At 58.9% G+C, this 57,671-nt stretch carries 42 protein-coding genes; 23 read left to right on the forward strand and 19 right to left on the reverse strand.

The window, feature by feature from the left end; genetic code table 11:
- Positions 1-87 precede the first annotated feature (87 nt).
- Together ACOBR2_RS09015 and ACOBR2_RS09020 are read left to right on the forward strand one after the other, a co-directional pair.
- Positions 88-1,056, forward strand: a complete 969-nt coding sequence (locus ACOBR2_RS09015) for an ABC transporter ATP-binding protein (RefSeq protein ID WP_420239684.1) — start codon at positions 88-90, stop codon at positions 1,054-1,056.
- Positions 1,049-2,080, forward strand: coding sequence for an ABC transporter permease (locus ACOBR2_RS09020; protein WP_420239685.1), 1,032 nt, complete (start codon positions 1,049-1,051; stop codon positions 2,078-2,080). Before ACOBR2_RS09015 ends, ACOBR2_RS09020 begins: the two co-directional genes overlap by 8 nt.
- Positions 2,081-2,405: 325 nt before the next feature.
- Here ACOBR2_RS09020 and ACOBR2_RS09025 read toward each other — a convergent pair whose 3' ends face one another.
- Positions 2,406-2,966, reverse strand: a complete 561-nt coding sequence (locus tag ACOBR2_RS09025) for a YbhB/YbcL family Raf kinase inhibitor-like protein (protein WP_420239686.1) — start codon at positions 2,964-2,966, stop codon at positions 2,406-2,408.
- A gap of 211 nt (positions 2,967-3,177) precedes the next feature.
- Between ACOBR2_RS09025 and hemE the strand changes: the two genes are divergently transcribed.
- Together hemE and hemH are read left to right on the forward strand one after the other, a co-directional pair.
- Entirely contained in the window at positions 3,178-4,278 is a 1,101-nt protein-coding gene (gene hemE, locus ACOBR2_RS09030) for a uroporphyrinogen decarboxylase (RefSeq protein ID WP_420240000.1), read from the forward strand.
- A complete protein-coding gene (hemH, locus tag ACOBR2_RS09035; RefSeq protein ID WP_420239687.1) occupies positions 4,271-5,236 on the forward strand; it encodes a ferrochelatase in 966 nt (321 codons plus the stop codon). The genes hemE and hemH overlap by 8 nt, the downstream gene beginning before the upstream one ends.
- A 657-nt stretch (positions 5,237-5,893) precedes the next feature.
- On the opposite strand, the gene ACOBR2_RS09040 is transcribed toward hemH, so the two are convergent.
- The gene (locus tag ACOBR2_RS09040) at positions 5,894-6,817 is read right to left on the reverse strand and encodes a proline dehydrogenase family protein (protein WP_420239688.1); all 924 of its coding nucleotides are present in this window, start codon (positions 6,815-6,817) and stop codon (positions 5,894-5,896) included.
- 312 nt (positions 6,818-7,129) lie between these two features.
- On the opposite strand from ACOBR2_RS09040, the gene ACOBR2_RS09045 reads away from it, so the two are divergent.
- Positions 7,130-7,651 carry a hypothetical protein gene (locus ACOBR2_RS09045; RefSeq protein ID WP_420239689.1) on the forward strand — a complete coding sequence of 174 codons (522 nt, stop codon included), beginning with the start codon at positions 7,130-7,132 and terminating at the stop codon, positions 7,649-7,651.
- A 493-nt stretch (positions 7,652-8,144) separates the two neighbouring features.
- Here the strand turns inward: ACOBR2_RS09045 and murQ are convergent, their stop codons facing one another.
- The gene (gene murQ / locus ACOBR2_RS09050) at positions 8,145-9,077 is read right to left on the reverse strand and encodes an N-acetylmuramic acid 6-phosphate etherase (RefSeq protein ID WP_420239690.1); all 933 of its coding nucleotides are present in this window, start codon (positions 9,075-9,077) and stop codon (positions 8,145-8,147) included.
- A gap of 533 nt (positions 9,078-9,610) precedes the next feature.
- Between murQ and ACOBR2_RS09055 the strand changes: the two genes are divergently transcribed.
- The 6 genes from ACOBR2_RS09055 (at position 9,611) to ACOBR2_RS09080 (ending at position 25,308) form a co-directional block, all read left to right on the forward strand.
- Positions 9,611-11,059 (forward strand): cellulose synthase operon protein YhjQ/BcsQ, encoded by a 1,449-nt coding sequence (locus ACOBR2_RS09055; RefSeq protein ID WP_420239691.1) that lies wholly within the window; start codon positions 9,611-9,613, stop codon positions 11,057-11,059.
- Positions 11,056-15,474 carry a UDP-forming cellulose synthase catalytic subunit gene (gene bcsA, locus ACOBR2_RS09060; RefSeq protein WP_420239692.1) on the forward strand — a complete coding sequence of 1,473 codons (4,419 nt, stop codon included), beginning with the start codon at positions 11,056-11,058 and terminating at the stop codon, positions 15,472-15,474. Before ACOBR2_RS09055 ends, bcsA begins: the two co-directional genes overlap by 4 nt.
- Positions 15,475-15,618: 144 nt before the next feature.
- Complete coding sequence (gene bcsZ / locus ACOBR2_RS09065) at positions 15,619-16,785, forward strand: cellulose synthase complex periplasmic endoglucanase BcsZ (RefSeq protein WP_420239693.1); 1,167 nt, start codon at positions 15,619-15,621, stop codon at positions 16,783-16,785.
- An 11-nt stretch (positions 16,786-16,796) separates the two neighbouring features.
- Positions 16,797-22,955, forward strand: a complete 6,159-nt coding sequence (locus ACOBR2_RS09070) for a cellulose synthase subunit BcsC-related outer membrane protein (RefSeq protein ID WP_420239694.1) — start codon at positions 16,797-16,799, stop codon at positions 22,953-22,955.
- Positions 22,956-23,203: 248 nt separating this feature from the next.
- Positions 23,204-24,535 carry a hypothetical protein gene (locus tag ACOBR2_RS09075; protein WP_420239695.1) on the forward strand — a complete coding sequence of 444 codons (1,332 nt, stop codon included), beginning with the start codon at positions 23,204-23,206 and terminating at the stop codon, positions 24,533-24,535.
- Positions 24,529-25,308 (forward strand): glycosyltransferase family 2 protein, encoded by a 780-nt coding sequence (locus ACOBR2_RS09080; protein ID WP_420239696.1) that lies wholly within the window; start codon positions 24,529-24,531, stop codon positions 25,306-25,308. Before ACOBR2_RS09075 ends, ACOBR2_RS09080 begins: the two co-directional genes overlap by 7 nt.
- A 14-nt stretch (positions 25,309-25,322) precedes the next feature.
- On the opposite strand, the gene ACOBR2_RS09085 is transcribed toward ACOBR2_RS09080, so the two are convergent.
- Positions 25,323-25,511, reverse strand: a complete 189-nt coding sequence (locus tag ACOBR2_RS09085) for a hypothetical protein (protein ID WP_420239697.1) — start codon at positions 25,509-25,511, stop codon at positions 25,323-25,325.
- 177 nt (positions 25,512-25,688) lie between these two features.
- Here ACOBR2_RS09085 and ACOBR2_RS09090 point away from each other — a divergent pair, with 177 nt between their 5' ends.
- Positions 25,689-27,308: a hypothetical protein gene (locus tag ACOBR2_RS09090; RefSeq protein ID WP_420239698.1), complete on the forward strand. Its 1,620-nt coding sequence runs from the start codon at positions 25,689-25,691 to the stop codon at positions 27,306-27,308.
- Positions 27,309-27,460: 152 nt separating this feature from the next.
- Here ACOBR2_RS09090 and ACOBR2_RS09095 read toward each other — a convergent pair whose 3' ends face one another.
- The 11 genes from ACOBR2_RS09095 to ACOBR2_RS09145 form a co-directional block, all read right to left on the reverse strand.
- Positions 27,461-28,603, reverse strand: coding sequence for a universal stress protein (locus tag ACOBR2_RS09095; RefSeq protein WP_420239699.1), 1,143 nt, complete (start codon positions 28,601-28,603; stop codon positions 27,461-27,463).
- A 2-nt stretch (positions 28,604-28,605) separates the two neighbouring features.
- On the reverse strand, positions 28,606-30,012 hold the full coding sequence (locus ACOBR2_RS09100) for an ATP-binding protein (RefSeq protein WP_420239700.1): 1,407 nt from the start codon (positions 30,010-30,012) through the stop codon (positions 28,606-28,608).
- A gap of 174 nt (positions 30,013-30,186) precedes the next feature.
- Positions 30,187-31,668, reverse strand: coding sequence for a hypothetical protein (locus ACOBR2_RS09105; protein ID WP_420239701.1), 1,482 nt, complete (start codon positions 31,666-31,668; stop codon positions 30,187-30,189).
- A 163-nt stretch (positions 31,669-31,831) separates the two neighbouring features.
- Positions 31,832-32,557 (reverse strand): ZIP family metal transporter, encoded by a 726-nt coding sequence (locus ACOBR2_RS09110; RefSeq protein WP_420239702.1) that lies wholly within the window; start codon positions 32,555-32,557, stop codon positions 31,832-31,834.
- A 211-nt stretch (positions 32,558-32,768) separates the two neighbouring features.
- Complete coding sequence (locus ACOBR2_RS09115) at positions 32,769-33,263, reverse strand: DUF4149 domain-containing protein (protein WP_420239703.1); 495 nt, start codon at positions 33,261-33,263, stop codon at positions 32,769-32,771.
- Positions 33,264-33,414: 151 nt separating this feature from the next.
- Complete coding sequence (locus ACOBR2_RS09120) at positions 33,415-34,287, reverse strand: zinc metalloprotease HtpX (RefSeq protein ID WP_420239704.1); 873 nt, start codon at positions 34,285-34,287, stop codon at positions 33,415-33,417.
- 125 nt (positions 34,288-34,412) lie between these two features.
- On the reverse strand, positions 34,413-35,657 hold the full coding sequence (locus ACOBR2_RS09125; protein ID WP_420239705.1) for a carboxypeptidase regulatory-like domain-containing protein: 1,245 nt from the start codon (positions 35,655-35,657) through the stop codon (positions 34,413-34,415).
- Positions 35,658-35,695: 38 nt separating this feature from the next.
- Positions 35,696-35,974, reverse strand: coding sequence for a hypothetical protein (locus tag ACOBR2_RS09130; protein ID WP_420239706.1), 279 nt, complete (start codon positions 35,972-35,974; stop codon positions 35,696-35,698).
- A gap of 3 nt (positions 35,975-35,977) precedes the next feature.
- Complete coding sequence (locus ACOBR2_RS09135) at positions 35,978-36,490, reverse strand: cytochrome c-type biogenesis protein CcmH (protein ID WP_420239707.1); 513 nt, start codon at positions 36,488-36,490, stop codon at positions 35,978-35,980.
- Positions 36,490-38,526, reverse strand: coding sequence for a heme lyase CcmF/NrfE family subunit (locus tag ACOBR2_RS09140; RefSeq protein WP_420239708.1), 2,037 nt, complete (start codon positions 38,524-38,526; stop codon positions 36,490-36,492). Before ACOBR2_RS09140 ends, ACOBR2_RS09135 begins: the two co-directional genes overlap by 1 nt.
- Positions 38,527-38,795: 269 nt before the next feature.
- Positions 38,796-39,194, reverse strand: a complete 399-nt coding sequence (locus ACOBR2_RS09145; protein WP_420239709.1) for a response regulator — start codon at positions 39,192-39,194, stop codon at positions 38,796-38,798.
- A 147-nt stretch (positions 39,195-39,341) separates the two neighbouring features.
- Here ACOBR2_RS09145 and ACOBR2_RS09150 point away from each other — a divergent pair, with 147 nt between their 5' ends.
- Positions 39,342-41,012, forward strand: a complete 1,671-nt coding sequence (locus ACOBR2_RS09150; protein WP_420239710.1) for a methyl-accepting chemotaxis protein — start codon at positions 39,342-39,344, stop codon at positions 41,010-41,012.
- Positions 41,013-41,086: 74 nt separating this feature from the next.
- Here the strand turns inward: ACOBR2_RS09150 and uvrB are convergent, their stop codons facing one another.
- From uvrB to ACOBR2_RS09170, 4 genes are all read right to left on the reverse strand, one after another.
- Complete coding sequence (gene uvrB, locus ACOBR2_RS09155; RefSeq protein WP_420239711.1) at positions 41,087-43,078, reverse strand: excinuclease ABC subunit UvrB; 1,992 nt, start codon at positions 43,076-43,078, stop codon at positions 41,087-41,089.
- Between the two features lie 111 nt (positions 43,079-43,189).
- Positions 43,190-44,899: a methyl-accepting chemotaxis protein gene (locus tag ACOBR2_RS09160; RefSeq protein WP_420239712.1), complete on the reverse strand. Its 1,710-nt coding sequence runs from the start codon at positions 44,897-44,899 to the stop codon at positions 43,190-43,192.
- 308 nt (positions 44,900-45,207) lie between these two features.
- Positions 45,208-45,951: an SDR family oxidoreductase gene (locus tag ACOBR2_RS09165; RefSeq protein ID WP_420239713.1), complete on the reverse strand. Its 744-nt coding sequence runs from the start codon at positions 45,949-45,951 to the stop codon at positions 45,208-45,210.
- 19 nt (positions 45,952-45,970) lie between these two features.
- Positions 45,971-46,867 (reverse strand): menaquinone biosynthetic enzyme MqnA/MqnD family protein, encoded by an 897-nt coding sequence (locus ACOBR2_RS09170; RefSeq protein WP_420239714.1) that lies wholly within the window; start codon positions 46,865-46,867, stop codon positions 45,971-45,973.
- A 173-nt stretch (positions 46,868-47,040) separates the two neighbouring features.
- Here ACOBR2_RS09170 and dprA point away from each other — a divergent pair, with 173 nt between their 5' ends.
- The 10 genes from dprA to glgA all read left to right on the forward strand — a co-directional run bounded on the left by dprA (position 47,041) and on the right by glgA (position 57,064).
- Positions 47,041-48,198, forward strand: a complete 1,158-nt coding sequence (gene dprA, locus ACOBR2_RS09175) for a DNA-processing protein DprA (RefSeq protein ID WP_420239715.1) — start codon at positions 47,041-47,043, stop codon at positions 48,196-48,198.
- Positions 48,199-48,674: 476 nt separating this feature from the next.
- A complete protein-coding gene (topA, locus tag ACOBR2_RS09180; RefSeq protein ID WP_420239716.1) occupies positions 48,675-51,482 on the forward strand; it encodes a type I DNA topoisomerase in 2,808 nt (935 codons plus the stop codon).
- A gap of 18 nt (positions 51,483-51,500) precedes the next feature.
- Entirely contained in the window at positions 51,501-51,635 is a 135-nt protein-coding gene (locus ACOBR2_RS09185; RefSeq protein WP_420239717.1) for a hypothetical protein, read from the forward strand.
- A gap of 33 nt (positions 51,636-51,668) precedes the next feature.
- The gene (locus ACOBR2_RS09190) at positions 51,669-52,073 is read left to right on the forward strand and encodes a hypothetical protein (RefSeq protein WP_420239718.1); all 405 of its coding nucleotides are present in this window, start codon (positions 51,669-51,671) and stop codon (positions 52,071-52,073) included.
- Positions 52,070-52,258, forward strand: a complete 189-nt coding sequence (locus tag ACOBR2_RS09195; RefSeq protein WP_420239719.1) for a hypothetical protein — start codon at positions 52,070-52,072, stop codon at positions 52,256-52,258. The genes ACOBR2_RS09190 and ACOBR2_RS09195 overlap by 4 nt, the downstream gene beginning before the upstream one ends.
- Positions 52,259-52,375: 117 nt before the next feature.
- Positions 52,376-52,813, forward strand: a complete 438-nt coding sequence (locus ACOBR2_RS09200) for a DUF4760 domain-containing protein (protein WP_420239720.1) — start codon at positions 52,376-52,378, stop codon at positions 52,811-52,813.
- Between the two features lie 123 nt (positions 52,814-52,936).
- Positions 52,937-53,263 carry a hypothetical protein gene (locus ACOBR2_RS09205; RefSeq protein WP_420239721.1) on the forward strand — a complete coding sequence of 109 codons (327 nt, stop codon included), beginning with the start codon at positions 52,937-52,939 and terminating at the stop codon, positions 53,261-53,263.
- A gap of 159 nt (positions 53,264-53,422) precedes the next feature.
- Positions 53,423-53,707, forward strand: a complete 285-nt coding sequence (locus ACOBR2_RS09210) for a DUF427 domain-containing protein (RefSeq protein ID WP_420239722.1) — start codon at positions 53,423-53,425, stop codon at positions 53,705-53,707.
- A 300-nt stretch (positions 53,708-54,007) separates the two neighbouring features.
- Positions 54,008-55,363: an ArnT family glycosyltransferase gene (locus ACOBR2_RS09215; RefSeq protein WP_420239723.1), complete on the forward strand. Its 1,356-nt coding sequence runs from the start codon at positions 54,008-54,010 to the stop codon at positions 55,361-55,363.
- Positions 55,364-55,606: 243 nt separating this feature from the next.
- A complete protein-coding gene (gene glgA, locus ACOBR2_RS09220) occupies positions 55,607-57,064 on the forward strand; it encodes a glycogen synthase GlgA (protein ID WP_420239724.1) in 1,458 nt (485 codons plus the stop codon).
- Positions 57,065-57,671: the final 607 nt, after the last annotated feature.

Genomic DNA, 57,671 nt, shown 5'->3' on the forward strand with positions numbered 1-57,671 from the left:
GTCGCGCAGGCGCGGGCGGGCGTTTGACCTGCCGGAGAAAGATTTTTTCTCATCGTTTGCCCGCAGAGCGCACGGTACTCTTATTGCATGGCGGACGAGGAGAAAAATAATCCTTTGGCGTTGCGCATCGTGGGGTTACGGAAGGCTTTTGGCGATGTGCAGGCCGTTGATGGCCTGAATCTCGAGGTGCGGCGGGGTGAGTGCTTTGGCCTGCTTGGCCCCAATGGCGCAGGCAAAACCACAACCATCGAAATCTGCGAAGGGCTGAGTGAAGCGGACGAAGGCGTCGTTGAGTTGTTGGGGCTGAACTGGAAGCGCAATGCCCATGCCTTGCGCCAGAAGATCGGCATTCAGTTGCAGGAGACGCAGTTCCCCGACAAACTCACCGTGGAGGAGACCATCGGGCTCTTCCGCAGTTTTTACCGGCAGGGGCCGACGGTGGAGGAGCTGATCCACACCGTGGAGCTGGAAGAGAAGCGCACCGCGCGGGTGGTTGGCCTGAGCGGCGGGCAGAAGCAGCGGCTGGCCATGGCCACGGCGCTGGCCGGCGATCCGGAGCTGATCTTTCTGGATGAGCCGACGACGGGCCTTGACCCGCAGGCGCGCCGCCATTTGTGGGAGCTGGTGGAGGCTCTCAAGAGCGCGGGCCGCACCATTATTCTGACCACGCACTATATGGACGAAGCCGAACGCCTGAGCGACCGCGTGGCCATCATGGACCATGGCAAAGTAATTGCCGAGGGAACGCCCCGCGAATTGATTGCGCTGGCCGGGGGCGAAGACATTGTGGAGATTTCCCTGGCCAAGAAAGTGCCGCTGTCGGCAGATCGTCTGGAGGCGCTCAGCCGCCAGTTGGAAGCGTTGGACGGCGTGCGGGAGCATCGCTTTGCCGACGGAACGCATCGGCTGGCGGTGAGCGCTCTGCATAAGGCTGCTCCGGCCATTCTGGCTACGCTCGAAGCCGAGGGTCTGCCGTTGAGCGAATTCCGCACCCACTCGGCCACGCTCGAAGATGTGTTCGTACACCTGACGGGGAGGAATCTGCGCGATGAATAGATGGGAAAGCAGCAGCCTTGTGCAACTGACCCGGACGCGCTTTCGCCTGTTTTTGCGCGAGCCGGAAGCTATCTTCTGGACCTTTGTTTTTCCCGTTCTGCTGGCCGCCGGACTGGGGCTTGCCTATCGCAATCAGCCGCCTGAAAAACTGCCGGTGGGAGCGAACAGCCCGGCGGCCGTTTCTGCGCTGAACGCCGATGGACGCTTGAAGGCCGTGCAACTGGACGAAACGCAAGGTCGTGAGCAGCTGTCGCGGGGCAAGGTGGTGTTGCTGGCGGTGGCGCAGGGTGGGCAGGTTGCGTACGTCTACGACGCCACCAATCCCGATGCGCGTCTGGCGCGGATTGAAGCCGGTGAGGCGCTGGAACGGGCGGCGGGCCGTCGCGACGTATTGACCAGCCGGGAACAGACGGTGCGTGAAGCCGGTGCTCGCTACATTGATTTTGTGGTTCCCGGCCTTCTGGGTATGAATCTGATGGGCTCGGCGATGTGGGGCATCGGGTTTTCCATTGTGGAGTCGCGGCAGAAGAAGCTGCTCAAGCGCATGGTGGCCTCGCCCATGCCACGCTGGCAGTTTCTGGTTTCGTTCTTGTTTTCGCGCCTGATCATGCTGATTGCCGAGGTAGCCTTCTTCTTGGGCTTTGCGCGGTTGGCTTTTGGCGTGCCCTTTCGCGGTTCGTTGCTGCTGCTGGGCGGGCTGTGCGTGCTCACGTCGCTTACCTTTTCCGCTCTGGGCCTGCTGGTGGCCACGCGGGCCCGCACCATGGAGGCCGTCAGCGGCCTGATGAACTTTGCCATGCTGCCCATGTGGATTCTTTCCGGCGTATTTTTCTCGGCAGATCGCTTTCCGGCCGCTGTGCAGCCCGTGGTGCGGGCGTTGCCGCTGACCGCAGCCATCGACGCCCTGCGGGCCAACATGCTGCAGGGCGCGGGATTGGGCGAAGTGCTGCTTCCCATCGCAATTCTGATCGCCTGGTGTTTGATTGCCTTTGCCGTTTCGCTGCGCATCTTCCGCTGGCGATAGGGAAAACAAAATAAATGAGACTTTACAGGTTGCGGAAGAACTCGTAGCGGAGGGAGGCAGGGGTTTTTAACCCCTGCAAAAAAAACAGCAAAAAGAACACGGGCTTCAGCCCCGGAAGTCTTTCCACCGGCAGGCAGCCAAAGTAGGCAGGGCAAGAAAAAGCCCGCGCCTAAAGGCGATATTCAATGCGTCGATTCTTCAAGGGCCTGAAGGCCCTTGCTCCCTCCGCAAAGACAAATCCACTCTGGGGAGAGGTTTTCCGCAGCGGCTAAAGCCGTGCCCTTTCAAAACGCTGTTCTGTTTGTTTTTGGCCGCTGGTGTTTGTTTATCGTTCGTAGAGCCCCATCAGCTGGCCGGTGGCCAGAACATGGCCCTGCATGGCGGTCTTCACCAGATCAATGCCTGCTCCGGGCGGCAGAGTGATCATGGTGTCGAGCGCATAGACGGTGAAGTAGTAATGATGCTTGCCGGACGGCGGTGGGCAGGGGCCCATGTAGCCAATCTTGCGCGCGGTGTTCAGCCCCTGACGGGAGCCGTCCACCAGCATCTCCTGCTTGGCCTGACCCTTCAGTAGCCCACGGGTACGGGCCGGAATGTTGTAAAGAATCCAGTGATAGAAGAGCTTTTTGGTGGGTGTGTCCGGATCGGTGACGATGACGGCTACGCTGCGTGTGCCTTCGGGAGGAGTCTCCCATTGCAATTGGGGCGACAGATCCTCTCCATCGCAGGTATGGCGCTGCGGAATTCGTGCTCCAGGCAGAAAGGATTTGCTGCTGACCTGCAAAGTCGGTTCTGGCGCGCCTTCCAGAAGGCCGGTTTTGTTTGGCTGCGCTTGCAGCGTAGAGAACATGGTGAGGGTTAGACAGGCAAAGAAAAAACGCTGCATGGGAAAACCTCGAAAGGATACAGATTGACCCTCTGGATGAGAGGGGAAATAAAGGAGCTTTCTGCAAGCCTATACAGTCAGGCATCATGATCCCAAAAACGTTCTGGAAGCGGGTGAATTTTTCTGATTTTCTTTTGGTTTTTTGAGGCGCTGAAAAACAGGAGGCCATGCTCCGCCGCCGCCCGGTACAATACAACGTGATATGGATTCGATGATCCTGAACCCGGCCGCTGAAGCGGTCCATTCCCCCGAGGGCAGCCGCTTTTTGCGCGCCTGTCTGCGTCAGCCCGTCGACTGCACTCCAGTCTGGTTTCTCCGCCAAGCTGGCCGTTACATGCAGGAGTACCGCGACGTCCGCAAGCACCATACGCTGGTGGAGATCTGCAAACAGCCGGAAATCGCCGCTGAGGTGACCATCACCGCCGCGGAAAAGCTGGGCGTGGATGCGGCCATCATCTTTGCCGATCTGCTGCTGCCGCTGGAGCCGATGGGCCTGCCCTTTGAGTTTCAGGCGGGCGAAGGTCCGGTAGTGCACAAGCCGGTGCGTACGGCGGAAGATGTGCAGGCGCTGCGCACCGACCGCGCCGAAGACCTGAGCTATGTGGCCCGCGCCATTGAAAAGGTGGCAAAGCATTTTGGCAACAGGCTGGGCATGATCGGCTTCTGCGGCGCACCCTACACGCTGGCCAGCTATATGATCGAGGGCGGCGGATCGAAGAATTACATCTTCACCAAGCAGATGATGTACCGCGACCCGTCCACCTGGAACCAGCTGCTGGACAAGATTATTACCGTGCTGATTGCCTACTGCCGCCAGCAGGTGGAAGCCGGAGCCGACGTTATCCAGATCTTTGACAGTTGGGCTGGTTCGCTTTCGCTGGCCGATTACCGCGACTACGCCTATCCGGCCTCGAAGCGTCTGGTGGAGGCCGTGCAGCAGATGGGTGTGCCGGTGATTTACTTTGGCGTGGAGACGCAGGCCCTGCTTGGGCAGATGGCGGCCACCGGAGCCGACGTGGTTGGTCTGGACTGGCGGCAGCCGCTCGACGAGGGCTGGCGTGGGGTGGGTTACGGCCATGCGGTGCAGGGCAATCTTGACCCCATTACCCTTTTTGCTCCGCTCGACGTGCTGGAAAAGCATGTGCGTGAGGTGCTGGAGTCGGCTGCCGGTCGTCCTGGCCACATCTTCAACCTTGGCCATGGCATTGTTCCCGGAACCCCCGTCGAGCATGTGCAGGAGGTAGTGAAGATGGTGCGCCGCATCAGCCGCGAAACCAATGCGAAGTTCCAGCAGGAGGCAAAGCGTGGCTAAACAGGCTGTTCTGCTTCTGGCCCACGGCACGCCGGAGACGGTGGAGCAGATCCCTGAATACCTGCTCAAGGTAACCGGCGGTCGTCCGCTGCCGGAAGCCGTTATTCAGGAGATTCAGCACCGCTATAGCCTGATCGGCCGCAGTCCGCTGACCGAAATCACGCTGGCACAGGGCAAAAGGGTGGAGGCGGAGCTGGCTGCCGCCGGCCATTCCGTCGCTGTTTACGTAGGAATGCGCAACTGGCAGCCTTATATTGCCGATGTAATTGCCCAGATGAAGGCCGACGGCGTGGAACAGGTGGCCGTGCTTTGCCTTGCTCCGCAGAACTCCCGCACCAGTACCGGACTCTACCGCAGGGCCGTGGAAGCCGTCGCGGTTGGGCTGCAGGTGGACTTTACGGCTGGCTGGGCGCAGGAACCCTTGCTGGCCGAGGCCTTTGCCGAGCGTTTGCAGCCCGTTCTGGCACGTATGCAGGCCGAAGTTGGCCACCCCGTTCCGGTGCTATTCACCGCCCACAGCGTTCCCTGCCGCACCGTGCAGACGCCTGTGGATGGGCAGCCGGGAGACGCCTATGCTGAAGACGCCAAAAGAACCGCGCAACTGGTGGCGGAGCGTGTGCCGGAACTTTCCCGCTGGTTGTTTGCCTTCCAGAGCCAGGGAGCTTCCGGCGGGCCATGGATTGGACCCAGAGTAGAGGAGACGCTCGACGCTTTGGCGCAAGAAGGCGTGAAGACGCTGCTCTTGCAGCCGATTGGATTCCTCTGCGATCACGTCGAGATTCTTTACGACGTGGACATTCTCTTCCGCAGCCATGCGGAAAGGCTGGGAATGAGGCTGGAGCGTCCGGAATCCCTGAACGATTCCCAACCGCTGGCCCGGGCAATTACGGGCTTGGCCATCCGTGCTCTGGAGAGACTTTCAGGCGGGGATGAAAGCGGGATTTTTCAACAGAAATAGAAATGAAAACTGATTTTTTTTGCTCAGGATCTTCCCTTTGGCGGAGGATCTTGGTAACGTTCTAGATATTAAATCGTTTTTAGTGAATTCAGTCCTTAAGAGATCGATTGTCCACCCCTGACTGGACAATTACGGTGGAAGGCAACGAGTTCAACTGGAAACGCTACCCATACGTAAAAAGACTTGTTTTTCCTGCTTGAATTCCAAAATGCTCTGCAGCCAAACCGTATTTATGCTGGGCCCGAGGCGTGATTTTGGAAAAGGAGATAGAAACGAATGAGCTCCAGACGTTCTCGACGGTCAGAGTCCAGAAAAAGAATGGTGTGTCCCAAGTGCAATCATGAGCGTTTGCATCGTGCGGAACGCCATACCTTCCTGCAAAAGAAGATCTTTCCTCTGTTCGGGTTGTATCCATGGGAGTGCGGGAATTGCCGACAGCATTTCCTGTTGAAGAAGCGATACGAAACACACCGAACTTCACACAACAGTCTGCAGGTTGCGGATTAGGAACGTATTGAAAGCTGGTTATCTAGAGTCCTGGCTCTATAGCGGTTCTCCAATTGCTGTACACCGAAGCCCCTGCAGCAAGGTGGCTTTTTCCTCAAGAAAAGCCACCTTGCACAGTCTCGAAAGGGCTACACCTATTGGAGAACCGCTCTAGCGGAAGAAGTTTTTGGCCAGGAACAGTACGTTGGCCGGGCGTTCGGCTAGTCTGCGCATGAAGTACGGATACCACTCCTTGCCGAAGGGAATGTAGATCCGGACGTTGTAGCCATCCTGAACCAGTTGGCGCTGCAGATCGCGGCGTACGCCGTAGAGCATCTGGAATTCGAAGCGCTCGGGCTTAATTCCGCGCTTACTGGCGTAGTGTTTGGCGGCCTCGATCATGGCGACGTCATGCGTGGCCAGACCGTGATAGATGGGGCTGGCCATGAGCGTATGGCTGAGCTGGACGTAATTAGCGTCCACATCGAGTTTGTTGGGAAAAGCGACGGAGGCCGGTTCCTTGTATGCGCCCTTGCAGAGCCGGACGCGGATGCCGTCGGCCAGCAGTTGCTCAATGTCCGCGGCGGAGCGGTAGAGATAGGCCTGAATCACAATGCCTACCGCGCCTTTCAGGCCGGGACGCGCATGCACCCGGCGCACCATGTCGAGGGTGGTTTGCGTCAGGGCCGATTCTTCCATGTCTACCCGCACAAAATTGCCGATGGAGGCAGCATGCTGCACCAGTCCGGTAAGGATTTCCTCAGCCAGTTCCACCGAGAGTCCCAGACCCATCTGGGTCAGTTTCAGGCTGACGTTGGCATTCAGCTTGCGGTTGGAGACCATGTCGAGCAACTGGTGATAGCTGTCGGCGGCCTGACGGGCTTCGGCCTCCGTGTTCACGCTTTCCCCCAGTGCATCGAGGGTTGAGCCAATGCCATGCCGCTGGACCTGCTCGGCGGCGTTCAGGGCGTCGGTGATTTCCATGCCAGCCACAAAACGGCTGCTGAGTTTGCGGCCCGGATGAGTCTGTTCCATCAGACGGCGCAGGGGGCGGTTGTGAGAGAGGGCGATCAGGGCGGAGCGGAGCACGGGCATTACGGACCTCGGGAAGGGATCTTCGGTTGGCAGTGGACAGAGCTCTTTCGGGAGGGGGTAGACCGAAGGCTGGATACCAAGTGCTTTTTCCTCAAGGAAAAGACACCTTGCAAACTCCTTAAAAAGCCTACGGGTATTCCGAAAATGCTCCATGCTGCGAACCCGCACAGTGTCGCACAAAACTTAGCAAGGATGACATAAAGAGGCCTCGGAAAAATCCAGGGCACGCACTTGCTGGAACAGATTTTTCAGTGGGATGGATCTTTGCTGCCTGTGCGTTGGGGTAGGGTAAAAGGGACGATGCAAGAGACGATGCGAATTCCGACAGTTCTGCGAACCGCGTTTCTGACGTTGCTGGGCGGATTGTTTTGCTTTCTTCAGGGGCTGGCGCAGCAGGCCGTTCTGCCCTCTGCTCCGCTTGAGCGGCTGACGGGAGGAGTTGTGGTTCCGGCGGCGGTTCTGCAGGGTGCGCCGACCCTTGCCGTGGGCAGCTTCAGCCGTGCGGCCAACAACGAAAGTCTGGCCTGGCTGCGCCTGCTGCACTCCGATGCGGCCTTCCGTCAGGAACAGGTCTATCAGGTGGTGATGTTGGAAGCTGCGCCGGGTTTTGTGCGTCCGCTCATCCGTGGTGGATTGCGCCGTCAGACGCCGCCCGAGTGGCAGAGCCATCTGCTGCTGGCAACGGAAGAAAATGCTGCATGGCGCGCCTTTTTTGGCGTAACGGATGAGAGCCAGCCCGCAGTTCTGCTGCTCAGTCCGCAGGGCGTGGTTCTGTGGCGTGGCAATGGTCGGGCGGCGGATCTGGCGGGGCAGTTGAAGTCCCGGCTGCACTAGGGCCTGTTGACGTTCCTCAGGCCATCCACCTGAGGAACGTCAACAGACCCTAGTGATTCGGTGTGTAACCAAGGCTTGAATCTGTTTTGAAAGGTGACGGCTTCACAGGCTGCGGAAAAGTTTCTTTTGGAGCAGGTGTGGAGGGAGCGGGGGCATTTATGCCCCCGAAAGAACGCAGGCCAAGGAACGAGCCTTCAGGCGCGGGTATTTCTATGATTCACACAATTCACGCGAAAATTTGGCTATTAAAAATAGCCAAATTCATGCAAAGTTGCCCTGAATGATCCCCCCAGGGCTGAAGCCCTCACGCATGAACCGGGACGTTTGCGAGGGTTATAGCATTTTCGGAATACACGTAGACTTTTTAAGGGACTTGCAAGGTGCCTTTTTCTTGAGGAAAAAGGCACTTAGCATCCTGCTTTCGGTCTACAGCAATTCCGAAAATGCTCTAAAACCCTCGCTTCCCTCCGCAATGAGATTTTCCACAGTCAGTTTAGCCGCGGCATTTTTGGCCAGCTCCTGCCACAGAGAGTCCTGCAATGGCGGCGCGGAGTATGCCACCGGATTTTTTCAGCCGTCGCATGGCCTCGGTCTTGCTTACTTCAGCCTTCAGCATGACCAGTGCCACGGGCAGGTTCCAGCCGGATTTTTCCAGCGCATTCAGGGCTGCTTCGGGAGTGGCTGCGGTGAGGTTTTCAAGGATGATCTGGCCACGCACCCGCAGTTTTTTGTTGCTCATGTGCAGGTTCACCATCAGGTTGCTGTACACATGGCCGAGGCGAACCATGGCGCCGGTCGAGAGCATGTTGCAGATCATCTTTTGGGCGCTGCCGGCTTTCAGGCGGGAACTGCCGGTGAGCACCTCGGGACCGACCTCAACTTCGATGGTGATTTCCGCCGCCTTGCCGAGGGCGGAGTTGCGGTTGCAGGCGATGGCGATGGTGGTCGCGCCCTTCAGACGAGCGGCGTCCAGCGCGGCAATCGTGTAGGGAGTGCGGCCGCTGGCGGCCAGGCCAATCACCACATCGTCTTTCGTGATCCGCTTGCGCAGCAGGTCTTTGCGTCCAAGAGAGGCGGAGTCTTCGCTGGCCTCGGTGGCGCGGGCCAGAGCGCCCTCGCCGCCGGCCATTACAAATTGCACCATGCGAGGATCGATGCCGAAGGTGGGCGGGCACTCGGAGGAATCGAGCGCCCCGATGCGGCCGCTGGTTCCGCTGCCCACGTAGATCATGCGGCCGCCACGGGCCAGTTGCCGGGCAATTCTGTCCACGGCCAGGGCGATCTGGGGCAAAACCTTGCCGATGGCGCGGGGTACGCGTGTGTCTTCGCGGTTGATCAGCGTCACCAGTTCCAGAGCGTTCATGGAGTCCAGCGCTTCACTGGCTGGATTGCGGCGTTCGGTCATCAGGGTTTTCAGTTGCTTCATGGTGTTTGTACCTTTGAGAGCTTTTGCGGAAGACTTAGAGACTTTTGAATGCTATTTTGGGTACCTATTTCTTGATTAAAAGGTACTTATGAGCATTCTTTCGGTCTACACCTATTTTAGAAATGCTTGATGCTACCTGCCAGCGCCGGGATGCTTGCTGCGGGCAGGGAACTGAGCCCGTGGGTTCGCGCCCCGGGCAGGCGGATTGTGCTGTAGAAAGAATGTTTTGTGCCTGTGCTGCACCTGTGTGTTGAGGAGAGCGTAGCACAGGCGTGGCGGCTGGCCAGCATAAGTCTTGAGGAAAGTGGACCATAGTGAGATGGAAACTCATAAGTAACTAAAAATAATATACTTTCTGTATCGGCATCCCAGAAAAGTGTTAGCTTTCTGACCGTGCAAGTGTTATTGTTCATTCATCCCGAGGCCATTAGGATTCCCCATGGGCCCGCCAACAGGCAGGGGCCAACTCTGAAGTCTCTCCGGATACTGCTGTGAACTACTAACTGGATAGAGGGATGGGTCAGGAGAAATCAATGGCCGACCAGAACGTGTTGCCAGAACAGAACCAGACGCCAGAAGATGTGGCGACTCTTTATTCCTGGGCGAATCTTCATGGAGCCAAGTACCGCGACTTTTCCGCCAGCCGTGCGGCGATGCGGGAAAAGGTTCGTCTGCAGCTGGAACAGGCTGCCGAGGAAGAGCAGGAGAACATCCGTCAGCGGGCGGAGGCCGAGCAGGCCAGGCAGCAGCGTCAGACCCTCGAATTGATCAACGGCGCGGAAAAATCCCGCCAGGAACAGGCGGCTGCCGAGCTGTTCAAACGTCAGACTGCATCGCAGATTGCCCGGGAAGAGCAGGCCGCACAGCAGGCTTTGCAGCAGTTCCGTGCCGCGCAGCAGGCTGTCCGGCAACCGCAGTTTTTGCCGCAAGAGTCCGAGGCAGTTAATAAATACTCAGCTTTTTCACCAGCCTATCCGCAGCCTGTAGCCGCTGCCGCGCCCTCTCTGCAGAGTTCTCCGTTGGAGGCCGTTGAGGCGCAGGAAGAGGAAGACGAGGCTTTGCCGGCATGGTTGGCTACTGAGCGACTGTCCGCGGCAACACCGCAGCCCGCAGCGCGGGCAATTCCGTCCGAGAGCACCTTGCAGGAATCCCGCGAACGCATGACTTCGCGCTGGTATGCGCTGCAGGGTGTTTTGCATCAGGATTCTTCGACGGCGTCGTCGGTTTCCGGTCAGCAACGCGCGCCTGTGCTGGCGGTCTTTTCACTGGCTGGCGGGGTGGGAAAAACGGCTGTGGCGGCCACGCTGGGGCGGGCACTTTCCTCCTCGGGCGAGCAGGTTCTGCTGGTGGATACGGCACCCTACGGGTTACTTCCATATTATTTCGGCGCCATCGATCAGCGTCCCGGACAATTACGCACTTTTCTGCCTCCAGGTTCGTCCTCCGATGCTCCGATTCAGTTGGTTACACTCGATTCCGAGGCCAACGACCATGGCGAGATGTTAGCCTCGGAAGTCAATCGCCTGGCCCGGGATGCCAGCCGGGTTATCGTCGATCTGGCTACGGCCTCGGCGGAGATTTCGCGCAAGCTGCTGCGTCTTTCGCCCATGGTTCTGGTGCCACTGACGCCGGAGATGAATTCGGTGGTCAGCATTCGCGCCATCGACAGCTTCTTTCAGCACAATGCTTCCTCTGCTGCAGCCGTAAAGCCTTTTTACGTGTTGAACCAGTTCGATGCTTCGCTGCCTTTGCATCTGGATATGCGCGAGGTGCTTCGTGAGCAGTTAGGCGAGCGGTTGCTGCCGTTCACTCTGCGTCGTGCTCCCGCCATCAGCGAGGCGCTTGCGGAAGGAATGACGGTGATCGATTACGCGCCTAATTCCATGGTTGCGGAAGACTTCGCCAATCTTGCAGGATGGTTCAAAAGTCAATCTGCCCCCGCAGGCTCAGGCAAGCGAGGCGCGCGTTGGAGTGAACGATGACGGTAGCAGGCCTGTGGCAGAAGATTGGAGCCGGCGAGAACATCCTCACAAAGCTGCTTCGCTTTGTGTTCCTGCTCGCAGCGGGAACGGTCTTCTATTTCCTGGCTGTGCTTCCCCTGACCTGGCCACAGCAGGTGGTTTCAGGACTGCTGACACTTTTGATGGCGTTGGCGATTGCGCGCACCTCTGAGTCGTATCTGGTGACGTTGACGCTGATGTTGATGTCGATGTTCTGCACTTTTCGCTACGGCTTCTGGCGCATCTCGCAGTGCATCCACTTCTTCGAGGATCCGGCCAATTACTGGACGGCGCTCGATGCCTTCTTCATCCTCAGCCTGATTCTGGCCGAGAGTTACTCCTTTTTCATTCTTTTCCTGGGCTATTTTCAAACCATCTGGCCGTTGCGCCGCGCTCCGGTTCCACTGCCGGAGAGCACCGACGAGTGGCCGGATGTGGACGTGCTGATTCCCACCTATAACGAATCGCTTGACGTGGTTCGTTACACGGTTTTTGGGGCGCTGAATATGGATTGGCCGGCAGACAGAATGCATATCTACATTCTGGACGATGGCCGACGCCAGGAGTTTGTAGAGTTTGCGCAGGCGGCGGGCGTTGGATACAAGAGCCGTCCCAACAATGCTCACGCCAAGGCGGGCAACATCAACACGGCGCTCAAGAGCGTGAATTCGCCGTTTGTGGCCATCTTCGATTGCGACCACGTGCCCACCCGCAGCTTTCTGCAGATGACGCTGGGCTGGTTCCTGCGGGATCGCAAGCTGGCCATGCTGCAGACGCCGCACCATTTTTATTCGCCCGATCCGTTCGAGCGCAATCTGGGCCAGTTCAAGGTGATTCCCAACGAGGGCGAGCTGTTCTACGGCATTGTGCAGGATGGCAACGACTTCTGGAACGCCTCGTTCTTCTGCGGTTCCTGCGCCGTTCTGCGCCGCTCGGCACTCGACCAGATTGGCGGCATTGCGATCGAGACCGTGACGGAAGATGCGCACACCTCACTGCGTCTGCAGATTTACGGCTGGAACTCGGCCTACATCAACATTCCGCAGGCGGCTGGACTGGCCACCGAGCGGTTGGCGGCGCATGTGGGCCAGCGCATCCGCTGGGCGCGTGGCATGATCCAGATTCTGCGCACCGACAATCCACTCTTCGCGCCCGGGCTGAAGCTGCCGCAGAGGCTGTGCTACTTCAACGCCATGTGCCACTTCATGTACGCGATACCGCGCCTGATCTTCCTGACCGCGCCGCTGATCTTCCTGCTGCTGAACCACACCAATGTGCCGGGCTACTGGGCCTCGATTCTGGCCTACGCCATGCCCCACTTGATGCTGTCGAACGTGACCAACTCACGGATTCAGGGTGCGCATCGTCACTCGTTTTGGAATGAGATCTACGAGACGGTTCTGGCGCCCTACATTCTGCTGCCTACTCTGATGGCGCTCATCAACCCCAAGCTGGGCAAGTTCAACGTGACCTCCAAGGGCGGCGTGGTGAAGAAGACCTTCTTCGATACGCGCATCGCGCAACCGTTCCTGGTCATGTTGATGTTCAACTTTGTGGGTCTGGCTGTGGCCATTCCGCGCTTCTTCCTCTGGGACCGCGATCGTCCGGGCACCGTGGTGATGAATGTGGTCTGGTGCTGCTTTAACATCATGATTCTGGGTGTGTGCACGGCGGTGGCCCGGGAGATGCGCCAGTTGCGCTCGACGGTGCGCATCAGTCTGGTGACGCCGGTGGCGGCGTGGCTTGATGGTAAACAGGTGGCCGAGGGCGAAACCGTTGATATGTCGAGCGGTGGTACCAGCATTCACTTTGACCATGAGCTGGAATTGCCGCCCGATACACTGGTTGAACTGGCCTTCCCGACCCCTTCCGGTACGCAGAATCTGCCCGCCACCGTGGTTTCCAGCGAGGGCTCGATCCTGCGTGTGCGCTTTGAAAATCTATCGATTCCCGAACAGGAAGTGCTGACCATGGTGCTTTATTCACGCGCCGATTCCTGGCTAGGCTGGGACGAGTCCCGCGAAAACGACGATGTTCTGCGCAGTCTGGGGCGTATCTTCATGATCTCGATGCATGGTTTGAAATCAACTTTCCAGAGCCTGTTTTCGGCTAAAGAGAAGCCCACCAAACGGGCCTCTATGTCGATGGTTGGCTCGGCGCTTCTGTTGGGAGCTCTTTTGGTTGGAAGCCCTGCCGTACGGGCCCAGAAGGTGAGCGCCGTGGTTCCGCCGCAGCCGGCCGTTGCCGCTCCCGCCGTTGCCGACAAGAACGCGCCCATACCGGCCGGGCAGTACCGCGACAGCTTTACGCTGAGCGACGCCGGTGCGCCGCAGATTGAACTGCACGGCATCGACAGCATGCACAGCATCTACTTCACGCTGCCCGAAACCCATGTGGTGCGCAGCGCGAAGATCCATCTTTATTACTCGTTTTCTCCCAGTCTGCTGCCTCAGCTCAGCCACATCAAGCTGATGCTGAACGGTACGCTGTTTGCCACCGTGCAGCCTACACCGGGGCAGGTGGGCGGCTCCGACAGTCGCGACTCCGAGGCCGAGTTCACTATTCCTTCTGAGCTGCTGGTGCATGACAACACGCTGACCATCGAGTTCATTGGCCACTACACCATGGTCTGCGAAGACCCGGCCAATACGACGCTCTGGGCGCGTGTGCATCGCAACACATTCCTCGATATTCAGGGCGATCTGTTGCCTTTGGCCGATGACTTGAAGCAGCTTCCCATGCCGTTCCTGGACCCGGCCGTGATTCAGCCGCTGAGCCTGCCGGTCATCTTCTCGCAGACTCCTTCGTACAAGGCGATCCAGGCCGCAGGTGTGGTTTCCAGCTACTTTGGCATGATCAGCGAGTCCCGTCCGGTGCGTTTTCCGGTGCACATCGGAGCTATTCCGCCGGGCAACGTGATTGTGATTTCGGATGGAGCGGGAAATCTGCCGCCGGGGCTGAATCTGCCACCGATCAACGGGCCCACGGTGGCCATGCGCACCAATCCCAACGACCCTTACGGCAAGGTGCTGGTGATTGCCGGAGCCGATGGCGATCAGGCGCTGCAGGCCGCGCAGGCCGTGGCGCAGCACAGTGACATGCTCAACGGTTCTCTGGTGACGATTGACGGCCTGAAGCTGGCCGACAAACGCAAGCCGGATGATGCGCCGCGCTGGGCACGTACCGACCAGACGATTCCGCTGTGGGATTACGCGCAGGCCGATCAGTTGCAGAGCGATGGCTCGGTTCCGCTGAGCGTTTACTTCCGCATTCCGCCCGATATTTTCTACTCCGAGCGGCCCAATGCCAAGTTGCATCTGGTCTATCGCTATAACTCGATTCCCATCGGTCCGATCTCCAGTATGCAGATCAGGATCAACAACGCCTTTCTCGGTTCGGTTCCTCTGGTGCCGGGGCAGGAAGCGTCCAAGGTCATGCAGGTGGATGTGCCGGTCCCGGTGGTCAATCTGCGGCCTTTTTCCAATTCGCTCTCGTTCGACTTCACCTTCCAGTTGCTGAAGAAGGGCGGTTGCCAGGATACAACGCCGATCAGTATGCAGGCTGCCATTCTGCGCGATACGCATCTTGACCTGACCGGCTATCCGCACTATGCGCCGCTGCCGAATCTGGAGACCTTTGCCAACGCCGGCTTCCCGTTTACGCGGATGGCGGACATGAGCGAGACGACGGTGGTTCTGCCACCTTCGCCAAGCGAGCAGGAGATTGAAACCTTCGTTACGCTGATGGGCCACTTCAGCCGTCAGACCGGTTTTCCGGCGCTGCGCGTAACCGTAGCTGGAGCCGAGGCGCTGCACTCTGGCGCGCATCAGGACTTTCTGGTGATTGGCGCAGGCGACGACCAGCCGGGTTTTGACAAACTTGCCGACAAGCTGCCGGTGGCCCTGCACAGCGGTGAGGTGCAGGTGCGCGATACGCAGGGCTTCTTTGCGCCGCTCCATGGCAATCAGTGGTGGAAGATGAGCGCCCAGGAGCATGGCGAGTCGGGTATGCTGAGCGCGGCGGGAACGCCGGATGCAATCATTGAGGGTATTCGCTCGCCGTTTGATCCGAACGATCCGCGCAGCGTGGTGGCGATTCATCTGCGCGATGCAAGCACCTTCCCGGCCTTCATGGACAGCTTCATGAAGGTGCAACAGTCCAGTGAGATTCAGGGATCGGTGGCGGTGCTGCATGGCAGCCAGTTCCAGTCCTTCCGCATTGGCTCGGATGTTTATCATGTGGGCGTGTTACCGTTGTGGACCCGCCTGACCCTGTGGTTTACCGAGGTTCCATGGCTGGCTGCGGTGCTGATGATGTCGCTGGCCTTCCTGCTGGCTGTCTGGATCCGCCTCTGGCTGCGTGCCAAGGCCCGCAGGCGCCTGAAGCTGATTGATTAACCGTCTCAGGCTTGGGCCTGAATGCGGTTGATTCGGTAAATTAAATGTTGACTCGATTTCCCACCCTGGCCACACAAACAAGTTCGTGGCGGGGTGGGCACTCAGGCAGTACGGGGAGTGGATGCAGTCCAGGGGAGAATGCGGATGAGATTACGCGGCCGTGGTGTGCAGCGTTGGATGCTGGGAGGATTGCTGTTCATGCTGTGCGTCTCGGGTGGCTGCAAGGAAAGTCAGTGGAAGCTGTGGCAGTCCTATCAGGCGCGTTTTGTCGATGCGCAGGGCCGGGTCTTTGACCCCAACGGCGACCAGCACACGACCTCCGAGGGCGAGGCCTATGCGCTCTTCTTCTCTCTGGCCGCTAATGACCGTCCATGCTTTGACCGGGTGCTGAACTGGACCCGCGCCAATCTTTCAGCAGGCGATCTGACGGCACACTTGCCCGCCTGGCTTTGGGGGCGAAGCCCGGACGGAAGCTGGAAGACGCTCGATACAAATTCAGCCTCCGACGCCGATCTTTGGATTGCTTACACGCTGATTGAAGCTGGCAGATTGTGGAAGGAACCAAGCTACAAGGCGCAGGGAATCAAGCTGGCCGCACTGATTGCCAAAAATGAAGTGGCTGATCTGCCCGGCTTCGGCCCCATGTTGTTGCCCGCGACGGTGGGATTCCAGCATGAGCGGGCCTGGATGCTCAACCCCAGCTACCTGCCCGTCTTTCAGTTTGAACGGCTGGCCGTGGTCGATCCCGGTGGACCGTGGCAGAAGATTGCGCTGAATGTGCCCCGTCTGCTGAACCAGAGCGCCCGCCACGGCTACGCCATGGATTGGGTGGACTATGTTCCGGGCGATGGTTTTTACCCGGCGGCTTTGCCCAAAAGCGCCACCAGCAAGGAGCTTCCCGTTGCGCTGGGCAGTTATGACGCCATCCGGGTCTATCTGTGGGCGGGCATGACAGGGAACAAGTTGGTGCGTGAAGACCTGCTGAACGCGCTTCCCGCAATGAGCGCCTACCTTGCCAATCATGATGCCCCCCCTGAAAAGGTGAGTGACCAGGGCGTTCCTTTCGAGCAAGATGGACCTGTAGGCTTTTCGGCGGCACTTCTGCCTTACCTGCGGGCGTACCCCGGACTTTCGCCCCTGGTTGTACGGCAGATTGCCCGGATGAATGCGCAGCAGGACGCTTCTTCGGGACTGTACGGAAAAGACCTGTCTTATTACGATCAGAATCTTGCGCTTTTTGCTACCGGCTTTCTGGATGGAAGATTCCGGTTTGGCGACGGAGGCGAATTGACAGTGGGATGGAAGCGATGAGGGTGGGCAGGGTGGCTAAAAAATCGATCATTGTCGCAGTGAGCTGCCTGGTGCTGGTTCTGGCGCAGATGCATGCGCAAAAGAAGCCTGCCAGTGCAGCGAGTGGTGCGACGTCCGTGCGGGCCAGCCTGATCCTCAAAGCGCATGCGCTGGACGCGCGCGGCCGCCCCGATATGGCAATCCAGCTCTGGCAGCAGATTCTGCTCTCTGAGCCGTCGAATGCCGAGGCGCTGGCTGGCCTGGCCCGTGACCTGAAGCTGACCGGAGCCAACGACAAGGCCAACGATGCGCTCAGCAAGCTGCGCCAGGTCAACCCGAATGATCCGAACCTGGCCAAGATTCAGGCGCTGACCAGCACTCATGCGCAGAGTGACCAGTTGCGGCAGGCGGGCGATTTGGCCCGTGGCGGCAAGGTTGAGGATGCCATGCGCATCTATCGCCAGCTTTATGGTGATCATCCCCCCGACGGCGATATTGCGCTGGCCTACTATCAGACGCTCTACGGTACGGCTAACGGCAAGACCGAGGCGATTGCCGGTATGCGGGCACTGGCCGCGCGCAATCCTGGCGATGGGCGCTGCTTTGTTGAGTTGGGCACCATGCTCACCTATGATCCGAGGACCCGCGTCGAGGGCATTCGCATGCTGGAGGCGCACGCCAAGGAACCGAATGCGCAGGCCGCGTTGCGTCAGGCCCTGCTCTGGGATGCGTCGAACCCGGCCGTCACCGGAGAGCTGCGTAATTACCTGAAGGATCATCCGCAAGACGCTGAAATTTCCAGTCATTTGAAGGAAGATGAGAACAAGCTGGCGCAGATGAACTCCGGCATCGCCCGCACGCCCGCCGAGCATGTTGCCTTTGCCGCCTTGAACGCGCACCACAACGACGAGGCGCAGAAGCGCTTTCTGGCCCTGCTGGAAGAAGATCCCAAGAACGGCCGCGCGGCGGCTGGAATGGGCTTTTTGCGCATGCAGGAGAAGAACTTCAGCGGCGCCATCAGTTATCTGACCCAGGCTGAGCAGAACGGCTATAAGGACCGCTCGGTGGAGTCGGCGCTGGAGTCCTCGCGCTTCTGGTCCACCATGAATGAGGCCGCGCAGGCCCTCGAGGATGGCCATTACGATGTGGCCGAGGCCCGCTATAAGGCCGCGTTGGCCATGAATCCGCGCAGCCCCGAGGCGCTCAACGGATTGGCCGGTCTGCTGGTCCGGCAGGAGCAGTACCCCGCCGCGGCAGGCGTCTATGAGCAGTTGGTGAAGATTCAGCCGGGCAATCTGGACGGCTGGCGCGGGCTCTTTTTGGCCTACGCCCGCAATAACGAAAACCAGAAGGCCATGGCGACGCAGGCGCGTTTCCCTGCGAGTGTGAAGACGGCTCTCAGCCGAGATCCTGACTACCTGCGAACGCTGGCAGCCATCGATCAAAGCGAAGGCAAAACGGCTGAGGCGCAGCGTGTGCTGGCCATTGCCCTCAATCTGCCTTTCCCGAACAACGGCTCTACGCTGCGTGACGACACCAAGCTGCAGTACGCCGGACTCCTGCTGGCGGCGCACCATGAGAATCAGGCCGCGGAGCTGTATGCACAGGTGCTCGATGGGCAGCCTGGCAATCGCTCGGCGTGGATGGGCTTGGTGAGCGCGCATCATCAGATGGGGCAGGACGGGCTGGCCATTGCCGATGTGGAGAAGATGCCGGCGCTGGTCTATGAGGCATCGCTGGCCGACCCCGGTTTTCTCTCGATGTTGGGTTCAATCTATCAGCAGGCCAATCAGTACGAAGTGGCGCAGGGACTTCTGGAGCGCTCCGCCCGGCAGCAGATCGCGGCGGGTGGCAAGCCGAGCGTGCAGCTTCGCCTGCAGCTGGCGGCCATTTACATGCTGCGCAACAACACCCAGCAGGCCTATGGAATCTATCGTCAGGTGCTTGCCGAAGACCCTGACCGGGCCGAGGCATGGAAGGGCTTGATCACCACCCTTCAATCGACCAACCGCAACTCCGAAGCCCTGCAGGAGGTTGCGCAGATTCCCGCCCCGGTGCGTAAAACGCTGGAGGCCGACAACGAATTTGTGCAGTTGGAGGCCAGTCTGTATGCGGCCACCGGCGACACGCAAAACGCCGTTGCGTACATGACGCGCGTGGAGCAGTTCTACAGCAAGACGAGGACAACGCCGCCGGCGGCAATCGAGATTCAGCATGCGTGGCTGCTGTTCAACATTGGCAATGACCGTGCGCTCTACAACACGCTGATGAAGCTAGGCGGGCGCAAGGACATGACGGCGGCGCAGCGCGAGTCGGTGCAGAACATCTGGGCCAGCTGGAGCGTAAAGCGGGCGCAGGTGGCCATTGAAAATGGCAATCCGCGGCGCGCGGTAGATATTCTGGATGCGGCCTATCAGGCTTTCCCCAACAATCTGACGGTACGCAAGGCCGTGGCTGGTGGCTACTCGCAGGTGGGCCGCACCAAGGAAGCACTGGCCATCTTTAAAACTGTGCCCATGCAGGATGCGACTTCGGGCGACTTTCAGGGAGCGGTAGGCGCGGCGCTGACGGCCAACGACAAGGCCCAGGCCGAGCTCTGGCTGCGGCAGGCTCTCGAACGCTACCCGCACGATCCGGCGATTCTGGGTCTGGCAGCTCGTTATGAGCAGGCGCGCGGCGATAATCAGCGCGCAGCCGACTACTATCGCGCCTCGCTGGCGGCCATGCCGTCGGCCTCGCCCATGGACCGTCTGGCGCATACGCTGGTTTATCCCGAGCAGGACGAGCGTGCCCGCAAGGTAATGACGGCGGCTGATCTGCAGCGGCTGCTTGATCCGAGTGCGGAACCATTCCCCAAGACGGCAAAGATTCCGGCGCTGCCCGCCTACGGTCCTGATCCCTACGACGGTTCGGCCCCGGTGGTGCTGGCTCCGCCGCGCAGCACGAGTAGCACGGAGCCGCTGCCTGCGCTCACGCCGCAGAATGCGCCTCAGGGTGCGCTTCAGGACGCGCGGCCCGTAATTACCGAAATTCCCGCCGCCCAGCCCGAGAGTTCCGATCTTCTGCATCAGCAGAGTGCGACCGGGCAAGAAGACGCTCTGCTGTACACCGTGCGTCCGGCAGTCCACTACACCAGTGGCATTTCCGCGAACATGGTGCGGGTAGCCACTGCGCAGGCGCAGGAGGCAACGCCGATCCTGCTTAATCCGCCGCATTCGCTGGCCAGCGATACGTGGAAGGGCCTGATCTTCTCGCTAAGCGCGGCCCATCACAACGACGAGGCTCTGGCGGAACTGGACCGGATTCCGGCCGATGTGCGCAGCCAGTTAGAGGCCGACGTTGAGTTTGTGCAGGGCATTGCCAGCCTGTACAGCGCGGTGGGCGATGTGCCCCACGCCATGAGTTCTTTGAACCGGGTGGAGGAGTTCTACCTGTTGCATCGCTCGGCCGCCGCCCCTGCCGGGCTGGAGGTGCAGCATGCCTGGTTGCTCTATAACCTGCAGGATGATCCGGCGCTCTATGCGGTGCTGGGCCGACTGGATGGGCGGTCTGATCTGACCGCAGCGCAGCGGCAGGACGTGCAGACGCTCTGGGCGGATTGGGCTGTGCGCCGTGCCAGCGCCGCCATGAAGGCGGGCAATGTGCTGCGCGGAGTGCAGATTCTGCTGGCCGCTTCGCAGGATTTTCCTAACAATCTGACGGTCCGCCGTGCAGTGGCCGGTGCGTATGTGCGCCTGGGCCGTGCGCAGGACGCCGTCACTCTCTATAAGTCCATCCCCATGGACAATGCCACGGCGGGCGATTATCAGGGAGCGGTTGCCGCTGCTCTGGCCGCTGCCGACATGGCGCAGGCCGAGGCGTGGCTGCGGCAGGCTCTCTCGCTTTACCCCTCTGATCCGCAGATTCTGGGCACTGCCGCGCAGTTTGAGCAGAAGCGCGGCAATAACGAGCGGGCCACCGGCTACTGGCGTGCAGCCCTGGCTGCCATGCCTCCGGGCTCCTCGGTCAAGAGCCTCGATGCTTACCTGCCGCTTCCTGCCGAGGGCTACAGGACGCCGTCTACGGGCGACACCAGAAGACTGCTCGATCCGCGCAGCGATCCACCATCGGTTGCTCTGCCTCTGCCTGCCTATAAGCCCGGAACGGCCAGCCGCCTGGAAGCGCCTGCAGGCGGCCAGAATTTTATCCGCCCGATTGCCAATCCATCTGGAGCGCAATCCGGCTTCCAGCTGATTGAGCAGGCCAGCCGTGAGCAGGCAATCTTCCTGCCGGTGGCGCAGGTGACAAACGGCCAGAAGAGCAGCAAAAACACCAAGGCTCCAGTCAGGACGCCGCGTTTGGCCGCTTCTGCTTCGGCCAGCGGCCTGCGCATTACCTCGCAGCCGATGGGCGAACTGCCGGCCGAGGTGCTGACCCTGTTTGCCAACCAGACCGACAGCCAGCTGACCCAGGGTTCGGCCACGGTGCTGCATGCAGCGCCCGTCAAGGCCCCTGTGGTTGTGTCTTCCGGTCATGCGGCGCAGCCCCGCCACTATGAGTCGGTGCAGTACACGCCTTCCGCGCAGGAAGCCGCGACGGGAGCATTTTCAGCTCCCCGCCAGGGTGCGGCCAGTACGTCGCAGACCGTGGTTCCGGCGGTGCAGCAGCAGCCCGCCATACCAGCCTCCAAGCCTGTGCCCACCGCTTCCGCACCAAGGCAGACGGCTACGCACCACAGCAACAGAAAGCCCCGGCCCGCGCAGTTCCAGGACGAAGCCACAAGCCAGCCTGCGCGCGAAGCCGCATTGCCTGCCTCGCCGCAGCCGCCGGTGGAAAGTTACCAGCAGGCCGATCTGCCGCAGGCTCCCGTGCCTTCCACGGGCGCAGGTCTGACGGATGAGGAACTGGAGCAGCGTAGCTTGCCGCCGTTGCGTGGCCCCTGGGTTCGCGTTCAACGCAACGCCCATCCGGTGAGCCCCCGCGAAGACGCTGAGCTGCAGTTGCAGTCCATCGAAAGCGGCTACAGCTCCTGGCTGGGAGGAACCGGCATGCTGAATTACCGCAGCGGCACGCTTGGTTACGATCATCTGGCGGCCCTCGAAGCTCCCTTTGAGGCGTCCATTTGCGGCAATTACAACGTGCGTCTGAGCATTATCGCCAAGCCCGTCTTCCTCGACTCCGGTCAGGCCGACGGCACGGCGCAGTTGAGTGTGCTGGAGTCCACCACGGATGGAACCAAGCAGACCGTGATTGCCGCGCCGATTGGAACCTTGACCGGCACCGATACCACCATCCCCGCGCAGCAGAACTCCGTGGGACTGGGCGGTGAGGTGCAGTTGGCCTTTCCGCATCTGGCTATTGCGGCAGGCACAACGCCGTACGGATTTCTGATTCAGACCGTGACGGCCCGCATGCTCTGGAAGCCGGGCAATGGTCCCTTCACCTTCAGCTTCAATCGCGATTCGGTCAAGGATTCGCAACTTGCCTACGCGGGCTTGCGCGATCCGGCAGGGAATTCGCTGGGCGTGCTGGGGCAGATCTGGGGCGGCGTCATGGCTAACCAGGGCAATCTGCAGTACGCGCGCGGCGACGAGCAGTCCGGCTACTACTTTGGCGTCGGCGGCGAGTATCTGGCTGGCTACAAGGTGGAAGACAACTCCCGCATCGATGGTTCGGGCGGCGCTTACTGGCGTGTGCTCACGGTGCCCGAGTACGGCGGCCTGAATATTGGCGCGAACTTCTTTGCCATGCACTACGCTAACAACCAGGATGCCTTTACCCACGGCATGGGCGGTTACTTCAGCCCGCAGGGGTACTTTCTGGCGAACATTCCATTTACCTGGACTGGCCACTACCTGACCCACTGGCACTACAACATTGCCGGTGGACTGGGCGTGCAGGCCTTCCAGGAGGATCAGACCAAGCTGTGGCCGTTGGAGGATGACGCATCGCTCGAAACCAGCGAGGATAATCCGCTGCTGCCGGACAAGACCAGCGTGGGACCCAACTACGATCTGCACTCCCAGGCGGCCTATCAGATCAGCCCGCACTGGTTCGCGGGTGGCTACTTTGGGGCCAACAACACGCGTAATTATTCCTCCGTCCAGGTGGGCTTCTATGTGCGCTATCTTTTCCGCGAGCAGCCTTCTACGGCGACTGGGCCAACCGGGCTCTTCCCCTCGGAAGGAATACGTCCGTTCGCGGTGCCATAGAGCGGTCTAATCAAACAATTCAGCCTGTTGGCCGCAACGTGAAGTCCTTGCAGCTGGCAGGCTGATTACTTTTTATTCTCCGAAAAGTCTTAGAGCAAAATCAGGAAAAATAGCCCCAGGAAAATCGTGCAAGGTTGCCGTTCCCTGATGGTCACGGCAACTTTGGACCTGTGCCTTTCGGATACAGCATCCCTGATTTTGCTGTAAATAGAAAATGCCCGTTTCGATTTGAAAAATAAGCGTTTGGTATGATAGGGCAAATCCTTTCCGGGGTGTCCATGCAAGTGTTTTTTGATCCTCATGTTTCGCTAAACAGAGGAAAAAATCTGTTTTTGCAGCGTAAAACAATCTTTGCCGTTCTGATGTCGGCGGGGATTTTTACGTTTAGCGGCGAATTGTGGGGCGATCCGAATCTGGCCGATACTCTGTATGCTGGCTTGGTTCTTCTGGTTCTTGCACTTCTGCTGGTTCTCTACGCATTGCAGGCGGAATTACCTGCTGAAGCTAGACAACAGAGGGCAGGAATTACCGGATCGATGGTCGTAGTGTTGGTGCTGCTGATGGCTTCGCATACCTGGGTTGCGCTCCATCACATTCACGAATCTTCACGCCGGATTGATTGCTATACCTTTCAGCAGGATGCGGTTGACAGCTTGTGGAAGGGAGAAAATCCCTACAGTAGTACCCACGCCAATATATATAACCCGGATGAAACCGCCCGCTATTATGGCCCTGGAATGGTCGTCAATGGTCGGGTGCAAGTGGGCTTGCAGTATCCACCTTTGACGCTTTTGCCTGCCTTGGTCGGCAGTAGTCTGGGGGATGTGCGGTATGGCTACCTACTGGCAATACTTGTTTCGGCTCTGCTTTTGGCTGCGGCGTTGCCGGGTTGGCGCGGAATTCTGGCCGCAGGGTTTGCGCTTTGGAATCCGCTGACCTTTTTAACCGAGGGCAATTGCTGGACGGAACCCCTGGCCTGGATGTTGCTCTGTCTGGTTGTTTTCGCGGCATATCGCAAGCCGGGGTGGCTGCCAGTCTGTCTTGGACTGCTGGTGGCGAGCAAACAGTACAACCTGCTGATCCTGCCTTTATCCGTGTTACTGCTGGAAAATTTCTCCTGGAAGCAATACCTGAAGCAACTCGCCATCGTGCTCGGAGTGGCTGTATTGACGGCGTTTCCGTTCCTCTTATGGAATGTCCGTGCTCTATGGTACGATCTGGTTCAGTTTCATCTTGTCCAACCGTATCGCAAGGATGCGGTGAGTCTTGCAGTCCCTTTTCCTTGGATTCTGAAGTTGAGTCTGCCGCTTGTTCTGCTCCTGCTGGTGTGGATTGTGGCAAAGGTCCAGCCAGGAAGATGGCGCTTTACGGCAGCATATGGAGTGGTTTTTTTACTATTTTTTGTAACGGCCAAGCAGGCTTTCTGCAACTACTATTTTTTGATAAGCCAACTGTTTCTGCTGGCGGCAGCCGAATGTTTCCCTGGGGTCGGAGTGTCTGAACAAGGACAGGACGAGTCATTCTCGCAAGAAGGAAGCGCTGGCGCAGTGAGTACAACCGAGAGGAGCATTCCATGCTGAACGGAAAAAAAGTAGTGGTTGTTATGCCGGCTTATAATGCGGAAAATACCCTGATTGAAACCTATAATCATCTGCCCCACGAGATCGTTGATGAGGTCATTCTGGTAGATGACAACAGCAAGGATGAAACCGTTGCTGTTGCCCGCAAGCTCAACATCAAAACCTTTGTTCACAAGCAGAACTTTGGTTACGGACGCAATCAGAAGACCTGCTACAAGGAAGCTCTGGCGCTGGGCGCTGACATCGTAATCATGGTCCACCCCGACTACCAGTACCAACCTGAGCTGGTAACCTCGCTGGCTGGCATGCTGGCTTATGGCGTCTATGACGTGGCGCTGGCTTCGCGCATTCTGGGGGTGGGCGCGCTCAAGGGTGGAATGCCCCTTTATAAGTACATCTCCAACCGCTTTCTTACCTTTGTGCAGAATCAGCTGATGGGTTACAAGCTCTCGGAATATCACACCGGTTATCGCGCCTTCAGCGCGCAGGTGTTGCGTAATCTTCCCATCGAGCAGAACAACGACGACTTCTCCTTCGACAACGAGATGCTGGCCCAGGCCATTTACTTTGGCTACAATCTGGGCGAGATCAGTTGCCCCACCAAGTACTTTGACGAAGCCAGCTCCATCAGCTTCCGGCGTAGCTGCAAATATGGTCTTGCGGTGTTGGGTGTGTCGCTCAAGTTCCGCCTGCAGCGCCTGAAGTTGGCCAGCTACAGCATCTTCACACAGGAAGAGGCAGATCTGCCCGAAGGCTACTACGAGACGGTGTAGTTAGGTAGATTCACCTAGCCTGTGAGAGCATTTTCGGAATTCCGAAATGCTTCAGGAACAGCCGGAACAAAAACAAAGCCGCAATCTTCTGACAGATCGACGCTTCCTCGGGGAGCGTCGACCTGTTTCTGTTCCATCCTGCAGATACTGGCCAGGGGTAGGTGCTTTCTTTCTTCTTTGTTTTCAAGCAGGAGCATCGTCATGTCCTTATTTTTCGCTCTGTATTTCTCGTGTTTTTCTGTAGTAGCTTCGAATTGCCATTTCGTCTAATGGGGTGGGCTCGGAAGTTCAGAGCTGCGTCGCAAAGTCTCTGACCTTGCTGCATACGGCGCATACGCACGCACATACTGAGAACATAACTTCTTCACACGAGGACATGGATGGCAGTAGCGAGGTTGGAGAAACCCACATCCCATCGAATCACAGAACGGTTTTTCGGTTTCTGGAAGGCCAACGACTGGCGCGGCAATCTGCTGTTGATGCTGCCTTTTCTGGCGCTGTACTGTTTTGTGCTGGCGCGGCATGAGGTGTGGCGCGACGAGATCAATGCCTGGGCCATCGCCTATGTGAGTCCAAACCTGGGTGAGCTGCTCAGGCGCATTCACTACGAGGCGCACCCGGCGCTGTGGTACGTGATTCTGTTTGCCGCCAGCCGCATCAGCGCTGGCGTCTGGATGCTCAAGCTGGTGCAGGGGGCGATTGGTACAGCCATCTACTTGCTGCTTGCAGTAAGCACACCATTACGCCGTCTGGAGCTGGCGCTTATCTACGGTGGTTACTACATCGCTTTTCAGTACACGGTGATGTGCCGCATGTACGGGCTGGAAGTGCTGTTCGCGCTTATCTACATCTGGTTCCGCACGAATCGTCCGCAGTGGCTCAAACGCAATGTGCTTTGGCTGGGTCTGATTGCCAACGTGGATCTGACGGCAGCCATTCTGGCCACGGGGCTTTTGCTTGAATACCTGCATGCCCAGTGGCAAGAGCGCAGGCAGAACGGCTTGCCGTGGCGTCGTGCTTTGGCGGGAGCGGTGGTGATCTATGGCGCGATGACGGGGTTGGCGCTGCTGACGCTGTGGCCGGCCAAAGACATCAGTTGGACCTCGACCGGCCACCTCTTCGCACAGGCAGCCGACCCCTTGCATCTGGGTTTTTCCGCTGCGTTGTGGATGGGGTTGCCCTGGTATCCGCAGGTGATTTCGCCCGTACTTCTATGGCCAGATCTCAATTTCTGGCCACAGGGTTTCTGGGTGACGCCGATTCTGGTGCTGTATGTTTTGATCTTTCGCAAGCATCGTCGCGAGGGCGCTTTCTTCGGTCTTATTATCGGCTGCGGTATTCTGTTTTCCCAGGCAACGAATGTGGCTGGAGTGCGGCACATTGGCATCGTCTATCTGGCGTTTCTGCTGGCGCTCTGCATGCTGAGGCATCGGGGCGCATCCGTCAGCAGGTGGTCCTATGTGCTGCTGGCCGCGGGAGTGCTGGCCAGTCTGGCGACGGTGGCGCAGCAGTGGGGAAGACCCTTTACCGATGGCGGGGAAGCTGCGCGCTGGATCGAGCAGCAGAAGCTGGGCAATCTGCCGATTCTGGGTACGCCCGACACTATGGTTGTGGATGTGACCGAGCGACTGAACAAGCCCGTTTATCAGCTGGACTGCAACTGCATGGACCGGGTGATGACCTTCAGCCGGCGGCGGGACAGCTACTACAGACGTCCTTACTACCTGTACAGCGTAGTGGCCCTCCGTACTGCGCAGGCGCTGAAGAATCTGAACGCCAGCGATGCGCTTCTGGTGCTGAACTTCCCATTGCCTGAAGAACAGAGGCAGAGGATGCTGCAGGCCAAAATTCAGGCCAATCTGGCGACCAGCTTTGAGCGCGGCCTGCTGCCGGACGAGCATTTCTACATCTATCGCGTGCATGTTTCACTGCCGGTAGAAGGTGAGCTTGCCCAGCGTGGAGATGCTTCTGCTGTACTGCCGCATGGCGGTGGTTTGTAGGGATAGCGCTCCAGGGTCTGCGGGCTGCAAAAAGGCACATTTCACGGAAAGCAGGGGAGAATCATCCCCAGGGGGCTTTACCGCCAGTGGGGAGATTCTGTCTGCCCCTTCCGGGGTGAAAACCGAATGGACAACCTGTTGCAACTTCACATCTAGCGGAACTCGGCTTTTTTGCCGCCGCGGACGATCGGGTGCATGGGCACAATCTGCACGGTTACGTCGCGGACTTCCGCCAGAAAGCGGTTGAGCACCGAGCCGTGCAGCAGAATGTCCCAGCGCGAGCGGGCGGACTGGCCAAAGACCACGTGGCTGATGTTCTCCTGCTGGGCAAAGTGGATCAGCGCATCACTGACGTTGCGGTCGGTGAGCGAGATGACCTTTGCGCCCAGGTCACGGGCCATGCGTTGGTACTCTTCCAGACGATGGAAGGACTCGGGGTCATCGTGGCCTTTGTTGTCGGGCCGGGTGACGTAGACCGCGTACCAGTTGGTGGCCAGACGTCCGGCAATGCGTGAGCCCACTCGCAGCAGACGCTCAGTGCCGGGTCGGGTGCTCAGGCAGACCATCACTTTTTCCGGGATGGGGGCCTGCTCCAGGCCCTGGGTGCGGCGGTACTCAGAGGCGCGGCTGGAAACCTGCTCGGCGGTGGTGCGCAGGGCCAGTTCGCGCAGCAGGTTCAGATTGCCTTTGCGGAAGAAGTTGGCCAGCGACTGCTCCACCTTTTCCGGCGCATAGATCTTGCCCTGGCGCAGACGCGAACGCAGCTCCTCGATGGTGACGTCGACGTTGACCACTTCATCGGCGCGCTTGACGAGGCTGTCGGGTACGGTTTCGCGGATGATGGTGTTGGCCGAGCGGTTGACCGCATCGTTGAGCGTTTCCAGATGCTGAATGTTGACCGCCGTCATCACATTGATGCCGGCATCCAGCAGGTCGATCACGTCTTCGTAGCGCTTGCGGTTCTTGCAGCCGGGAACGTTGGTGTGGGCCAGTTCGTCGACGATCACCGTATGGGGATGGCGGGCGATGATCGCATCCAGATCCATCTCTTTCAGGGTGACGCCGCGATAGGGGATCTCGCGCTCCGGAATCTTTTCGATGTCGCGGATGCGGGCTTCGGTCTCCTGGCGGCCGTGGGTGACAACCAGTCCGATGACTACGTCGATGCCTTGCTGATGGTGCATGACGTAGGCGTCGTTGAGCATGTGATAGGTCTTGCCCACGCCGGGAGCCGCTCCGATGTAAATACGGAGTTTGGCGGCCTCTGGTTTTTTCTCAAGAACGAGCTCAGCCATGGTTAGCCCACCTCGACAGGATGTCTGGATTCGGAGGCGGAGGCCACCGGGAGCGTGAAGTGGAAGGTTGAGCCATGACCCAGGCGGCTTTCCACGGCAATCTGGCCGCCCAGCGACTCTACCAGGCGGCGCACCAGCGCCAGGCCGAGGCCGGTGCCTTTTTCGCTGAAGGCGTTAAAGCGGTCAAAGATGGTGCTCAAGCGTTCGGCCTCGATGCCGCGGCCGGTGTCGCGCACGGTGAACTGCACAAAGTCCTTGACCTCTTCGGCGGTGAGCAGGATCTCGCCGTCTTCGGGGGTGTAGCGGATGGCGTTGGCGAAGAGGTTGTCGAGGATCGAGCGCAGGGCGCGGCGGTCGGCCTTTACGGCGGCCAGATCGGCGTAGGCGATGATGTCAACGCGCAGATGTTTTTGCATGGCCTCATCGGCATAGCGGTCGCGGGTTTCAATCAGCATGGGGGTGGGCCGCAGGGCTTCAAGCTGTAGCTCGCGTTTGCCGGAATCGAGCTCGGAGACTTCGATCAGGTTGGCCATCACGTCGTCCAGATTTTCGGCCTCACTGTTGGCGTTGGCCACCAGTTCGGTCTGCAGGGGGCGTAGTTCGCCGCTGTAGCCCTGGCCAAGCGCGTAAAGGGCGCGGCGCAACAGCAAGAGCGGATCGCGCAGCTTGCGGCTGGCCACGGCAATGAACTGGGTTTTGAAGCGGTCTGTGTCCTGCAGGCTGGTTACGTCTTCCAGCGTGGTGACGGCACCCATCAGGCGACCTTCGGCATCGCGCATGGGGGTGGTGCGCAGGCGGTAGTTGCGTTCTTCCGCGCCAATGCGCATGGGCAGCAGCGCGGCATCGTCTTCAGTGGCCACGGCCTTCTGCATGGAGATGGCGTCGCGGATGGCCTTCAGAATCTTGTCGCCCCCCGGGGTATTCACCAGCGCCATGCGGTCCTTGGCGGCGTCGCCCAGCAACTCGCTGGCCGTCTGGTTCAGCTTCAGAATCTGGCCGCGGCCATCGGTGACGATGATGGGCTCAAAGATGGATTGCAGCACCGCATCGGAGAGCTGGAACTCCATCTGGCGGCGGCCTGCTTCAGAGTCGCGCAGCTCGCGCAGACGGTTGGCAATGCGGGCCAGTTCGCTGGCGATGACGCCAAAGCTGTCGCGGCTTTGCCACTCAATGCGGTGCTCCAGATTGCCTTGGGCAATGCGGTGGGCGTCGCGCGCCAGCGTGCGGACGGGAGCCAGTACAAAATAGATGGTCAGTGCTTCAATGGCGATGGCCGCCACTGCGAAAACAATGGCGATGTGACCCAGACCGGCAGCCGCCAGCGTGCGATGGGTGATGGCCACCAGACCCAGCGTCAGACAGGCCAGCACTGCACAACCGAGAATCAGGCGTTGCGTTAGATTGAGCATTTCCCGGTCTCCCTGCCGGGATGGCATCTTTACCTAGGTCGCAAAGACGCATCCTGTCTGCTTGCCGCAGAATCAAATCCCGAAACGAGCCTCTTCCATCGGGTGAAGTTCGTTCGGTGAAAAGTAAGTTCTATTCTCGGTGATCGGGGCTCTTGATGCAAAGCGATTGATGCGTCAAGGGATCTGACAAACGGCAAGGGTACCGTTGTGATAACGGCAGCGCAGTCCCGCAGGCGGTGGATCGGCCACCAGAACCCAGTTCACACCAAAGCGCCGGTGCAGCCGCTCAAAGTCCGCCAGCTTAAAATTCTGCCAGCCCTGCTGCGCCGTCACCTGCGTATACCAGGAATAACCCAGGCGGGGAACCTGCGTGACCACGGCCGTGTCTTTGACGGCGTCGGCCAACTGGCTGCGTTCGGCCAGTGCGCGGAAGCTGTGATAGTCGTTGCCGGGCTCTTCCATGTAGTGCGGATCGAGGGCAAAGTAGGCGTTGCGCGGCGTATTTTGCCGGACCCAGGCAAAGCTCTGCAGCCAGGGATTGGCACTTGGCCTGCCGGGCAGCTCAACATGCGCACTGGAAGGGAACTCCGCCCATTGCGTACAGTACATGCCGGCGCTGGCTGCCACCAGAAACAGCGCCCAGCGCGCGATGGAGGTCTTCAGCAGGTATTCGCCCAGCAGGCAGCCGAGCAACAACATCATGAAGAAGTACACCAACTGCAGATAGCGCATGGGCTGCAGCGGGGTAAGCCGCACCAGCGAGGGAATGCCCAGCATAACCATGGAACAGAGTTGCTGAAAGATGCCGTAGGCCAAGACGCCCAGGGTGAAGCGCGCCAGCTTCTGATCGCCCCGTTTTTTGGCCCACTTCCAGAGCGCAAAAAAGATGCATAACGGGGCCAGTGCGCCCAGCCACTCGTACCAGTGCCACTTGTACAGGTAGTAGTAGGTGCGTGTGTCCAGCGCTTTTTTCCAGACGGGATTGGGTGGTTCAAAGATCCAGCCAAGGGGCGTCAATGCTGCCAGCGAAGCGCTTTGCCAGCGCTTCAGCCACAGATGTACGCCATCGCTCATGGCCAGCGCCAAAAAGATGCAGAAGGAAATGCCCACCGAGGCCATGATGGGGTGCATGACGAAGGCCAGGGTCAGCAGCGGCACAGCGAAGCCCCAGCGACGCTCAAGAATATACGAGGCGGCCAGCAGGATCAGTGCCGTGGCTATATTGCGGGGGTGCAGATGCTGGTCAAAGAGGTAGAGCGCGGTTCCGGCCACAGGCATGCTTAGCATGGTGGCCGCCATAGCCACCCCGGCCCATTGCACATGCCGTTCCTTGAAGAGTAGCCGGGCGATCCGAAAACAGGAGTAGAGCGCCAGCAGGATGGCTCCGAACTGCCAGAGCAGCGCTACAACCGGAATGGGCAGATGCGACCAGCGAACCGTTGTTCCTACACACTCGTCAAATACCGTGGCCTGCAACTGGAGCTGAAAGAAGTCGGCGTCGCGGGGAAAAAGCACGGGGTCCACATTGTGCTTGATGGCCGCCAGATACACGCCATCGTCCTCGGCGCCAGGATGGTATCCCAATACGACGAAGCCAAGGCAGGAGAAAAAAAAGAGGAGCAGCACATTCGCTGCAAAAGTATTACGAGCCTTCATGATTTCCGCTTATTCCGGCTGAGGAGACAATCAGCTCGAAGTCTACCAGTCCAGTGCCTTCCAGTGCCGGATCGGTTCTGCACTCATCCTACAGAGCCAGCCAGGGATTGCCTATGCAGAAATAGCGGAAATAGCCAATTCTGCACAGGCTTTTTTCCTGTTTTTAAACAGAGGGAAGCAGTAAGCGGAGTAGTAGAAAGGCTCCAACACCGGCAAAAAAGACCAGCGCCATGCGAATGCCAGGCTCGCGATTGACTTCAGGCACCAGATCGCTTGCGCCTACGTACAGCGCCACGCCAGCGGAAATCGGCAGGCCGTAGGGCATCCATCCGGGAACCAGTTCGATCAGCGCCACGCCGACGAGGGTAGCTGCGGCCAGCGCCACCGCTGAATAAAAAGCTGAAGCGCGGCTACGACCGCTGGCCAGCATGACCGAAGCCATGGTGAAGCCCTCCGGCATCTTGTGCAGCAGAATCGCCAGAAAGATCAGCCAACCCAGACGGCTTGAGAGTACAAAGCCCGAGCCGATGGCCACGCCGTCAAACAAGGCGTGCACACTCAGGCCAGCCAGCACCGAGGTACTGGTGCGGTGGGAGACGAATTCACCATGATGCGTCTCTTCACCAAAGTGAAAGTGGGCATTGATGGTGTGCTCCAGCAGGTGGACGATGCAGTAGCCGGCCATGATCAGCACAGGGCCCAGTTGCGGGCTCTGGTGCAGGCTCTCGGGCGTCATCTCCACCAGCGCGGTGGCCATTAAAAAGCCTGCTCCCAGCGCTACAAAATAGCGCAGGTAGCGCTCCACGCCGTGGGTGCGCACCAGCAGCATGCCGCCAGCAACGTCGGCTAGTGCGGCAATTGTGCCAAGGATGAGAGAGAGTTTGAACATGGCGGAATGAAACGTTTTTCTTCTCCGGGGATTGCAGAAGGCTGCGTCTCCACAAGCCTCCATGCGTATTTTGGCTGCCCGCAGGGAATGAGCAGCCGGATTTCAGGGAAAACCTATGCTCCGGAAACGGTTCCAGCAACAAAGCGGACAAACAAAGCCTCTTTGATGATACAGGAAAGCAAGGTCCGGGTAGCAGCAAGAGTGCGGGAACTTACGGCCGCGGGCTGCTTTCAGCGCTGGCAACCAGCACCACAACGGCCAATCCAAGGAAGAGCACGATCTGCTCCATTCGTTCGCTGCGTTTATGCAGTAGCTGGAAGTGAACACGCGCCGGATGCGATTCAGCTACGTTTTGGATGGCTCCGCCTGCCGCAATGCGGTCGCGGTCCATGGCGGGGATGATGCCGAATTGCGAGTAGGCCGTGGCGGCCAGCATGACCACCAGCAGAGCGATCGAGGCCAGCACGGTGCGGCTGCGGTCGAGTCCCCATGCGGGAGCCAGTGCCAGCACGGCGATGGCCAGCACACCGCAGCTCAGGCCAACGAAGTGCAGCACGCGCAGCAGCGAGCCAACGATGGTTCCTGCCGTATGTGTGTCGGGAGCAAGGGTGCGGAAGACCGTGGCCGCAACCACGGGGAAGAAGACCTCAGCGCCCAGCCAGACAATGAGCGCCAGTGTGAGAAGACTGCGGAGGAAGATTCTCATGAGCACATCTTAGCAAGAAGAAGCTGTCAGCACTCAGCCGTCTTTCGTATGGAATGTTTCCCGGGTCCCCAAAGCGAGGGATCCGGGAAGCCCAAATTTGAGTGCAATGTCCAAGGCAGAACCATCTTGAGCTAGAAGCTGGAAGCTGCTCTTACTCGTACCGCGTAATCGCTCCATGCACCGACTCTCTTCCAATCAGCCGCTCAATGCGCTTCTGGATGGGCGGGTGGGTGGAGAAGAGGTTGGCGAACGACGCGCCCGAGAGCCGCGGCATGATGATGTACATATGCGCGGTGCTGGGTGAAGCGGTCATGGGAATCTGGCGGCTGATGCCGGAGATCTTTTCAAGCGCGCTGGCCAGCGCCTGGGGATTGCCGGTCAGCTGGGCGGCGCTGGCGTCGGCCGCATACTCGCGGGTGCGCGAGATCCACAGCTGGATCATCATGGCTGCAAGGGGGGCCAGCAGCATCATCAGCAGAGCGCCCATGCCGCCGCCTTCGCGGTTGCGGCGGTTGCCTCCGCCCATCATGCCGCCAAACCAGAAGGCCATGCGGCCCAGCATGCTGATGGCTCCGGCCAGGGTTGCGGCAATGGAGCTGGTGAGAATGTCGCGGTTGCGCACGTGGCCCAGCTCATGGGCCAGTACGCCTTCCAGCTCCTCGTCGTTCAGCACATTCAGAATGCCGGCCGTCACGGCCACCGAGGCGTGGCTTGGGTTGCGGCCCGTGGCAAAGGCATTGGGCGAGCTGGTGGGCAGAACGTAGATCTTGGGCATGGGGATCTGCGCCTTGGCCGTCAGCCGCTCCACGGCGGCGTAGACGCGGGGCAGTTCCTCGCGCGAGGCCGGTTGCGCTCCGCTCATGCGCAGTGCAATCTTGTCGGAGAAAAAGTAGCTGAAAAAATTGGTGGCTGCAGCGACGAAGAAGGCTATGATCGCTCCGTTCGAGCCGCCAAAAGACTCCCCGATCAGGATGAGTAAAAGGGTGAGTCCGGTAAGAAGAAGCGTGGTCTTGAAGCCGTTCACGAGGAAGATCCTCCAGTGAGTCTATTCTCTCACCTTGTATGTACGCTGGCCGGGGCTGTAGAGTTGCGGCCCAAAGCAAAGCGCGGAGCCTGGGAAAGGCTCCGCGCCGGATTGCGAAGAAAAGACTACTTGTTCATGGCGCGCTTCAGCACGATGTCGAATGCACCCTTGGCCTGCGCATATTCGGTTTCGCTGATCTTGCCGTCCAGCTTGTCGCTTTCCAGCTTGAAGAGCTCATCCTTCAGCGTGGCCAGCAGCAGATCTTCCTTGCTGGCAGCAGGTGCCACAGGCAGGGCAGTCGCAGGAGCCGCGCCCGCCGGAGCACGCATCAGGAAGGCGGCTCCGGCAACCATCAGCAGGGCCAGAACCCCCAGAATCCACCACTTGTACTTCGACAGCGGATCTGGTGCCGTATTGGGGTTGCCGATGCCGCCGCCGGGCTGTCCGCCGGCCATTGCATCGCCGCCGCCCATGCCACCCTGTGCGCCTGCCTGCTGGTTCGGATCCGTCTGCGGAACCGCTCCAGTGCCGCCCACCGTGAACTCGACCGGCTGGCCCACCGGAGGACTCTTCAGCAAATAGGTCTGCATGCCGGGGTCCGACTGCACACTTTTGAAGCTGGCCCCCGCGCCGGGCGCGAAGTTCATGCTTTTGGGCAGAAGAACGCCCATGTTTTCGGCAGGAATCGTCACCACGGAGTGGAAGGTGTATTTGCCGCCCGAGTAAGGAAGCGTGTAGGAGATCTGCAGCAGCGTGTCCTTGTCGCCATCGTCGGGCTGGATGGGAAAGTCAAAGGCGTAGTGTCCCTTGCCGCCATCGGGATCGAGCTGGATGTTGGTGGGCAGGCCGCCGGGGCGCTGTGCGCCGCTGCTGGTGATCGTCGCCTCGGCAGGTAGCACAACCTCGAAGGACTTCTTGCTCCACTGGGTAGTGGGCGGGGTCGAGAGGTTGTGCACAAAGAAGCGCTCGCTCACCTGCAGCTTGTCGCTGGCCGACTCAATCTCGATCACATCGGCCTCGATGGAAACGCCCTGCACCTTGGTGGCCACGTCGTAAACGCCCACATCGCCTGCGGCACCGTTTTCCGGCGCGCCAATAAAGTAGTTGGCCCCCTGATGCGTGACGCGCACCAGATACGAGCTGTTTCCATGCTCGCTCAGCGTGTAGTGGCCCTTGGCATCGGTGGTCGTTTTGCCCACATTGTTCATGCCGGCAGCAACGTCCACCAACTCCACCGTATCGCCCGTCGAAGGCTTGCCGGTGGTCTTGTTGGTCACGGTGCCGCTGATGTTGGCTGCCTGCGCGAACGCTCCGCCAAGCATCAGGCCTACGGCAAGAGTGCGAGTAAGAATCTGGATCGGTTTCATCATCGGTAGGATCCTTGGATTTCCTGGTTCTGGTCCTGGGTTTAAGCCTGCTGCAGTCCTTCGATTTCCGCCAGCAGTTCAGCAGTTTCGCGCTCCAGAAGGTTACGTTGCGTCACAAAATCCTCTTCCGGATATTTGCCTGCCTTGAACTCGAAGTTCAGGTCGCGCAGATTTTCATAAAGCTGTTCCTTGCGCTCCAGCAGATAGTCCAGGCGCGTTTTGTCGCGCTGGCCGGCCGACGAGTTATCGGGCCAAAAGGTGTACACAAACAATGCCACCAGAAGCAGCAGGCTGGCAATGAGTTGCTGAGCCTCGGTCATAAGCTAAAACCCTCCGTCCGCGCCGGTCTCGCGGCGAATCTTTGTCATGCGTTCGCGCTCCGCCGGATCTTCCGGCAGCGCGTCCAGTGCGGTGTCCGTCGATTTTGCGGTCTTCAGCCCGCCCCAGCGGCGGATGAGCAGAATGGTGCCGATCAATGCGGCGGCAAAGACGGCGAAGGGGGCAATCCACGCCACCAGATCAAAGCCCTTGCCGGTGGGTGCGGCCAGCGCCGTTGCCCCGTACTTGGCGGCAAACCAGTCCAGAATCTGCGCGTCGCTTTTGCCCGCGGCGATGGCGTCGCTCAGTTCCTTGCGTTCGCGTCCGCTCTCCGGACAGCCCACATGGTTGCACTCGCCCAGCAGTTGCGAGCAGCCGCAGGTGCACATCAGGCGATGGCCCAGGTCAACAAAGCGCGAACTGGCGTCGGTTGCGCCCATTGAGAAGCAAACGGCCAGGGCCAGCAGGGCGGCCTGCGCGGCGCGCATTCCGTAACGATGAAGAGGAAACGTACTCATCAGGCCTGCGCTCCTTTCGGATTGGCTTCGGTGCTTGCGGCGCGGGGTTTCTGGCTGGGCGTCAGGGCAATCAGCGTACCCAGAACCATGACTCCCAGACCTACCCAGATCCAGCTGACCAACGGATTGAGGAATGCCTTGATGATGGGCTGACTGGTGTCGGGGTTGGTGCCTTCATACACCACGTACAAGTCCCAGCCCGGAACCGAGTGGATGGAGACCATGGTTTGCGGCTGCTGGCTGGCCAGATAGACGCGTTTTTCTGGAGCCATCTGGAAGAGCATCTTGCCATCGCGCCAGACGTTCAGCAGCGCGTACTCCGACTGGTAGTTGTCGTTCGAATCCTGGGTAAAGCCGACGCACTCCAGCGTATAACCGCCGATCTGCATCGACTGGTGCAGGGCCAGTTCATGCTCGGCGGTCTGGTTGAAGGCCGCGCCAGCCAGTCCGACGATGGTCAAAACCACACCCAGATGCACGATGTAGCCACCGTAACGGCGGCTGTTGCGGCGCATCAAACTCCAGGTGGAAGAGAGCAGGTTTCTGCCGCTCTGCAAAGAAATGACGCGCGCGCCGCGATAAAACTCGCTGGCCACGGCGGCAAATACCGCGGCGGAAAGCCCGATTGCGACCACGGCGTAGAGGCTGCCGGTGGAAAGCTGACCGTCCTGCCAGATGTGTGCTCCGCAGGCGAAGGCAATGGCCACCGCGACCCAGAGTGCCGCGCAGGGAACTACAAAGTTGCGGCGGACGGCCTTCAGCGATGTGGCGCGCCAGGGCAACAGCGGTCCCACGCCTACCAGAAAGAGCAGGAAGAGGCCAATCGGCACGGCCACGCGGTTATAAAACGGCGGACCCACCGTTACCTTGCTGCCCTGCACGAACTCCGAAAGGATGGGGAAGAGTGTTCCCCACAGAATGACGAAGCAGGCCACCAGCAGCATCAGGTTGTTGAACAGGAAGCTGGATTCGCGGCTGACCAGCGACTCAAGCTTGTGGTCGGCTGCCAGATCACCACGGCGCAAAAGGTAAACAAAGATGCAGACTGCCAGCGTGAAGATGATGAAGGCCGTGAACCAGGTGCCGATGGAGGATTGCGCGAAGGCATGCACGCTGCTGACCAGGCCCGCGCGGGTGAGCAGTGTGCCCAGCAGGGTGAGCAGGAAGGTGCTGAAGATTAGCCATATATTCCAGCTCTTCATCATGCCCTTCTTTTCCTGCATCATCACCGAGTGCAGGAAGGCGGTTCCGGTCAGCCACGGCATGAAGCTGGCGTTCTCTACCGGATCCCATCCCCAATAGCCGCCCCAACCCAGCACGGCGTAAGCCCAGTGCATGCCCAGAAAGATGCCGATGGTCAGAAACATCCAGGTGACCAGCGTCCAGGTGCGGGTAATTTTGATCCAGCGTTCGCCGGGGTAGCGCATGATCAGCGCTCCCATCGCAAAGGCGAAGGGAACCGCGAAGCCCACGTAGCCCAGATAGAGCATCGGCGGATGGATGACCATCTCGGGATACTGCAGAAGGGCGTTCAGGCCGTTGCCGTCGTCGGGAATCGGACCCTGATAGAGCGCGAAGGGCCGCACGGCAAAGTTCAGCACCAGCAGGAAGAAGACCTGAATGGCGGCCAGAATGGTGCCGGCGTAGGCAAACAGCTTCACGTCTGTCTTGTGGCGCAGGCGCAGCACAAAGCCGTAAGCGCCCAGCAGCCAACCCCACAGCAGTAGCGAACCTTCCTGACCGCTCCAGAGGGCGGCAAACTTGTAGGGAAGGGGCAGGGCACGGTTGGAGTGCTCCAGAATGTAGCTGAGCGAAAAGTCGTTGGTGAAGACGGCCCATACCAAAGCGAAGGCGGCTGCCGAAATGGCCACAAAGCCCGCAATGCCTGCGCGGCGTGCGGTTTCTGCCAGACGGGCGGGAGCCACGCGGGCTGCCTGACCGGTGGCCTGCAGCCGGAGCGAAATCGTTCCGATGAAGAAGTTGTAGAACGCCAGCGCGAGGGCGATCAGAAGGGAAAAACTGCCGAAGATTGCCATCAGAACTCCAGGGATGATTCTCGCACGCAAAACTGCCGAACGGGACAGCATTTTCCTGCGCGGTCCTGCCCGGTGGCCAAGGGGGAAGTGGCTGCCTGTCAACAAGGAAGCCAGCCCTGGTGCATAACGGAAGGGGAGGGCGTAAGCAAATGCCGAGTGAAAGCAAAAGCAAAATGGCTTTCACTGTCAACGGCTCATTCTCCCTCTATGGTAGGCGATAAGGGTGTGATTTGGCTCACAGTAGAGTATGAAATCAGGGCAGTTTTAATTTATAAATGGGAATGATTTCCGGTGTTTCCTACATTGTGCAACGTCATCCACCGGTCGGCCATCTCTACCATTTCGTTGTTGGCAATGGACAGCGGCACAAAGCGGACCAGATCGAAACGGTAATCGGAGGCGCTTTCATGGAGCGTGCCCAGCACCAGAACCGGTAGGCGCGGCATGCGGGCGCACACCTCCGCCACAAAGGCTGGACCGCTCAGACCGGGCATATGATGTCCGCTGATCAGCAGACCGAGCTGCCCGGCAAAGGGCGGTTGTTCAATCAGGCAGAGCGCCTCTGCGGCGCCCTGCACTCGTCGCACATCCGCAAAACGCTTCTCAAGAAGAGTTTTACGCGCAATTGCCTGAAACGGTTCATCATCGACCAGAAGAATGGCTGCCATTTCGGTCTCTTAATTCGGATTCGGCCACTGCAAAAATATCTGCTTGAGTAGTTCGATGTGGGACGTACACTCCCGGGTTGTCTCGCCAGTTCTCTTTTATTGAGTTCCCTGAATCATGAAGATTCTCAAAGAACCGATAAATACAGCATGAAATCGATACGCATCACGCAGACCATTTTTATTCTGCTGGGCAGCGCACTGCTGGCTGGCGGAATTGCTTCAACTTACCTGATTGTTCGCTGTATGCAGATCAGTCAGACTTATTCTGCAATCATTCAGGGAGAAGTAGCCCAGGCACAACAGGTGCGTGGTCTACAGGTGGATTTCAAAAAACAGGTACAGGCCTGGAAGGATATTCTCATCCGCGGCCGCAAGGATGAAGCTTTGTCCAAGTACAGCACGGAGTTCCATGCCAAGGCCGCTAGCGTGCAACAGAATGCTCTGGCGCTGGCCGGAAAGGTCACCGATCCGCAGGCCAGCCAGATGCTGCGGGCCTTTGCCGAAAGCCATGAGACGCTCGACGGCGAGTACGAAAGTGCTCTCAGCCTCTATCAGAAGAGCCGCGACTTCAGTGAAGCAGATCAGGCTGTGGCCGGCAAGGATCGTGTCCCGACCGATACGCTGGATGCCGTGGCCGACCGCTTGCAGGGTCTAGCCGAATCGGTTCCCACAGAGGAAGCCGGAAAGATTCATCATGAGCAGATTGTGCTTGTTGCCGTGTTGGTTACCCTGTGGACGGCGCTGGGCTTGTGGAGTTTGAGTTTTGCCCGTTCCCTGGGCAGGCGCTTGAACGATAGCGTGTATTTTGTGCGCGCCATTGCCGAGGGAGATTTGACCGCGGTTGAGCCTGAGGGCCACGGGGAGGACGAACTGGGAGAACTGATCGGGGCAATGTGCCACATGCGCGATCAGTTGCATGCCATGGTGGCGCAAATTCAGTCCATCACCCGTGCCCTGACCGGCAGCGCCGACGGTGTGGCGCAGTCCTCAACCATGATCGCCAAGGCCGTCTCCGAGCAGCAGGGCCAGAGCCATCAGGTGGCTGCCGCGCTCGAAGAGATGATTTCCAGCGCCCATGAAGTGACGCGCAATTGCCGTGAAGCCAGCCAGCACGCGGAAAAAACTGGCACTTTGGCTACCGAGAGCTGCCAGAGCGTCTCCGATATGGCTACCGATGTGCGCGCTCTGGCCGAAGAAGCCCGCCAGAATGCCAGCGCAGTCGTTGAACTGGGTGAAAGTTCCAGGAAGATTGGGCAGATTGTTACCCTGATCGAAGAGATTGCCGGGCAGACCAATTTGTTGGCGCTGAATGCGGCAATTGAAGCTGCCCGCGCCGGTGAGCATGGCCGTGGTTTTGCCGTGGTGGCTGGCGAGGTGCGCCGTCTGGCCGAGCGTACCACTACTGCTACCAAGGAGATTGCCGACGCCGTGCGCTCTATTCAGACGGGAACCGAGAGCGTGGTCGGCAGTATTCAGGAGAGCGCCGAACGGGTGCAGCAAAGCGTGGCTGCGGCCGATGTGGCTGCCAATTCGCTGAATGTGCTGGGTTCCAGTGCGGAAGAGGTGCGCCAGCGCATTGCGCATATCGCCCAATCCTCCGAGGAGCAGGCCGATGCTTCACGGCAGGTGGGTGAATCGATGAATCAGATCACGGCCGGGGTTGCACAGTCGGCCGAGGGTGCTGAAGAGTCAGCGCGTACGGCGGAAGAACTGGCAGATCTGGCCCGTCAGCTGACAGCGCAGAGCAATCAGTTCCAGACCGGCGACGAGCAGGAGAAGGCGGCTCGCCCGAACCTTGTACGACGCCGCGCCGCATAACCTATTGCAGCCGTATAAACAAATGCCGCGCCTGAAGATTCGATTCAGGCGCGGCGTTGTTTGTGAGGCAAACACTACCCGAACAGAAATTCCTTCTCGCGCAGTTCCTTGATGGAATCGCGCAGTTTGGCTGCCTTTTCAAACTCAAACTTCTTGGCGGCCTCGCGCATCTCGGTTTCCAGCTTGGCAATGTACACGTCCAGCTCGGTCTGCGACTTGAATTCCGGCATTGTTGCCGCTTCATCCTCGCTCACGTCGCCGTACTCGGCCTTCAGAATCTCGGCCAACCCCATCTCAATGGCGCTGATCACCGACTGCGGCGTAATGCCGTGCTCTTCGTTGTAGGCCCTCTGTTTCACACGGCGGCGATCTGTCTCGTCAATGGCCCGGCGCATGGAGTCGGTCATCTTGTCGGCATACAAAATGGCCTTGCCCTTCAAGTGGCGCGCGGCGCGGCCCATGGTCTGGATCAGCGAGCCGGTAGAGCGCAGAAAGCCTTCCTTGTCCGCATCCAGAATGGCTACCAGCGAAACCTCCGGCAGGTCGAGTCCTTCGCGCAACAGATTGATGCCGATCAGCACGTCGTACTCGCCCTTGCGCAGGCTGGCCAGCAGCTTCACGCGTTCGAGCGTCTCAATCTCCGAGTGCAGGTAGCGGCAGCGCACGCCCACCTCGGTGTAGTAGTTGGCCAAGTCTTCTGACATGCGCTTGGTGAGCGTAGTCACCAGCACGCGTTCGTTGCGCTCGGCGCGGTCGCGGATCTCGGCCAGCAGGTCGTCCACCTGGCCCTTCACGGGCCGGATCTCCACCTCGGGATCGATCAGACCGGTGGGGCGAATCACCTGTTCCACCACCACGCCTGCGGCTTGCGTCAGTTCCCACGGGCCGGGCGTAGCCGAAACGTAGATTGCCTGATGCATGCGTTTCTCAAACTCATCAAAGGTCAGCGGACGATTGTCCATGGCCGAGGGCAGGCGGAAGCCGTACTCCACCAGATTGGCTTTGCGGCTGCGGTCGCCATGCCACATGCCGTGCACCTGCGGAATGGTCACATGGCTTTCGTCGATGAAGAGTAGAAAATCCTTGGGGAAGTAGTCAAGCAGGGTGGGCGGAGCTTCGCCCGGCAGGCGGCCGGAAAAGTGCCGCGAGTAGTTCTCGATGCCGTGGCAGTAGCCCATGCTCTTGATCATTTCCAGGTCGTAGCGGGTGCGCTGATGAATGCGCTGCGCCTCCACCATGCGGCCTTCGGACTCCAGCCGCATCACCCACTCGTTCATCTCGGCGCTGATGGTGTCAATGGCCAGACCCTTGCGTTCCGGCTGCACCACGTAGTGCGTCTTGGGGTAGATGGGCAGGCGCGTGTACTTCTGCTTGACCGTGCCAAAGAGTGGATCGATTTGTGAGAGCGCATCGATCTCGTCGCCGAACATTTCAATGCGGTAGGCGTTCTCGTCGTAGGTAGGGAAGACCTCGATCACATCGCCACGCACGCGGAAGGTGCCGCGATGGAAGTCCACATCGTTGCGCTCGTAGAGAATCTCCACCAGCCGCCGGATCACGTCTTTGCGGCTGATCTGCTGACCTTTTTCGAGCAGCATCAACATGCCGTAATACGCTTCCGGCGAGCCCAGGCCGTAGATGCAGCTGACCGAGCTGACGATGACCACATCGCGTCGCTCAAAAAGGCTGCGCGTGGCTGCCAGGCGCAGCTTGTCCAGCTCCTCGTTCACCGTGGCTTCCTTCTCGATATAGAGGTCGCCGGCGGGAATGTAGGCTTCGGGCTGGTAGTAGTCGTAATAGCTGACGAAGTACTCGACCGCGTTGCGCGGAAAGAACTGCTTGAACTCGTGATACAGCTGGGCGGCCAGCGTCTTGTTGTGCGCCAGAATCAGCGCGGGACGATTCGACTGCTCAATCACCTTGGCCATGGTGAAGGTCTTGCCGGAGCCGGTAACGCCAAGCAGCACCTGATGCTTTTCGCCAGCCTCCAGACCGCTGACCAGCTCCTCGATGGCCCGGGGCTGATCGCCTTTGGGCTTGTAGGGGGTGACGAGTTCGAAGTCCATGAGAACAGTATAGGAGAAAGAGCGAATATATGGCGAATAAATATGTAGTAGAGCCTCCGATTTTTTGAACGGAGGCTCTGCTGCATGCAGTGGGTGTGTACAGAAAAGGCTTTATCGCGCGCTTCGATGAGCCAGAGTGCTGGAGGAGGACGAGCCTCCTAAGCGCATTGCGGAACCCTTGCCTGCACCGTCGATCTGAAATTCATGAATGACGTCGTCGATTTCGTTTGCCAGTGTGGAAAGATTGTGGCTTGCCGCCGTGGCTTCTTCGGCGTCCTGCGAGCTGTCCTGGGCCAGATTGGAGAGATAGCTGGCCGATTCCGAGATCTCGCGTGAAGCCGCCGTCTGTTCCGTTGCCGCAGTGGCAATCAGCGCAATCTGACTTTCAACCTCGCTGGAGGAGCCGATGATCATTTCCAGGCTGGAACAGGCCTCGTTGGTTTCGCGAATTCCGGATTGCACCGTTTCCCGGCTCTGCGACATCATTTCGAGGGTCTGCTGCGTCTCTTGTTGGATATTGTGAATTGTGCCGGTAATCTCGTTGGTTGCGCCCTTGGTGCGCTCGGCCAGACGCCGGACTTCACCGGCAACGACGGCGAAACCGCGTCCATGCTCTCCGGCGCGCGCTGCCTCGATGGCGGCATTGAGGGCCAGCAGGTTGGTTTGCTCGCTGATCTCCTGAATCACATTGACGACTTGGCCAATCTCCGTCGAACTTTGGGCCAGAGAGTCCATCTTGCTGGAGACGGTTTGAGTGGCTGAGGCAATGCGCTCCATGGTGTTGTTGGTGGCACGCATGACTTCGCCGCCCTGACGCGCCATTTCAGCCGAGTTGCGGCTGGCGCTGACGGCGTTTTCGGCATTGCGGCTGATTTCGCCGATGGTGGCCGTCATCTGCTGCGCCGCGGCGGCAATCTGATGCGTTTTGTCGGACTGCGTATTCATGTTGGATTTGCTTTGAACGGCCCGTTGACTCATCTGCGCGGAGGTGGCCAACAACGTTTTGGCTCCATTCGAAAGCGTTCCCAACACGTTGTGCATGGACTCGACGCTGATGTTGATGGCTACCGACAGCCGGCCCACTTCGTCTTTGCCCGCTGCTTCAACGTGTGCCGTCAGATCCTTGTTGGCCAGGGCCTCCAGCGCCAGGGTGGCATTCACCAGCGGAGGCACGATCATGCGGGTCAGCACCATGCCGATCGTCGCGCTGGCCAGAACCGTGGCAATCATCAGCACAATGGCCGCCATGACAAGAAAATGAATCAGATGAACCGCATTCTTGCTCTGTTCTTCACTGGCGACCCGGCTCAGATTCAGAGCATCTTGCGCGGCCTTCATCATGGCCACATACGCGTTGAACATCTCCGGGCCAATCAGGATTGCCTTGGCATCGTCGATCTTTCCGGCCCGGAACAGGGCATCTTCCCTGCGGTCCAGTTCAAGGTAGGCCGAAGCGTTCTGGCGCACGGCGTTGAAGATGTCTTTTTCTTCGGGCGTGGAAACCTGCGAACTGTAGACGTCGATGGTTTTGTTGTAGGAATCCAGACCGCTCTGCCGTTTTTGCGTGTAATAGTCTGTGCAATCGCTGGTTTGACAGAACAGCAGGTAACCTTCTGCGCGGCGAATATCCGACAAGTCGATGCGAATATCGTAGACCGACTTCATGGATGGAATCGTGGTTTCATCTAAGGTTTCCACGACGGACTTGATGTTCAGGAAACCAAGCAGGGAGGAGATACCAAGAATCGCGGTCAGAAGACAGACAATGCCGAATGCGTAACCAAGCTTCTGAGAGATGTGAAGATCGCGCCATAAATTCATGGGGGATGGCCTTTCTCAACATAGGTCTGTGTACCTCCATCGACCAGTCGCGGAAGTTGTGAAATTAGATTCAGCCTGTATTTGGGGAAACATCCCGTTCTGTTCCGATACCGAATGCATGCGTCGTTTCAGAACCGGGAGGCGAATTTACTTGGAAGTGCCTGTGTAATCAAGGACAGCGCCTCCTGGGACTTTGCCTTGAAGCGAAAGATCCTCTACCGATGCCTTCCACTTACGCGACACAACGGCCGCGCGAGTGGAAGGGGAACGGCGTGTGGCGCTGTTTGAAGCGCGGGGTTGGAGATGAACTACCAGGGCAGCGGTTTGCCCAAGTGGAAGAAGCCACCGGTGGGGCCGTCGTCTGGCAGCAGAGCCAGCTCCACGCTGGTGCGCGCGCCTTCGGTCACGTCGATCAGTGCGTCGGGACCACCCATGTCGGTTTTCACCCAGCCGGGATGGGCGCTGTTCACCTTGATTTTGCTTCCACGCAGCTCATAGGCCAAGTGGATGGTGAGCGCGTTCACCGCCGTCTTGGAGGCGTCGTAGGCGAAGGTCTTCGCGTCGTAGATGGGCGAGCCGGGTTGGGCGTGCAACTGCAGTGAGCCGAGAATGCTGGCCAGATTCACGATGCGTCCAGCCTCGCTTTTGCGCAGCAAAGGAAGCAGCGTCTGCGTCAGAGTCACCAGGGAGAAGAAGTTGGTCTCAAAGATGCGGCGCAACTCGGCTTCCGGAATGCTGGCGGCCAGATCGATCTGCGTGGGCCCGCTGAAGGCTCCGGCAGCTACGCCCGCGTTGTTGATGAGGATGTCGAGCTTGCCGTGGCGGGCAGACAGATGCTCAAAAGCCGCCTGACGGCTGGCTGCATCGCTGACGTCGAGCGCGATCCGCTCCGCGCTCAGGCCCGCGGCAGTGAGTTGCTTGAGTGCCTGTTCGCCTGACTCAAGCGAACGGCTGCCCAGCACAACGTGCACGCCCTTGGCGGCTAGCTGACGGGCGGTTTCCAGACCAATGCCACGATTGGCGCCGGTAATCAGTGCGATCTTTGCTGTCATGGAGTGCTCCTGGAGAGTGTTAGCCTCTAGCCCCTAGCTTCCAGCTACTGGAGGCTGGAGGCTCGTACCGTGGCAGAATACCGAACTCCGCTGCGTAGCGGTAGAAGCCGCGCATGCCTTCGATGCACTCGTCGTCGAGCACGTAGTGCAGGTTGTTGCCGAGGTAGTCGCGCAGAACTTCAGCGGGCAGCTTCATGCGCGGCGACCACTCGGCCACCAGATCGTCGATGTGTTGCAGGCCGTTATCGCGGGAGCGAATGCAATCCTCTGCAACCCTCTCATCCAAAACATTGCCCCGCGCAGCGGCAGCACACCAGACGGCGGAAATGAAGGGCAGGCCGGTCTGTTCGCGCCATACTTCGGCCATGTCGTAGTAGACGAGTTCTTCGCCCGTGCGGGCCAGGCGGGCTTCCATATCCTGCCGGGCGTAGAGCGCGGGGTCGCCGATGACCACGGCGGCGTCGGCTGCCTTCAGCATGGCGTCCAGATCGACCTTCATGGGCAAAAATTCGGCCTGCGGATTGCCCCACAGCCGGAAGAGGATGCGGGCGTAGGTGTTGGTGGTGCGGCTGGCGGTGTCGGCAGCCACGGTGCGGATGGCGGAAATGGGTTGGCCCGCGCGGCGCACCAGCAGCAGGGAGCGGATGTGCCCTTTGCTGGCGATGGTGCAGCCGGGCAGCACGCGCAGATGCGGGCTGGTGGCCAGCGCGGCAATCGGGATCAGGCCAAGGTCGGCCTCGCCTTCCGCCAGACGGCGGGCACATTCGCTCGGCACCATGCGGTCCATCCGGTAGCGTTCGGCCAGTTGCGTGGCAAGGGGCGGATGTTCGAAGTCCCACATCAAGGGCGCGGGATTGAGAAAGTCGATGGCGGCAATGCGCAGCCGCGGGTCGTGCGGGGAAGTTAAACCAGTCACGCTCATTAGAGTAACAAGTCAGGGAAAGGATGCAGCAGGGAGCCCGGTTTGGAAAGAGGCGAAATGCGGAATTTCTTGACTTCAACGGGGCTCTCCGGTAACGTGGGCGCGACCAGAAAGCGCGGACTTCGGCGGGAATCAGACTTCCGGCAGCGGGAAGGAGAACGCGGGCGATGGAGCAACCGACAGCGGTGGCGCTAGAGGACCGGCTGGCGTGGCTGGCCCTGATTCTGACTCCGGGCCTTGGTCCCAAACGCATTCTGGATGCGATGGAGACGCTCGACCACCCCGCGCAGATCTTCGGCCTTTCGCTCACCGAGCTGGAGTCGTTGCGTTTTCCGGCCGAGAGTGTGCAGTTCCTCTTTGATGGCCGGGCCCGTTCGGCAGCCAACAACGAGTGGGCGCAGGTGGCCGCGCAGGGCGCGGAAATTCTCACCTTCAGCTGTCCGCACTATCCCGAACGGCTCAAGGAAATCTACGATCCGCCGCCGGTGCTCTGGGTGCGGGGCGATGTGCGGCTGCTGGAGCAGCCCTCCATTGCCGTGGTGGGCACGCGCCATCCCACCCCCTACGGCTCGGGAATGGCGGAGCTGCTGGCGCGCGATCTGGCGGCCCGGCGTGTGCTGATCGTCAGTGGCATGGCTCGCGGCATTGATAGCTGTGCGCACAAGGGCGCTCTGGCGGCCCGCAGGCCCACCGTGGCCGTCTGGGGCACCGGGATTGATGTTGTCTATCCAAAAGAGAATAAAAAACTTGCTGAGGAGATTCTGGCCGCTGGCGGAGCCATTGTCAGTGAATTGCCGATGGGCACCTTTCCCGCCCCGCAGAACTTTCCCCGCCGCAACCGCATCCTGAGTGGGCTGGCGGTGGGCGTGCTAGTGGTGGAGGCCAGTGAGAACTCCGGCACGCGGGTGACCGCCCGCTGCGCCACCGATCAGAACCGCGACCTGTACGCTGTGCCCGGCAACGTCACCAATAAAGGCTCCTGGACGCCCAACACTCTGATCAAACAGGGTGCCAAGCTGGTGGCCACCTGGGAGGACATCTGGGAGGACCTGCCCAGTCAGGTGCGGCTGGAGCTGGAGTCGGAGCCCAGCGACGGGCTGCGGATCGAGTCGAGCGCTGCCATTTTGCCGGATCCGGTGCTGCGGCCCCAGGAGGCGATGGTGCTGGAGGTGCTGCGCACCGACGACAGCCTGCAGATTGATGAGGTTCTGGAGCTGTTGGAGATGAAACTGACCTCGTCGGAGGTTTTTACCGCGCTTTTTGAGCTGGAGATGGCTGGCCGCGTCCGCCAGCTGCCCGGCAAGAACTATGTGCGGACGATGTAAAAAAACAGCCCTCAGCTATCAGCTTTCAGCTCGTAGCGCCAGGGAAGGGGATTTTGGCTGAATCAAGGACTTCCGTTCCGGCAGGAAAAGCTGACGGCTGAGGGCTGAGGGCTGACAGCTGCTTTTAATCTGGAGTCCCCTGGTCCCTGCTCCCCAGTCCCTGTTTCTCCTCCTCCTGATCCCCAAAAAAATGCACCTCATGTGTCGAAATTGATAAATCGTTCATTTATTAATGCTTATGTAGAAGAAAACAGGCCTCGCCGTCCGCCCTGAATCGGTACGGAGCCGACAAAATCACAGGAGACGAGTGGAAATGGGGGCCTGTTCCATGGTAGGGTGCAACTCTTGTATAGGCTTTTTTTTCGCGTTCCATGGGGACAACCTCTCTGTGAACGTTTTTGGGACAGGTTTTTTGGCTGTCCGGGAGCACTCCAACCCGGTTCTGGCCAGGATTGAACAGGTAAATAAGGATGGCAATGAGCAAAGCACTGGTGATCGTCGAATCTCCGGCCAAGGCGAAGACGATTGAAAAGTATCTTGGCAAGGGCTTTGAGGTGAAGGCCTCGGTGGGCCACATCATGGACCTGCCGAAGAAGGACATCGGCGTTGAGCTGGAAAAGCGGACCTTTGAGCCAGAGCTGATTGTTTCGCCCGGCAAAGAGAAGATCGTCGAACAGTTGAAGAAGTCCGCCGCCAAGGCCGACCAAATCTTTCTGGCACCCGATCCTGACCGTGAGGGTGAGGCCATTGCCTACCATCTTGCGTTGCAGTTGGGAACGACGGAGGAAGCGAAGAAAAAGATCCGCCGCGTGACCTTCAACGAAATCACCAAGAAGGCCGTGCAGGAGGCCTTCAATCACGCCCGTGACATCGACAAGAATCTGGTGGATGCGCAGCAGACCCGCCGCGTGCTCGATCGTCTGGTGGGCTATCAGATTTCGCCGCTGCTCTGGGACAAGGTGCGTCGTGGACTTTCCGCCGGTCGTGTGCAGACCGTGGCCGTGCGTCTGATTGTTGAACGCGAACGCGAAATTGCCGCATTTCAGCCGGTAGAGTACTGGCCCATCGACGCAATTTTGCAGTTCAAGGCCAAGGACAGTGCTCCGTACCTGTTTACAACCCGTTTTGTCGGAATCGCCGGACAGCGTGCAACGGTTGAAACCGTTGGCCAGCCTGCCATGCCGGACGGGCAGTCCGCTCAGGCCGTTGTGCAGGGAGCGTTGAAGGCAGCGTGGGCGGTGCGTTCCTTTGAGAAAAAGGAGCGCAAAAAGTCCCCCTCGGCTCCGTTCACTACAAGCTCTTTGCAGCAGCAGGCCGCGGCGCGACTGGGCTTTAACGTTCGTCGCACCATGGGCGTGGCGCAGCGCTTGTATGAAGGCGTCGACCTTGGCGCGGAAGGCACGACCGGCCTGATCACCTACATGCGTACCGATTCACCGCGTATTGCGCCGGAAGCCGTGGCCAGCGCCCGCGAGTGGGTTACCAAGACGCTCAGTGAGAAGTATCTGCCCGCCAAGCCCAACGTCTACAAGGGCAAGAAGGACGCTCAGGATGCGCACGAAGCCATCCGCCCGACCGACGCGGCTCGCACCCCCGAGTCGATTGCCAAGTATCTCTCCGAGGAGCAGCTCAAGCTCTATCGCCTCATCTGGCAGCGCTTTGTTGCTTCGCAGATGGTTCCCGCTGTTTACGACACGACCACCATCGAGATCGATGCCGTGGGCGACCGTACGTACAACTTCCGCACCACCGGTTCGGTGCTGAAGTTTGAAGGCTATTTGAAGGTATACGGCACCGACGACGAAGAAGAAGATCGTCTGCCGGAGATTCCTCAGGGAGCCAAGCTGGCTATTGCCTCGGATGAGCAGTTGCAGCGCATGGCTGCCGCCGCGCACGGCGCAAAACTGGAGCAGGCGCGCAACAAATATTCCCTCGACGTGGCTCGCATTGAGGAAAAGAACGAGCGCGCGGTAGGCGACGATCCGGTGCTGGAGATTCCCGAATTTGTGGCACCGGAGCTGACTCAGTTCCTGCGTCCCAGCGCGGTGCTGGGGGTGCAAAAGTTTACCGAGCCTTCCCCGCGCTTCAACGAAGCTTCGCTGGTAAAGATTCTGGAAGAAAAGGGAATCGGCCGGCCTTCCACCTATGCTTCGATCATCAACACCATTCAGGACCGCGAATATGTGACCAAGATCAGTGGGCGTTTTTACCCCACCGAAATTGGCGTGGTGGTCTGTGATCTGCTGGTGAAGAATTTCCCCTACATTTTTGATGCCGCCTATACCGCCAAGCTGGAAGAAGAGCTCGACGATATTGAAGGTGGCAAGGAGCAGTGGACCGAGCTGCTGAAGGGCTTCTACCGCAACTTCGAGGGCGAGTTGAAAGACGCCTCGGAGAACATGGAAAACATCAAGCGGATGGAGCAGAAGACCGACGAAAAGTGCGAGCTCTGCGGCTCTCCCTTGTTGCTGAAGTGGGGCAAGTTCGGAACGTTTTTTGCCTGCTCGGCCTACGACAAGAAGAAGAAGGATAGCTGTAGCTTCACCAAGGAGAACCACGCGGCCAAGCCCGACCTGGTGAATACGCCCGAAGGTCAGGACGCCAGCGAGCAGGAAGAGTACTGCGACAATTGCGGCCGGGTGATGATTCTTCGTCGCGGAATCTTTGGGCCCTACATGGCCTGTCCGGGCTACAACGACGATCCTCCGTGCAAGACGATCCGCAAGCTCAGCTCGAAGCAGCAGCAGAAGCAGAACGAGCCCAAGCCCACCGGCGAGGACTGCCCCGAGTGCGGCAAGCCGCTGGTGCTGCGTCAAGGTAGCTACGGTGAGTTTGTCAGCTGCTCCGGCTATCCGAAGTGCAAGTACATCAAGCAGAACCTGATTGAAGGCATGAAGTGTCCGAAGTGCGGCCAGGGCGATTTGGCCGAGCGCAAGGCGCGGCGCGGCAACGTCTTCTGGGGCTGCACCAACTATCCCAAGTGCGACTTTACCTCTAACCTGAAGCCGGTGGCCAAAAAGTGCCCCGAGTGCAAGAGTCCCTACCTCGTCGAGAAGGTGCTCAAGAGCGGAATCTTCCTGGAGTGCCCCAACAAGAAGAAGTCTGCCGAGGAAGAGGGCGCGCCCAAGAAGCGGACGAAGAAGGCGGCCGTCGTCGCTGCCGCCGAGGAAAAGCTCGCCGTAGTCTGCTCGTACTCCAAGCGCATTGGCGATGCGCCGCCCCCGTCGCCCAAGCCTACCGCCGCCACCCACGGTCCGGTGGTTGAGGAGGAGCAGCCGGCGTAAGCGAGAGAGAGCGTACGAGTGAAAGAGATTATTCTCATCGGCGGCCCCAATGGCGCAGGCAAGACAAGCACTGCGCGTGAGTTGTTACCGGTTTTTTTTGCGGACTCCGAGTACCTGAACGCCGATGAGATTGCTCGCAATATTTCTCCATAAAATGTTGATTCTGCGTCGTTTGCTTCTGGCAGAGTGCTGATCGAGCGCATGCGCTGGCTGGTTTCCCGCGGCCAGTGCTTTGCACTTGAAACCACATGTTCTGGAAAGTCTTACATTCCTCTGCTTCGTGAATGCAGAAAACAGGGATGGAGGATTTCACTTCTCTATCTCTGGCTGAATACGCCGGAAGCATCGCTGTTAGGCGTCCAGAAACGGGTTGCTTCTGGAGGTCATAGCATTCCAGCGGAGGCAATTCAGCGCCGTTTCAAGAGCGGAGTGGCGAATATGCTGAATCTTTATTTGCCGCTGGCGAATGACGCAGAGATTTACGATGATACGGACAGGAATAGAATTCTGGTTGCCGAAAAGCGAAACGATGGCAACGTTCTGGTTCATGATCCTGCTGTGTGGAATCTCATGAAGGAGGCCGCTCGATGAGCATGATGAGATCGGACTACATTCACGCTGCCATGCATAAGGCTCTTGCCGAGGTAGATCGTCAGTTGGCCTCTGGCGAACTCGATCAGTCGGGCCGCTTCTGGACCGACGAGGAACTGGCGCAGATGTTGGCCGCTCAAGAGGCCAAAAAGGCTGTCGCCGACTCCAAGGCCCCGGCTGCCTGAATTCTGCCGGACCGATTTCACCCCCTGCCTTTACGTCTGCCAAATCTCTTCTCCTGTTTCATGTCCGCTGCAAGCTGCTACGATAGCAACGCAATGGAAAATAATGGAGAACAGATTATGGAAAGCATGCTCGCCACCCCGGCAGATGCGCAGATCATCCTTAAGCTCTATGAGTTGCGCACCGAGGCTGGGATGCGTCAGGCGCGGGCCTGGATCACTGGCGAGTTCTGGCCGAAGACCATTGAGGAGTTTGCGGCGGTGGCCGAGAATCCAGCCGATCCGCACAATCCTTGGCTGCGTCAGGTCATCAGCTACTGGGAGATGGCCGCGGCCATGGTTCTGCACGGCGCCGTCTCGGCCGATCTGTTCGTGGATTGCAATGGCGAGGGATTCTTCCTTTTGGCCAAATTTGCGCCCATTCTGAATGCGATTCGGGAGAAGAACCCGACCTTCCTGGCCAAGACTTCGCAACTGGTCATGCGTCTTGGTTCGGCCGCGCAACGCTATGAGGCGATTGCCCGGCGGGTTGAGGCGCAGCGCAGCAAGCTCGGCTGAGGGCAGAGCTTCCCGGCTTCAGCCGGGAGGGACAGATGGTTCTTTTCCAGTGTGATTTTTCTATGGGAAAGATCCTTTCTGTCGTAGGATGGCGGAAAGATCGGGATTTCCAGGGAGGTTTGGATGCGTCGATTCTGTCTGCTTCTGGTGATGATGCTCAGCTTCGGCAGTCTCTTTGCTGCGGCCACTGATTCCAGCAAGGTCAATGGCTGGATCTCGGATTCGATGTGCGGAGCCAAACACGTGGGCCAAAGCCCAAAATGCGCTCAGGAATGTATCCAGTCGATGGGTGCCAAGCCGGTTTTTGTTGATGAAGCCAAAAAAGCTGTTTGGAACATCGATAATCCAGATGCCGTCAAGGCCTTCTATGGGGAGCATGTGGTGGTGGCCGCAATCCTGGATGAAGCGAAGAAAAGCGTTCATGTTGAGTCGATTACCGTTCTGAAGTAAGGCCATCTACCGGCCGCTGCAGCAACCGGTTTCTTTTTGAAATGTCTCTCTGTTTTTGTCTCGCAATCGTTCCTGAACTCTGCTACTGTCTTATGCAATCCTGGAGCAGGCGCATACAGGCGGCTGAGTTCAGGATGAATCTGTTTTTTTGGAACCGATATGGCACGAGCTATCTGGAATGGCAAAGTGATTGCTGAAAGCGACACGACAGAAACCGTGGAGGGAAACGTCTACTTTCCGGAGTCGAGCCTGAAGCGAGAGTATTTCCGCACCAGCAGTACCACCTCGACCTGTCCCTGGAAGGGATTGGCCCGCTACATGACCCTGGTCATCGACGGGCAGGACAATCAGGATGCTGCCTGGTTTTATCCGGACCCCAAGCCGGCTGCGCGTAAAATCAAAGGTTATGTCGCCTTCTGGCGCGGGGTTGATATTGAGCCGTAAGTAGAGCCCTTCGTTTTTTTGTCATATAGATATATTTCATGAATTTATAGCCTGAAAACAGGAAGTGATTTCTGTTTCGCATTTATATATTTACTCTTGAATGTCCACTCGTTCGAGAGGGACTCTCTGTGTCTAAATGGGACAGATACAGGGATTTTTCACAGGAATACTTTGCCCCCTTGTTTTGGCTTGACTCGGGGCGAATACAATGTACAAAGAATCGAAGGCCAATCTGCACCCATTTCCGCTCGAAAATAAGGACTTACACAATCCTTATAGGGAAATTGCCACACGGGTAACATGGGAGGTGCTTGCTTTCGTCTAAATGAACAGAAACATGAGAACATCTTTGGCGATCCCCACTGCGGAAAAAATCGAAATGCTACGGTCAAGCGACTGGCGCTGATGGCGCTGTTAGCCTTTCTCCTGCGCCTGATGATTACCCCATACATCAATGACCTGATGAGTCCCGAGCACATCCTGTGCTGGGAGCAGGGAAATACCGCTGCGGCGCTGGTGCACGGGCTTGGATTTGGCAGCCCATTTGATGCGCACTACCAGCCTTCGGCAGTCATGCCACCGGTTTTTCCGCTGATCCTTGCCGCCATCTTCAAGGTCTTTGGTGTGCGTACGGTGGCTTCGGTCTATGCTGTGCATGTTTTTGATTGCCTGATTTCAGCGTTGGCTATTTTTCCCATCTTCCTGGTGGCCCGCAATAGTTTCGGGGAAAAAACCGGCAGGTGGACGGCCTGGGCGTGGGTCTTTTCACCCTACGGCATCTATTTTGCGGCCGAGTGGCCGTGGTCCACGCATCTGCTGCTGCTGGCGCTCTGCTGGTTGCTCTATCTGGCGCAGAAGATGGAAGGCGACAGCCGTCTGCTGTTATGGGCTGGCTTCGGTCTTCTGGCTGGAGTGACGGCTCTGACCGAGCCCTCGGTGTTGACGGTGGTTCCGTTTTTGATGCTGCTGGCTGCCTGGAGGCTTTGGCGCGCCGGCAAACGCTGGCTGATGCCTGGTCTGGTGGCTTCGGTTGTCATGTGGGCGGCCATTTCGCCATGGCTGATCCGCAATGCCATGGTTTTCCATAAGTTCATTCCGATGCGCGACAGCATGGGGCTGGAATTGTGGATGGGCAACAATGGCTCCAACCTGCGCTGGACCAGCGACGACATTCATCCGTTGCACGACCCGCAGGAGCAAGCCGACTATGACCGCGACGAAATGGCCTACATGGCGCACAAGTCGGTGCAGGCCAAGGCTTATATTGCACAGCATCCTGGCTGGTACGCCGGCATGTGCGTTCGCCGCGCGGTCTACATCTGGACCGGTTTCTGGAGCCTCAACAAGACCTATATGGCTGAAGAGCCGATGGATCTGCCGAATATCCCTTTTGCCACCGGTTTGTCGGTACTGGGCATTGCCGGTTTGGTGCTGGCCTGGCGCAAGCATCGCTATGACGCAATCCGTTTCGGTGGCGTAATGTTCCTGTTTCCGTTGATGTACTACTTCTCACATCCGGAGCCTTACCATCTGCGCCCGCTCGATCCGCTGATTGCCATGCTTGGCTGCCATGCGGTTCTTACTTGGCGCAGCTGGGCCAAAGAAAATGTACACAATAAAGAAAAGCTGTTGACCATCGTCACCGTTGAGTCCTAGAGCGGTTCTCCAATAGATGTAGCCCTTTCGAAACCGTACAGGGTGGCTTTTTCTTTATTTTTACTGCGGGCGCATGGATGCATTCCATGCGCCCGTTGTGCATTTGCCGGTGATTTTCCGGGAGAGAGTTTCCTGCCAGTTTCCCGCACGCGACTGTCTTGATTCTCATTGATCTTTAGTGTTCACAATTACTTCTATCCGCGTAGTAAACTTGCCCTAACTCAGCTCAGGAGCATGATTTTCATGCATGTTGTCTTCGCGTCCTCGGAGTGTGTTCCTTTTGCCAAAACCGGTGGTCTGGCTGATGTGGTGGGTGCTTTGGGGCCGGAGTTGGTCAATCTTGGTCATCGGGTGACGGTCTATCTGCCGTTGTATACGCGGGTACGCAGGTTCATCGAGGGCGAGCCAAAGCTGGCGATTCCGTCGCTGACCATCCCTTTCAGCCACTACAACCGTTTTGTGAAGATTGTGGATGGTGGCCAGCGTCAGGGGGTGCAGATCTACTTTGTGGATTGCCCCGAGCTCTTTGACCGGCCGGAGCTCTACGGCACCCGGGAGGGCGATTACGGCGACAATGCCGAGCGCTTTGGCCTCTACTGCCGGGCTGTACTGGAAGCAACCAAGCAACTGGGTGTGCCCGACGTCTTTCACGCACACGACTGGCAGGCGGCGATGCTGCCCATCTATCTGCGCACGGTCTATGCTCATGACCCGGTTCTGGCCAAGTGCGGCGTGGTTTTTACCATTCATAATGCGGCCTATCAGGGAAAATTTCCGGCCCAGACCACCGAGCAACTGCTGTTGCCCTGGGAGGTCTTCAGCATGGATCGCGTGGAGCACTACGACAGCTTCAACTTCCTGAAGGGCGCGCTGGTTTACTCCGATCTGCTGACTACGGTCAGTAGCAAATATGCCGAGGAGATTCAGACGCCGGAGTTTGGCGAGTCGCTGGATGGCGTGCTGCACAACCGGGCTGCCGATCTGCGCGGCATTTTGAATGGTGTGGATTATGCGCAGTGGAATCCGGCCACCGACCGCAATCTGGTCGCCCACTACACGCCGGAGAATCTGGCGGGCAAACAGGTTTGCCGTGAAGATCTGCTGCAGGCGTTTCACCTGAGCGAAATCAGCAAAACAACGCCGGTGATTGGCATTGTTTCGCGTTTTGCCACGCAAAAGGGCTTTGACATGGTGGCCGAGATCAGCGAGGCGCTTGCTGGCCGCGATCTGGTGGTGGTGGCGCAGGGAAGCGGTGAGCCGCTTTACGAGAGATTTTTCCGGGCGTGGACCTCGCGTAGCCCGGCGAATATACGAGTAGAGGTGCGCTACGACGAGGCGCTGGCGCACAAAATCGAGGCCGGATCCGACATCTTCCTGATGCCTTCGCGCTACGAACCCTGCGGACTGAACCAGATCTACTCGCTCAAGTATGGTACCGTGCCCGTGGTGCGCGCTACCGGTGGGCTGGACGACACCATTGACGAATGGAACCCCGCGCAGGGGACTGGAACCGGCTTCAAATTCTACGGCTACAATCCGTGGGATCTGCTGGCGGCCATCGACCGCGCGCTCACCGCCTTCCAGGACAAGCAGGGCTGGCAGAAGCTGATGCGCAACGGCATGGCCCGCACCTACGACTGGGCCACTCCGGCCCGGGAGTACGTCAAGGTCTATGAAGAGGCGGCGGGAAAGAATCGGTAAGGCAGCTTCCAGCCTCTAGCTGCCAGCTTTTAGCTACTCGCTCTCTGCTCTCTGCCGTCAGCTCATTGTGCGAACTGAATCTGTATGGGCTCCTGTATGCTGCAGCGAAAGCCCGCGCCGTAGGCGCAGCACAGGTTAGCCCCACGTTTCAACGTGGGGAAAGCAACGCCACAAACTCACAGAGTCCCAGGACGGCGCAAATCTCAACCCAAAATCCAGGCAACGCCACGCGAAGCGATCAGCCCCACCGCAGGTGGTTCTGTAGGGACGATGCAAGCCTTCCACATGAACTCTGTTGTGCCACGCGAAGCAGTTGGCCCCACCGCAGGTGGTCCGGGACGATGCAAGCCTTCCACATAAACTCTGTTGTGCCACGCGAAGCAGTTGGCCCCACCGCAGGTGGTCCGGGACGATGCAAGCCTTCCACATGAACTCTGTTGTGCCACGCGAAGCAGTTGGCCCCACCGCAGGTGGTCCGGGACGATGCAAGTCTTCCACATAAACTCTGTTGTGCCACGCGAAGCAGTTGGCCCCACCGCAGGTGGTCCGGGACGATGCAAGTCTTCCACATAAACTCTGTTGTGCCACGCGAAGCAGTTGGCCCCAC

Source organism: Telmatobacter bradus, assembly GCF_048629425.1.
Classification (GTDB): domain Bacteria; phylum Acidobacteriota; class Terriglobia; order Terriglobales; family Acidobacteriaceae; genus Telmatobacter; species Telmatobacter bradus.

Coding starts and splice junctions, on each gene's coding strand:
- ACOBR2_RS09105 (WP_420239701.1), bottom strand. CDS start 31,668: ATGAAGGCTCGTAATACTTTTGCAGCGAATGTGCTGCTCCTCTTTTTT.
- ACOBR2_RS09150 (WP_420239710.1), top strand. CDS start 39,342: ATGAAATCGATACGCATCACGCAGACCATTTTTATTCTGCTGGGCAGC.
- hemE (WP_420240000.1), top strand. CDS start 3,178: ATGATCCTGAACCCGGCCGCTGAAGCGGTCCATTCCCCCGAGGGCAGC.
- ACOBR2_RS09110 (WP_420239702.1), bottom strand. CDS start 32,557: ATGTTCAAACTCTCTCTCATCCTTGGCACAATTGCCGCACTAGCCGAC.
- ACOBR2_RS09025 (WP_420239686.1), bottom strand. CDS start 2,966: ATGCAGCGTTTTTTCTTTGCCTGTCTAACCCTCACCATGTTCTCTACG.
- ACOBR2_RS09215 (WP_420239723.1), top strand. CDS start 54,008: ATGGGAGGTGCTTGCTTTCGTCTAAATGAACAGAAACATGAGAACATC.
- ACOBR2_RS09090 (WP_420239698.1), top strand. CDS start 25,689: ATGGCAGTAGCGAGGTTGGAGAAACCCACATCCCATCGAATCACAGAA.
- ACOBR2_RS09195 (WP_420239719.1), top strand. CDS start 52,070: ATGAGCATGATGAGATCGGACTACATTCACGCTGCCATGCATAAGGCT.
- dprA (WP_420239715.1), top strand. CDS start 47,041: ATGGAGCAACCGACAGCGGTGGCGCTAGAGGACCGGCTGGCGTGGCTG.
- ACOBR2_RS09020 (WP_420239685.1), top strand. CDS start 1,049: ATGAATAGATGGGAAAGCAGCAGCCTTGTGCAACTGACCCGGACGCGC.
- ACOBR2_RS09145 (WP_420239709.1), bottom strand. CDS start 39,194: ATGGCAGCCATTCTTCTGGTCGATGATGAACCGTTTCAGGCAATTGCG.
- ACOBR2_RS09165 (WP_420239713.1), bottom strand. CDS start 45,951: ATGACAGCAAAGATCGCACTGATTACCGGCGCCAATCGTGGCATTGGT.
- topA (WP_420239716.1), top strand. CDS start 48,675: ATGAGCAAAGCACTGGTGATCGTCGAATCTCCGGCCAAGGCGAAGACG.
- ACOBR2_RS09055 (WP_420239691.1), top strand. CDS start 9,611: ATGGCCGACCAGAACGTGTTGCCAGAACAGAACCAGACGCCAGAAGAT.
- ACOBR2_RS09075 (WP_420239695.1), top strand. CDS start 23,204: ATGATAGGGCAAATCCTTTCCGGGGTGTCCATGCAAGTGTTTTTTGAT.
- ACOBR2_RS09160 (WP_420239712.1), bottom strand. CDS start 44,899: ATGAATTTATGGCGCGATCTTCACATCTCTCAGAAGCTTGGTTACGCA.
- ACOBR2_RS09100 (WP_420239700.1), bottom strand. CDS start 30,012: ATGCTCAATCTAACGCAACGCCTGATTCTCGGTTGTGCAGTGCTGGCC.
- uvrB (WP_420239711.1), bottom strand. CDS start 43,078: ATGGACTTCGAACTCGTCACCCCCTACAAGCCCAAAGGCGATCAGCCC.
- ACOBR2_RS09135 (WP_420239707.1), bottom strand. CDS start 36,490: ATGAGTACGTTTCCTCTTCATCGTTACGGAATGCGCGCCGCGCAGGCC.
- ACOBR2_RS09200 (WP_420239720.1), top strand. CDS start 52,376: ATGGAAAGCATGCTCGCCACCCCGGCAGATGCGCAGATCATCCTTAAG.
- ACOBR2_RS09045 (WP_420239689.1), top strand. CDS start 7,130: ATGCGAATTCCGACAGTTCTGCGAACCGCGTTTCTGACGTTGCTGGGC.
- murQ (WP_420239690.1), bottom strand. CDS start 9,077: ATGAAGCAACTGAAAACCCTGATGACCGAACGCCGCAATCCAGCCAGT.
- ACOBR2_RS09085 (WP_420239697.1), bottom strand. CDS start 25,511: ATGACGATGCTCCTGCTTGAAAACAAAGAAGAAAGAAAGCACCTACCC.
- ACOBR2_RS09015 (WP_420239684.1), top strand. CDS start 88: ATGGCGGACGAGGAGAAAAATAATCCTTTGGCGTTGCGCATCGTGGGG.
- bcsA (WP_420239692.1), top strand. CDS start 11,056: ATGACGGTAGCAGGCCTGTGGCAGAAGATTGGAGCCGGCGAGAACATC.
- ACOBR2_RS09140 (WP_420239708.1), bottom strand. CDS start 38,526: ATGGCAATCTTCGGCAGTTTTTCCCTTCTGATCGCCCTCGCGCTGGCG.
- ACOBR2_RS09210 (WP_420239722.1), top strand. CDS start 53,423: ATGGCACGAGCTATCTGGAATGGCAAAGTGATTGCTGAAAGCGACACG.
- ACOBR2_RS09115 (WP_420239703.1), bottom strand. CDS start 33,263: ATGAGAATCTTCCTCCGCAGTCTTCTCACACTGGCGCTCATTGTCTGG.
- ACOBR2_RS09205 (WP_420239721.1), top strand. CDS start 52,937: ATGCGTCGATTCTGTCTGCTTCTGGTGATGATGCTCAGCTTCGGCAGT.
- ACOBR2_RS09095 (WP_420239699.1), bottom strand. CDS start 28,603: ATGGCTGAGCTCGTTCTTGAGAAAAAACCAGAGGCCGCCAAACTCCGT.
- glgA (WP_420239724.1), top strand. CDS start 55,607: ATGCATGTTGTCTTCGCGTCCTCGGAGTGTGTTCCTTTTGCCAAAACC.
- ACOBR2_RS09125 (WP_420239705.1), bottom strand. CDS start 35,657: ATGATGAAACCGATCCAGATTCTTACTCGCACTCTTGCCGTAGGCCTG.
- ACOBR2_RS09080 (WP_420239696.1), top strand. CDS start 24,529: ATGCTGAACGGAAAAAAAGTAGTGGTTGTTATGCCGGCTTATAATGCG.
- ACOBR2_RS09130 (WP_420239706.1), bottom strand. CDS start 35,974: ATGACCGAGGCTCAGCAACTCATTGCCAGCCTGCTGCTTCTGGTGGCA.
- bcsZ (WP_420239693.1), top strand. CDS start 15,619: ATGAGATTACGCGGCCGTGGTGTGCAGCGTTGGATGCTGGGAGGATTG.
- ACOBR2_RS09040 (WP_420239688.1), bottom strand. CDS start 6,817: ATGCCCGTGCTCCGCTCCGCCCTGATCGCCCTCTCTCACAACCGCCCC.